We start from the raw sequence: 56,271 nt of genomic DNA on the forward strand, positions 1-56,271 counted from the left end.
GCGGTCCCGAGGCCCTGGCGATGGCCCGGGCGCACCGGCCCGACGTGGCCGTGCTGGACCTGCAGATGCCCGGGGCCGACGGTGTGAAGGTCGCCACATCCCTGCGGGCCGAGCTGCCCGGCTGCCGGGTGCTGATCGTCACCGGGCACGGACGGCCGGGGCACCTGAAACGGGCGCTCGCGGCCGGTGTGCGGGGGTTCGTCCCGAAGACCGTCAGCGCGCAGCGGCTCGCCGAGATCATCCGGACCGTGCACGCCGGGAACCGTTACGTCGACCCGGAGTTGGCCGCCGACGCGATCTCCGCCGGGGACTCGCCGCTGACCGCGCGGGAGGCCGAGGTGCTGGAGCTGGCCGCCGACGGCGCGCCCGTCGCGGAGATCGCCGAGCGGGCCGCCCTGTCTCCGGGGACCGTGCGCAACTACCTCTCCTCGGCCGTCACGAAGCTCGGCGCCGACAACCGGCACGCGGCGGTGCGTCTCGCCCGCGAACGAGGTTGGGTATAGTTGCTCTCGCGCCACGGCGCAACGCGGACGTAGCTCAGTTGGTAGAGCGCAACCTTGCCAAGGTTGAGGTCGCGAGTTCGAGCCTCGTCGTCCGCTCCACGCGAGAAAGCCCCCGGTTCCGGCCGGGGGCTTTTCGCGTCTCCCCGGCCGGAGCGCCGGGGGCTTCTCGCGCGGCCCCCGGCGGACACCGGCGGCTCGCGCCGCCCCCGGCGGACACCGGGGGCGGCCGGGTCCGCCGGGGCGACCGGCTACGACCAGCTGGTGCCGGTCAGGCGCTCGTACGCCTCCACGTACTTCGCCCGGGTCGCCGCCACGACGTGCTCGGGCAGCGGCGGCGGGGGCTGCTCGCTCCTGCGGTCCCAGCCGGACTCCGCGGAGGTCAGCCAGTCGCGCACGAACTGCTTGTCGTACGAGGGCTGCGCCCGGCCCGGCTCCCACTGGTCGGCCGGCCAGAACCGGGAGGAGTCGGGGGTGAGGACCTCGTCGGCCAGGACGAGCGCGTCCCCGTCGAAGCCGAACTCGAACTTGGTGTCGGCCAGGACGATCCCCCGGTCGCGGGCGATGTCCCGGGCCCGGGAGTACACGGCGAGGGTGGCCTGGCGCAGCTGGGCGGCGGTCTCCGCGCCGACCTGGCGGGCCACCTCCTCGTAGGAGACGTTCTCGTCGTGCTCGCCGACCTCGGCCTTGGTGGCCGGGGTGAAGATCGGGGCGGGGAGCTCCGAGCCGTCCACGAGCCCTTCGGGCAGGGCGAGCCCGCAGACCGTGCGGGACTCCCGGTACTCGAGCAGGCCCGAGCCGGTGAGGTAGCCGCGGGCCACGCACTCCACCGGGACCATGTCCAGCGACTTGCAGACCAGGGTGCGGCCCGCCCAGTCGGCGGGGGCGCCCTCGGGGGCCTCCGTGCTGATCACATGGTTGGGGGCCAGGTCGCGCAGCCGGTCGAACCACCACAGGGAGAGCTGGGTGAGGATGCGGCCCTTGTCCGGGATCCGGGTGGGCAGCACCCAGTCGAAGGCGGAGATGCGGTCGCTGGCGACCATCACGAGGTCGCCCGCCTCGTTCCGGTACAGGTCGCGCACCTTCCCGGTGTGCAGGTGCACCAGGCCCGGAACCTCGATCGGCTCGGGCTTCTCCACGAATCCGGACACGGTTCCTCCCCGTGGTTGCATCCAGCGGGGCGCCCGCGAGGCCCGGACCGGGCGGTACGGGCGACGGGCGGCCCCAAGTGCCTCGATTCTCCCGTACGGGGGCGGGGGGACGCGTGCGGGGGGTCGGCCGCGGTCAGTCGCGTTTGCAGATGCGGTCCAGCAGGTTGGCCGTGGCCCGCTGGACGCGGGGGTCGACATGGCCGGGGCGGTCCAGCGCCGGGGACCAGGCGAAGGTGCCGGAGGCGAAGACCCAGGCGCCGGAGGGGGCGCGGTAGAGGGAGGTGTCCTGGTGGCGCAGGACGCCGTCGGCGTCGGTGTAGGGGGAGTGGGCGAGCAGGATGCGCTCGTCGTGCTCGGGCAGCGGGGTGCGCGGGAAGTAACGGTCCGCCTCGCCGGCGACCAGGCCCTCGATCTCGTCGCCCTCGTGGGCGCCGGTCCCCTCCCACAGCCAGTGGCCGCCGTTGCGGACGACCAGCGGATGCGGCTCGGGCACCCGGCCCGCGTACTGGATGCCGAGCAGCTGCTGCTCGGGCCGGTCGACCTCCCGCCACAGCACCGGTTTCCCCGGGCCCTTGCGCTTGCGGCAGGTCAGCAGCCGGTCGGGCACGCCGGACGGGGAGGGGCCCAGCTCCACCCGCCAGTACATGGTGTTGGCGGACAGGAACACCAGCGAGGTGCCGCGGTCGCGGGCGTCCTCGACCGCGCGGCGCATCCGCACGGACCAGTACTCGTCGTGGCCGGGGAAGACCAGGCCCCGGTAGCGGGCCGGATCGACGCGGCCGGCGTGCAGGTCGCGGGCCTCGGCGTAGGCGAGGTCGTAGCCGTAGCGCTCGGCCCAGCGGATGAAGTCGTAGGCGTGGCCGACGTGCAGGGGCAGGCCCGCGCCCGCGTAGGGGCGGTCGAAGGAGACCGTGGTCGCCGCGCCGGCCTCGCCGAGCAGCCGGCCCTCCTCGTCCCACGCGTGGTACAGGCTGGCGCCGGTGCGGCCGTCCTCCGGGTAGAGGTTGTACGCCTGCCAGGTGATGTCCGGCAGCAGCAGGAGCAGGTCGGCGGGGTGGTCGTCGCGGACCGTGAACGGCACGTGGGAGCGGTAGCCGTCGGCGGTGGTGAGGACGGCCACGTAGGCGCCGATGCTCCAGTGGGAGGGCACCTGCAGGCGCCAGGACAGCCACCAGTGGTGGCAGGAGACCGTGCGGTCGGCGGCCAGCGGCGCGGGCTGGACGATGCCGGACAGCCGCGGACTCGTGGTGATCTTGGCGGCGCCGTCGCCGCCGTAGTGGCCGATGCGGTAGATGTCGACGCCGAACTCCTGCGGCGGGTCCACCGTGATGTGGAAGTCGATCGCCTCGCCGGGCGCCACCGCGCCGGTGGAGGTGAACCCCTTGATCTGGCGGTGCACGTCGTCGGCCGAGCGCAGGCCGGCGCCGGCCGGCCGGGGTGCGGGGACGCGCGCGCCGGCCGCGCCGGAATGCTGCGGCGGAGCGGGCTCGACGTACCAGGGGACGACGTGACCGGTGTCGTCGAAGTACGTCTCGCTGCCGCGCAGCCAGGGCAGAGGACCCTGCCCGAAGGGGTCCGTGACGGCGTGCGCGAGTGCTCCGGACTCCCAGCGGCGGACGTGGTCCGAGGCCATGGTCGCTCCCCTCCCTCAGGCCCCCCGTGTCCTGTCTCGGTGGTGCTCGGGTCGTTCCGTGCGTGCTCGAAGACGCTCGGATGTGCTGGGCACGTGTGTGGAACGTGTCCGGAACGCCGCTCGGTGTGCTCGCGGGGTTCGACCGTGCTGTCGTATGTCGCGAGCTCTTGCCAACGGCGTGGTCGGTCCCAGCACATCACATGACGCGCGGGCCCGGTCACCACTCGTGATGAATTGACCTGAAGTGGAAGAAGCCTTTCCGCTAAGGCGGCCGGGGCGGACGGAACGGACGGGTCAGACGAGCCGTACGGGCTTCTCGGGACGTATCCCGGACGCGGCCAGCCAGTCGCGCAGCGGGCCCGGGTCTCCCTCCTCGATCAGGCTGAGCACCCTGGGCGTCAGATCGGCGGCCCGCTCCCCGCCCAGCAGCAGGGACGGGCCGTCCAGCCAGTCCAGGGCGGGGGCGGCGCCGGCGGTGTCGACGGCCGCGCAGCACACCATCGCCTTGACGTGGTCGGCGAGGACCTCGCGGGCGGTGCGCGGGGGCTGCAGGGGGAACAGGGGCAGCCCGCCGTCGTCCCACAGCGCGCTCTCGGGGCTCTGCCGGGCTGCGGCGCCCCCGTCCGGCGCGGCGCCCTCCTCCCGGGCCAGCGCGGCGCTCAGGCCGGCGGCGAGAACGGCACTGCGCTCGGTGGTGGGGTCGGCGTCCTCCTCGGCGTCCCCGTCGTCCACATCGTCCGGGTGGCCGAGGTGGCCCAGGGGCTCCACGGAGGTGTGCGCGGGCGGGGCGCCGGGGTGGGGAGCGGGGGGCGGAGCGGGCCGGTGGGTCGGCGGCGGGCCCGGGGTGGAACCGGGCGCGGGGGCGGGGCGGTGTCCCTCGGCTCGGGGGTGGGCGGCGTTCCCGGCGGAGGCGGTGGCCGGGAGCGCGGCGGGGGTCCCGGCGGTGGCCGGGAGCGCGGTGGAGGAGGTCCCGGCGGAGGAGGAGGTGGGCAGGGGGGCGGGGTGGTTCGGGGCGCCCGGTGTCCGCCTGCCGGAGCGGTGGGGGGCGGTGGTCACCGGCTCGGCGAGGTGGTCCAGGACGCGGGCCAGGGTGGGGCCGCCGGGGTCGGGGGCGGCCGGGTCCAGGGACGGGCGGACGCCCAGGGAGTCCAGGACGCGGTGGAGGCGGGCCGCGTCGGCGCGCCAGGTGCGGTCCACGACCTCCTCCGGATACGCCTGCCAGTCCACCGGGGCCCAGTCACGGCCGCACTCGGCGGGGCCGCCGTGGAAGAGGCGGGCGGCGAGCAGCGAGGCGGCCTCGTCCACCGCGCCGGGCTCCTCCAGCAGGTCGCAGGCGGGCCGCTCGCCGAGCCGGGACGCGAACCCCTCGGCGAGACGGTCCCGGCGGGACAGCTCCGTGAGCGCCGCGACCACGCCCGCGTCCAGCCGGGAGGGCCAGCGGCCCATGCGCCAGGCGGGCAGCGCCACCCGGGTCAGCAGCCGGTCCCAGCCGGCGTAGGCGAGCCCGACCTGCTCCTGGGCGACGATCCGCAGGCCGTAGTCCACCGTCTTGGCGCGCTCGGCCGCCGCCGCGGCGACCCCGCGCTCCATCTGCACCGCATGCTCCCGGCAGCTCCGCAGCAGCAGACGCGCCACCCAGCCGATGACCGCGCACACCCCGCGGGCCGGCGGGCAGCGCCCCGGCGTCGAGGCGACGGCCACGGCCGCGTCCAGCCCGCGCACGAAGCGGCGGGCGGCGGCTATGTCCGGCTGGGCCGAGGGACCCGTGCCGGCGATGACCGGGGCGAGGACCGCGCGCAGTTCGCCGACGCGCATCCACCACAGGAAAGGGGAGCCGATGACGAGGACCGGCGCGACCGGGGTCCGGCGGCCCGGGCCCGCCGTCCCGCCGGGCGCGGGGCGCGGAGGCGGGCCGTGGGACGCATGGGCGCGGTCCTCCAGCCAGCTGTCGCAGTCCGGGGTGAGCGCTATGGCGGAGGGCGCCGGCACGTCCATGCGGTCGGCGAGGTCGCGCACCATCCGGTACAGGTCGGGGGCGGACGCCTCCGGAACCGGCACCGTGGGACTCACGGCGGGGCGGGCCCGGGCGACGACCAGGGCGATGCCGGCCGCGGCCAGCAGCACCAGCATGGCGAGCACGCCCACGGTCCAGCGGGCCGCGTCCCAGCCGGGGCCGACGAAACGGCCGGTGGGAGCGCCGGCCAGGAGGATCACGGCGGCGCCCGCGGGCAGCAGGGCGACGGCCAGCGCCCGGGCCCGGACCCGCAGCACGGCGAGCGCCCGGGAGCGCGCGGCCTGCGCGCCCGCCTCCCTGCCGATTCCGGTCACGTGTCGACCTCGCCCCCTTCCTGCCGATCGCGTGCTGTCCTGGACTTGCTCACTCCCCCACTGTGGCACCCGCCACTGACATCGCAATGCCGGTGGGCCAAGTGCCGGAACGCTTGCGCGGCACCCTAGTTGGGGCCCACGCCCTCGTCAGCCGTATAGGGGATTGCTCACTCGATGGAATGGCTCTGGTCAGAGCTGGGTGACAGACAGCAAAGATCAGGCCCCGGATCGTGGATCCGGGGCCTGGGCGGTCCCTGGGCGGTCCCTGGGCAGGTGAGACGACGGGCCGGGAGCACGGGTGCCGCCCGGGGATGACGCGGACCGGCCGGCGGGCACGGGTGCCGCCCGGGGATGACGCGGACCGGCCGGGGCTGTCCCGGGCGGCGCGGACGGGGCCGGGCCGGGCCGGCCGTCCGCTGGGCGGACCGAGCCGGACGTCCGGGCGGGGCGGGCTGCGCGGACTGGGCCGGCTGGGCGGGCTGGACCGGCTGGGCCCCGGCCGTCCGGGCGGTGCGGACCGCCCGGGCCGGGCGGGGCCGTGCGGTTACGCGGGCCGCGCCGCCTTCGCCGCGATGTCGGTGCGGTGCTGCGAGCCCTCGAGCCGGATCCGGCCCACCGCCCGGTAAGCCCGTTCGCGCGCCTCGGCCAGGTCCTCGCCGGTCGCCGTGACGGACAGCACCCGACCGCCCGCGCTGACCACCGCGTCACCGTCCCGCCTGGTGCCGGCGTGCAGCACGTACGCGTGCGGAGCGTCCTCGGCGGCCACCTCGTCCAGGCCGGTGATCGGGTCGCCGGTACGCGGGGCGCCGGGGTAGTTGTGCGAGGCGACGACCACGGTGACGGCCGCGTCCTCGCTCCAGCGCAGGGGCGGCAGATCGGCGAGGCCGCCGGTGGCGGCGGCCATCAGGACACCGGCCAGCGGGGTCTTCAGGCGGGCCAGCACGACCTGGGTCTCCGGGTCGCCGAAGCGGGCGTTGAACTCGATGACGCGGACCCCGCGCGAGGTGATCGCGAGGCCGGCGTAGAGCAGCCCGGAGAAGGGCGTGCCCCGGCGGCGCATCTCGTCGACCGTCGGCTGCAGCACCGTCTCCAGCACCTCGCCGACCAGCTTGGGATCGGCCCACGGGAGTGGCGAGTAGGCGCCCATGCCGCCGGTGTTGGGGCCCTCGTCGCCGTCCAGCGCGCGCTTGAAGTCCTGGGCGGGCTGCAGCGGCAGGACCGTCCGCCCGTCGGTGACGGCGAACAGGGAGACCTCGGGGCCGTCGAGGAACTCCTCGATCACCACCCGCTCGCAGGCCGCGGCGTGCGCCTTGGCGGCGTCCAGGTCGGAGGTGACGACGACGCCCTTGCCGGCGGCGAGGCCGTCGTCCTTGACGACGTACGGCGCGCCGAACGCGTCGAGTGCCTCGGCGGCCTCCTCGGCGGTGGTGCAGACGTAGGAGCGGGCGGTCGGCACCCCCGCGGCCGCCATGACGTCCTTGGCGAAGGCCTTGGACCCCTCGAGCTGCGCGGCCTCCCGCGAGGGGCCGAACACGGGGATGCCCGCCGCGCGGACGGCGTCGGCCACACCGGCGACCAGCGGGGCCTCCGGGCCGACGACGACCAGGTCGGCGCCGAGCCGGGTGGCCAGCTCGGTCACCGCGGCGCCGTCGAGGGCGTCGACCTGGTGCAGCTCGGCGACCTCGGCGATGCCGGCGTTGCCGGGGGCGCAGTGCAGCGCGGTGACGTCGGGATCGAGGGACAGGGAGCGGCACAGGGCGTGTTCGCGGGCGCCGCTGCCGATGACGAGGACCTTCACGGCACTCAGCCTAATGGCAAGGTCGCCGAAGACTGAGCGCCGGGTTTGTCGTACGTTCCTCCAACAGCGCGGCCGCTCCCCGGCCGGCGGACGGCTCCTCACCGCGCCGGGACGCGGAGGCCGTCCTGCCGCAGGCCACCGCGATGGGAGAGGTCACCGCCCGGCCGGGCCCGTCACCGCCGGTCACTCGTTGGAGAACTCCTCCACCACCGTCGCCCCCAGTTCCCGCACGATCAGCTCGTGGCCGGAGAGCGCCGACTCGTCCAGATCCGGGTCGTCGTCCTCCGCGATGTCGTCCTCGGGAGCGACGGGCGGCGGCTCCGGCGCGGGGGCCGGCCGGGGCGCGGGGGCCGGCGCGGCCGGAGCGCCGCCCTGCGGTGCGGCGGGCGCCTGCGGGGCCTGCTGGGGAGCAGCGGGGCGGGGGGCCGCCGACGGGGTGCCGTAGCCACCGGCCGGAGCGCCGTAGCCACCGGCGGGAGCGCCGCCGTAGCCGCTGCCTCCGCCGCCGTGACCGGGTGAGCCGCCCGGTCCGGCAGGGGCGGAGCCGCCACCGGAGGGGTCGACGACCGCCTCGATCTTCCAGTGCACGTTGAACTGCTCGGTGAGGGCCTGCCGCAGCACGTCCTCGCTGCCGCTGCCCGCGAAGTTGTCCCGGGCGCCGGCGTTGACGAAGCCGAGCTGGAGGGTGGTGCCGTCGAAACCGGTCACCTGGGCGTTCTGGCTGAGCAGGATCCAGGTGAAGCGGCGGCGGTTCTTGACGGCCTCCAGGATGTTCGGCCAGAGCGCGCGGGGGTCGAGGCCGCCGGCCGGGGCGGCCGGAGCCGGGGCCGCGGCGGCGGACTGCCCTTGCGGGGGCTGCGGCTGCTGGTCCGGCTGTCCGGTGGGCTGCCGGGCCCCTGCCGGAGCAGCCGCGGTCGGCCAGCCACCGGGCCGCCGGCCGCCGCCGGCCGGGGCTGCGGTGGGCCAGGCTCCGGGAGCGGCGGCGGCCGGGGCGGGCGCCGCCGGAGCGGCCGCGGCCGGGGCAGGCACAGGCGCGGAAGCCGGAGCGGGGGAAGCGGCGGGAGCGGGCGCAGGCGCGGAGGCCGGGACCGCCGCGGGTGCCGGAGCGGCCGGCGTCCCGCCCGGGAGGCCCGCCCCGCCCGCGCCTCCCGGCGCGCCCGCGGTCCGTACGGCCGCCCGGGCCGCCGCGGGCCCCGCGCCGGGAGGCGCGGACACCGCACCGGCCCCCGTGCCGGAGGCGGGCAGGGCGCCGCCGTGGACCTCGGGGCCCGGGACGTACCCCATGGCCGGAGCACCGCCGCCGGAGAAGCCGGCGCCGCGCTCGAGGCGGTCGAGGCGGGCCATCACCGACCGCTGGTCGCCGTAGGCGGCGGGCAGCAGCACGCGGGCGCAGATCAGTTCCAGCTGGAGGCGGGGCGAGGTGGCGCCGCGCATCTCGGTCAGGCCTTCGTTGACCAGGTCGGCGGCGCGGCTCAGCTCGGCGGCGCCGAAGGTCTCGGCCTGGGCCTGCATGCGCTCTAGGACGTCGGCGGGAGCGTCGATGAGCCCCTTCTCCGCCGCGTCGGGCACGGCCGCCAGGATCACCAGGTCCCGCAACCGCTCCAGCAGGTCGGCGACGAACCGCCGCGGATCGTTGCCCCCCTCGATGACGCGGTCGACGACCTCGAACGCGGCGGCCCCGTCCCCGGTGGCGAAGGCCTCGACGACGGAGTCGAGGAGGGAGCCGTCGGTGTATCCGAGCAGGGAGGTCGCCATGGCGTACGTCACGCCCTGTTCCCCGGCGCCGGCGAGGAGCTGGTCCATGACGGACATGGAGTCACGCACGGAGCCGGCGCCGGCGCGCACGACGAGCGGGAGCACGCCGTCCTCGACCGGGATGTCCTCCTTGCGGCACACCTCGGCGAGGTAGTCCCGCAGGGTGCCCGGGGGGACGAGCCGGAACGGATAGTGGTGCGTACGCGAGCGGATCGTCCCGATGACCTTCTCGGGCTCGGTGGTCGCGAAGATGAACTTCAGATGCTCCGGCGGCTCCTCGACGACCTTGAGCAGCGCGTTGAAGCCGGCCGACGTGACCATGTGGGCCTCGTCGATGATGTAGATCTTGTACCGGCTCGCGGCGGGCCCGAAGAAGGCCTTCTCCCGCAGCTCACGGGCGTCGTCCACGCCACCGTGGGAGGCGGCGTCGATCTCGATGACGTCGATCGAGCCCGGCCCGTTCCTGGCCAGGTCCCGGCACGACCGGCACTCCCCGCACGGTGCGGGGGTGGGACCCTGCTCGCAGTTCAGGCAGCGGGCGAGGATGCGCGCGCTGGTGGTCTTCCCGCAGCCGCGCGGTCCGCTGAACAGGTACGCGTGATTGACCCGGTTGTTCCGCAGCGCCTGCTGCAGCGGGTCGGTCACATGCTCCTGCCCGATGACCTCCGCGAAGGTCTCCGGGCGATAGCGGCGGTACAGCGCGAGAGACGACACGCATACGAGGTTATAGGCGCTCACTGACAACGGGCTCCGCCCGCGACCCGGGAACGCGAGCGCCCCCCACGCACCCGCCAGAGCCGACCTACCCTTGCTGCCTTCCGGCCCTGGGGGAGTTCAGTCAGATAGCGCCGCGTGAGGGGCTCCGCACAGAGTACCCGATGCGGGCCTGCGGGAACGAGTTCGCGAGCACTCCCCTCGGTCATGTAATGTTTCCGGCGGAGGATTCGCCTAGAGGCCTAGGGCGCACGCTTGGAAAGCGTGTTGGGGGCAACCCCTCACGAGTTCGAATCTCGTATCCTCCGCCGGTTCAGAGGGCCGGGCCGCGCAAGCGGTCCGGCCCTCTGGCGTATGCGCGCCGCGGGCGTGCCCGCGTGGTTCTCGCCGGGTGCGGAGCCCGGCCGGCCCCGTGGATGCGCCGCAGGTCACGGCGGCCGGTCCGGGCCGGCGCAGCCGCCTTCGCCGCACGGCGGGCGCCAAGTGCCGTACCGGAGGGAGGCGCGCGGGCGCATACTGGTCGCAATGACAAAGCCAGCTGCACCGAAGCGCCACTTGCCTACCAGCCCCTTCAAGGCCCCGGTCGCGCCGCCCATCAAGCACTTCGCCGTGGGCGACCAGGTCACCCACGACGTGTACGGCCTCGGCCGGGTCATCGGCATCGAGGACGGAGTCGCGGCGCTTGTCGATTTCGGTTCGGTGCGGGAGCGGATCCTGAGCCCGTACCCGAAGATGAGCAAGCTGTAGGACCGCCGTGCCCGGTCACGGGCGTCGGCTCCTTCATGGCCCTATGACGAACGGAAGACCTCCCATCGAACCGACCTCGCTGTTCTCCGCTCCGGCGGGGACGCCCCACTACTCCACCGCCGCGTCGCCGCCGCCGGCGACCAACCCCTTCCAGGCCCCGGACTTCGGGGAGGACGAGACCTTCCTGACCGAGGAACCGCCGGCATCCGTCCCGTTCACGGGTACGGCTCGGCGCACGGCGGGCTAGCTCCGACGGGTGACCGCGGCTTCGGCAGCCGCTCATACGTCCCTGTCCACCGCCGGACCGCTGTTCACCGCCGGACCGAAGGGCCGCACCGCGACCGCGGCCGGCCCTCCGGCAGCGCGGCCTACGGCGTCACCAGCAGCACCTTGCCGATGTGACCGCTCGCCTCCACCAGGCGGTGGGCCTCCGCGGCCTGCGGTGTCGGCACCTCCCGGTCGACGACCGGGCGGATGCGGCCCGCGGCGATCAGGGGCCACACGTGTTCCCGTACGGCGGCGACGATGGCCGCCTTCTCGCCCAGCGGGCGGGCGCGCAGCGAGGTGGCGCTGATCGCGGCCCGCTTGTTGAGCAGGGCGGCGATGTTCAGCTCGCCCTTGGCCCCGCCCTGCATGCCGATGATGGCGAGGCGTCCGTTGACGGCGAGGGCCCGGACGTTGCGGTCCAGGTACTTGGCGCCCATGTTGTCGAGGATGACGTCGGCTCCCGCACCGTCGGTGGCCTGCTCGATCTCGGCGACGAAGTCCTGTTCCCGGTAGTTGATCAGCACGTCCGCGCCCAGCTCGGCGCAGTGGTCCAGCTTCTCCTTCGTGCCGGCCGTCACCGCGACCCTGGCGCCGAGGGCCTTGGCGAGCTGGATCGCCATGGTGCCGATGCCGCTGGAGCCGCCGTGCACCAGCAGGGTCTCGCCGGGGCGCAGATGGGCGACCATGAACACGTTGGACCAGACCGTGCAGACCACCTCGGGCAGCGCAGCCGCCTGCCTCAGGTCGACGCCCTCCGGCACGGGCAGCAGCTGCCCGGCCGGCACGGCGACCTTCTCGGCGTAGCCGCCGCCCGCGAGCAGCGCGCACACCTCGTCGCCGACGGCCCAGCCGGACACCCCGGGGCCGAGCGCGGCGATCCTGCCGGAGCACTCCAGTCCGGGGTAGGGGGAGGAGCCGGGCGGCGGGTCGTAGAAGCCCTGCCGCTGCAGGACGTCGGCGCGGTTGACGGCGCTGGCCACCACCTCGACCAGCACCTCGCCCTCGCCGGGCACCGGATCGGGGACCTCGTCCCACACCAGCGCCTCGGGACCGCCGGGTTCTCGAATCGTGATCGCATGCATGCCGGTGACGCTACTCCCCGCCTCCGCGCTCAATCACGCGGCAGGGGACGGGTGTCCGGTGTGATCTGCGCGCCGGGCGTGGCGCGGACGATGGTGATGAGCCGGTCCGTCAGCTGCAGGGTGCCGACGGTCGGATCGTCGTAGCCGAGGACGCGGTGTCCGCGGACGACGCTCACCACCAGGTCGTCCGTCTCGCGGGGTTTCTTGCCCACCTCGCCGCGCACCACCGGGCGTTCGATGATGTCCAGTCCGCTGCCCTGCCGGATCAGGTCCTCCATCACCATGCCGGCCGCGGGGCTGAGCACCGACAGACCGAGCAGCCTGCCTGCCGCGCCGGAGCTGGTGATGACCGCGTCGGCGCCGGACTGCTTGAGCAGCGGGACGTTCTCCTCCTCGCGCACCGCGGCCACGATCTTGGCGCTGCGGTTGAGCTGGCGGGCGGTCAGCGTGACGAGGACGGCGGTGTCGTCGCGCTGCGGGGCCACGATGATCTGCCGCGCCTTGTGGACCTCGGCCCGCTGGAGCACGTCACTGCGGGTGGCGTCGCCCATGACACCCACGTAGCCCTCGGCGGTGGCCGCGTCGATCACCCTGGAGCTGGGGTCGACGACGACCACCTGCTCCTTCTTCAGGCCGGTCGCGCAGACCGTCTGGACGGCCGACCGCCCCTTCGTGCCGAAGCCGATGACGACGGTGTGGTCGCGCAAGGTGGACCTCCAGCGGTTCAGGCGCCATTCCTCACGGGTGCGTTCGGTGAGGACCTCCAGCGTGGTGCCGACCAGGATGATCAGGAACAGCACGCGCAGGGGCGTGATCACGAAAATGTTGGTGAGGCGGGCGGCGTCGCTGACGGGGGTGATGTCGCCGTAGCCGGTGGTGGAGAGGGTGACGGTCGCGTAGTAGAAGGCGTCGAGCAGGTCGACGGCGTCGTCGGAGGCGTCGCGGTAGCCGTCGTGGTCGGCGTAGACGACCATCGCGGTGGCGACCAGCACCAGCAGAGCCATGAGCAGCCGTTCGACAACCTGGCGGACCGGGCGCTCCACCACTTTCCGCGGCAGTTTCACCCGGTGGGTCACCAGGTGTTCGTCCGCCTGGCGGGCGATGGCGTCATGGCCCGGAAGTTTCACGTGAAACACACCCCGATCCCCGCGGTCGCCCACGGCAGGTCCAGCAGTTCCGTCTCCTCGCCCGGCCGGGCCCCGCCCGGTGGGACGACGGCCAGTGCGTCGGCGGCGGCGATGCCGCGGAGCATGGCAGGTCCGTTGTAGTGGAGCGGCACCGCGTGGTCGCCGCGCAGCACCACGGGGACGAGCCGGGTGTCCTGCGGATGCCCCTGCACCGCGTCGCGGAGCGGGAGCGTGTACGGCTCGGGGGCCGGGCGGGCGGCGAGCGTCCGCAGCAGCGGTTCCGCGAGGGTGAGCAGGCCGGAGACGGCCGCGAGGGGGTTGCCGGGCAGCCCGACGAGATGCTGGTCGTCCTTGGTGCGCGCCAGCAGCATGGGATGGCCGGGACGCACCATGACGCCGTCCACGAGGAGTTCGGCACCGATGCGGTCCAGGACCGGGTGGACGTGGTCGACGGGGCCGGCCGCGGTGCCGCCGGTGGTGACGACGAGGTCGGCGGCGGATCCCGTGATTGCCTTCCGCAGGGCGCGGGCGTCGTCGCCGACGCGCCGTACGGCCACGACCTCGGCGCCGAGCGCACGCAGCCACGGCGGCAGCATGGGGCCGAGCGCGTCCCGGATCAGCCCGTCGTGCGGCAGTCCCCCGGTCAGCAACTCGTCGCCGAGAACGAGGACCTCGGCGCGGGGGCGCGGTACGGCGGTGAGGGTGTCGTATCCGGCCGCCGCGGCCAGGCCCAGCACGGCGGGGGTCACCAGGGCGCCGACGGGCAGCAGCTGGTCGCCGCTGCGGCACTCCTGGCCACGGGGGCGGATGTCCTGGCCGTGCAGCATGTCGCGGGTGGCGTGGAGGCGGCCCTGGGCGTCGATCCGGCCGTGCTCGGTGCGCAGGACGGCGGTGGTGTCGGCCGGGATGCGGGCGCCGGTGGCGATGCCGACGGCCTCGCCGTCGGTCAGCGGCTCGGGCGGGGCCTGCCCGGCGAGCACCCCCTCGTCCCGCACCTGCCAGGGGCCGGGTCCGGCGACCGCCCAGCCGTCCATCGCGGAGGTGTCGAACGAGGGCAGGTCGGTGAGGGCGTCCAGGGGAGCGGCCAGGACGAGGCCGAGGGCGTCGTGGAGGGGCACGGAGACGGGGTCGCGGCGGACGCCGGAGCGTACGGCGCGCGCGGCGATCTCCCGGGCGCGGGTCCAGGGAGTGCCCGCGTGCCGCCCGGCGGGCCGCGCGCCGGCCGGGCGCGGGGCCGCGCCGGGCGCCTGACCCGTGCTGCCGTTCTCGGCTTCCCGGTGGGCTTCCCTCACGAGGGCCAGGGCCTCCTCGACGTCGAGGTCGTCGGTGTCCTCGGCGGGCGCCGGGGTGCCGGGGGCGGTCATCCGGCGTCCGGGGCGCTCGGGCCCCCGCCGTCCGCCGGCGTGGCGCCGCCGTCCTCCACCTTGGCGCTCCCGTCCTCCACCTTGCCCCCGTCGTCCTCCGCTTCCCACCGCAGCGCCAGTGCGGTGGCCCTGCGGGCGGCCTCGGCGACGGCCTCGGGTCCGCCCCCGGCACGGGCCGCGGCGTAGCCGACGAGGAAGGTGGTCAGCGGGGCGGCGGGCCGGGCCACGCCGTGCGCGGCGTCCCGGGCCAGGTCGAGCAGGACGCCTGTGTCGACGTCCAGGTCGATGCCCAGCTCGTCCTTGACTGCGGAGATCCATTCATCCAACACGTGCCCATGCTCCCTGATGCGTGCCCTGGCGGCGGCGATGTCGTCCCAGGTGTCGCAGTCGAAGGACGCGAGCGGGTCCGGGACGCGGGTGAGGCGGAGGGCGCCGGTCAGCCGGCGCAGGGGCAGTCCGGCGAGGCCGTGGTGGGCGTCGGCGAGGGCGGTCAGCGCGCCGCGCAGCGCGGCGGTGCGGTAGGCGGCCACGAGCGGCTGGTCCCGCCCGTCGGCGTCGGTGAGCAGCGCGCCGTCGGCTCCGGTGTCCCGCAGGGCGGTCAGCAGGCGCCGCAGCGTGTCCCGCCGGAGGAAGGGCAGGTCGGCGGAGAGAACGACGGTGTGCGCGGCGCCGGTCAGCCGCAGGCCGGCCTCCAGTGCGGCGACGGGTCCGCCGCCGGGCGGCTCCTCGCGCGCCCAGCGCACCGGCCGGGCGGTGGGCCGGGGTGCGGCCACGACCACGGTCGTCCCGGCGCCCGCGCACGCCGCGAGCACCCGGTCGAGCAGCGCCCGGCCCCCGACGCGCACGCCGGGCTTGTCGGCGCCGCCGAGCCGCCGCGCGGCGCCGCCGGCCAGCACGACGGCGTCGTACGGCGCGGGCGTGCCGGGGACTCCGAAAGCGGTGTCGGTCACGCCCCGAGTATGTCCTGCCGGCCCCCGCTCCCGGGGCCGGCGGACGTCATACCGGGCGCACCGGCTCGCTCACAGGGTGCGCAGGAGCACCGCCGGCTGCTCCACGCAGTCCGCCACGTACCGCAGGAAGCCGCCTGCCGTGCCGCCGTCGCACACCCGGTGGTCGAAGGTGAGCGAGAGCTGCACCACCTGGCGGACGGCCAGCTCGCCCTCGTGCACCCACGGCTTGGGGACGATGCGGCCGACGCCGAGCATGGCCGCCTCGGGGTGGTTGACGATCGGCGTGGAGCCGTCGACGCCGAAGACGCCGTAGTTGTTCAGCGTGAAGGTCCCGCCGGTGAGTTCCCCGGGGGTGAGCGTCCCCGCGCGGGCCGACTCGGTCAGCCGGGCGAACTCGGCGGTCAGCGACTCGGCGTCGCGCGCGTGGGCGTCGCGGACGACCGGCACGACCAGGCCGCGGTCGGTCTGGGCGGCGAATCCCAGGTGGACGTGGTCGAGCCGGACGACCTCGCGGGCCTCGGTGTCGACGAAGGAGTTCAGCTCGGGGAAGCGGGCCAGGGCGGCCGTGCAGATGCGGGCGAGCAGCGCCAGGAGGGAGATCTTCGGGCCGCCGGCCGCGTTCATCGCGGCCCGCGCGCGCATGAGCTCCGTCGCGTCGGCGTCGACCCAGCAGGTGGCGTCCGGGATCTCCCGGCGGCTGCGGGAGAGCTTGTCGGCGACCGCGCCGCGCACCCCCTTGAGGGGGATGCGCGTCCCGCTTCCGGTCGGGGCCGCCGTCGGCGCCGTCGGGGTGCGGGCGGCCGGTTCCTCGGCCGTGCGGGCCCGCGCGCTCCTGGTCCGCAGCACGTCCTCGACGTCCGCGCGCAGGATGAGCCCGTCCGGCCCCGAGCCGGCCAGCTCCCGCAGGTCCACGCCGTTGTCACGGGCGAGTCTGCGGACGAGGGGGGAGATCACCGGGACCGGACCGTCGGCGGACGCGGGTGCCGGGGCAGGCGCGGGCGCCTGGGCCGGTGCGGGCGCCGCTGCGGGTGCGGGCGCCGCTGCGGCCGCGCGGGCCCGGGGTGCCGACCCGGCGGCACCCGGCTGCGCGGCCCGCCCGTCGACGGCGCCCGGTCCCCGACCGGCGCCCTGCCCGTTCCCCGCCGTCGTGCCGGCCGCGCCCGCGGCCCCCGCCCGTACCCGGCGCCGACGGGCCGCCGGAGCCTGGGTGCCGTAGCCGACGAGGACATTGCCGGAGCCCTCCGGCTCCGTCGACGTCCCGCCTACCGCGACCGTCAGCAGCGGCGCGCCGACGGGCAGCTCGGTGCCCTCCTCGCCGAAGCGGGCGGTGACCACGCCGCCGTAGGGGCAGGGCACCTCGACCATCGCCTTGGCCGTCTCGACCTCGACCACCGGCTGGTCGACGGCGACCACGTCGCCGACCTTCACCAGCCAGCGGACGATCTCCGCCTCGGTGAGCCCTTCACCGAGGTCGGGCAGCTTGAACTCCAGCACCTGAGCCATCAGCCCTCGGCCTCCCACTGCAGCCGGGCCACGGCGTCCAGGATGCGGTCGACGCCGGGCAGGTGGTGCCGCTCCAGCATGGGCGGCGGATACGGGATGTCGAATCCGGCCACTCGGAGCACCGGCGCCTCCAGGTGGTGGAAGCAGCGCTCGGTGATGCGGGCCGCGATCTCGCCGCCCGGCCCGCCGAAGCCGGTCGACTCGTGGACCACCACCGCGCGTCCGGTGCGCCGGACGGCCGCGCAGACCGTCTCGTCGTCGAAGGGCACCAGGGAGCGCAGGTCGACGACCTCCAGGTCCCAGCCCTCGGCCCGGGCCGCCTCGGCGGCCTCCAGGCACACCGGCAGCGAGGGGCCGTAGGTGATGAGCGTGGCGCTGCGGCCGGTCCGCCGGACCACGGCTCGCCCGATGGGCTCCACGTCCGCCGGCTGCTCGGGGTTCCAGGAGTCCTTCGACCAGTACAGGCGCTTGGGCTCCAGGAAGACGACCGGGTCGTCGGAGGCGATGGCCTGGCGCAGCAGCCCGTAGGCGTCGGCGACGGTCGCCGGGGTGACGACGTGCAGGCCCGGGGTGGCCATGTAGTAGGCCTCGGAGGAGTCGCTGTGGTGCTCGACGCCGCCGATGCCGCCGCCGTAGGGGATGCGGACGGTGATCGGCAGGGGCATCCTGCCGCGCGTGCGGTTGCGCATCCGGGAGACATGGCTGATCAGCTGCTCGAACGCCGGGTAGGCGAAGGCGTCGAACTGCATCTCCACCACGGGCCGCAGGCCGTACATGGCCATGCCGACCGCGGTGCCGAGGATGCCCGCCTCGGCGAGCGGGGTGTCGGTGCAGCGGTCCTCGCCGAACTCCTTGGCGAGTCCGTCGGTGACCCGGAAGACACCGCCGAGGGTGCCGACGTCCTCGCCCAGGACGTGCACGGTCGGGTCGGCTGCCATGGCGTCGCGCATCGCGCGGGTGAGGGCCTGCGCCATGGTGGCGGGCTTGACGGCGACGGTGGTCATCGGGCGCCGCCTTCCTGTGCGCCGTGGCCGCCGTGCTCCTCCTGCTCGGCCTCCAGCTCGGCCTGCAGCAGGGCGCGCTGCTCGCGCAGCTGCCCGGTGGGGGCGGCGTAGACGTGGTCGAAGAGTTCCATGGGGTCGAGTTCCGGGTCCCGGTTCATGCGTTCGCGCAGGTCGGCGGCCATCGTCTCGGCGTCCTGGCGGGCGGCCTCGATGCCGTCCCCGTCGAGCAGCCCGCGCCTGGTCAGTTCGCGTTCCAGCAGCTGGATCGGGTCGTGCGCGCGCCAGGCCTCGACCTCGGCGTCGCTGCGGTAGCGGGTGGCGTCGTCGGCGTTGGTGTGGGCGTCGACGCGGTACGTCACCGCCTCCACCAGGGTCGGGCCGCCCCCCGCTCGCGCGTGCCGCACGGCGTCGCCGAGGACCTGGTGGACGGCCGCGGCGTCGTTGCCGTCGACCAGCCGGCCGGGCATGCCGTACCCGACGGCCTTGTGGGCCAGGGAGGGGGCGGCGGTCTGCTTGGCGAGCGGGACGGAGATGGCGAAGCCGTTGTTCTGCACCAGGAAGACCACCGGCGCCTGCCAGACGGCGGCGAAGTTCAGCGCCTCGTGGAAGTCGCCCTCGCTGGTGCCGCCGTCGCCGACCATGGCGAGCGCGACCACGTCGTCGCCCTTGAGGCGGGCGGCGTGCGCGAGGCCGACGGCGTGCGGCAGCTGGGTGGCCAGCGGGGTGCTGAGGGGGGCCACCCGGTGGGCGTGGGGGTCGTAGCCGCTGTGCCAGTCGCCGCGCAGCAGGGTGAGTGCTTCCACCGGGTCCACGCCGCGGGCGACGACGGCGAGCGTGTCGCGGTAGCTGGGGAAGAGCCAGTCGCGCTCCTCCAGGACCAGGGCGGCCGCGATCTCGCACGCCTCCTGGCCGGTGCTGGAGGGGTAGACGGCCAGCCGGCCCTGCTTCGTGAGGGCGGTCGCCTGCGTGTTGTAGCGGCGTCCGCGCACCAGCTGGGCGTACAGCCGGAGCAGCAGCTCCGGGTCGGCCTCGTCCGCGGCCTCGGTGCCGAGGACGCGGTAGGGCTCGGCGTCGGGCAGCAGCGGCGCGGGGTCCATACGGGGCTGCCAGGCGGGCGGCGGCGATGGCCGGTACGCGCCCCGCTGCTCCAGAACCGTCATGACGGCACCTCCTCGTGGGAGCGGCTACGGGAGGCGTGTCGGCCGTGACCCGCCTCACCAACCGATTGTTCGGTCGTCGGCACATTTTGGCTACAGGCCCCGTCAGGCTGTGGACAAACGGTTCTCCACAACCTGCAATGAACGCAGGACGTCCACGGCGAGGAAGCGGGGGGACATGGGACCTGAACAAATGGCCGACGCACCGCCCGACGGCGCCGTACTGCCGCCGCCGCGCCCGCTGGACGCCGTGGATCAGGACATCCTGAAGATCCTGCAGGCGGACGGCCGCGCCTCCGTGCGGTCCGTCGCCGAACGCGTGCACGTCTCGCGCGCCAACGCCTACGCGCGCATCAACCGGCTCGTCGAGGACGGGGTGATCCGGGGCTTCGGCGCCCGTGTGGACCACGAACGGGCGGGCCACGGCACCTCGGCGTACATCACGCTGAAGATCGTCCAGAACACCTGGCGCACGGTCCGCGAGCAGCTCAGGCAGCTGCCCGGCGCCTCCCACATCGCTCTGGTGGGCGGCGACTTCGATGTGCTGCTGCTGGTGCACACGCCCGACAACCGGGCGCTGCGCGAGCTGGTGCTGACCCGGCTCCAGGCCATCCCCGAGGTGCTGAGCACCCGCACGCTGCTGGTGTTCGAGGAGGAGGACCTGGAGCCGGACGGGTGAGTCAGGCCCGGCGCAGCCCGGAGAAGACCAGCCGGACCACCGCGTCGGCCACTTCCCGCTCGCTGGCTCCCCGCGGGTCGGGCCGGTACCACTCCACGATCGAGTTGATCATGCCGAAGACCAGCCGGGTGACCAGGCGGACCTCCACGTCGCCGCGGACCTCCCCGTCGGCGGCCGCCGCCTTCAGCAGCTCGGCGACCCGGTGGTCGAAGTCGCGCCGCCGCTCCAGCGCCCACCGCTCGGTGGCGGTGTTGCCGCGCACGCGCAGCAGCAGCGTCACATAGGGCAGCTCGGCTATGAGCACCTCGACCATGCGGCGCACGACGTGCTCCAGCCGGTCGGCGGGCCGCCCCACACGCGCGGGCTCCTCCTCCAGGATGGCGAACAGACCGTCCAGGGCACGGCTGACGGCCCGGCGCAGCAGTTCCTCCTTGCCGCTGACATGGTGGTAGATCGACGACTTGGAGATGCCGGCCGCCTTCGACAGGTGCTCCATGGAGGTGCCGTCGTAGCCGCGCTCGTTGAAGACGCGGACGGCGACGGAGAGCAGCGTCTCCGGGGTGTACGTGTCACGCCTGGCCGTGGTCATGAGGTGCCCTCCCGCTTGTCGACGGCGTACGCGTGGCGGTACAGCGCCAGGGAGGGCGCGTACCGTCCGGAGGGGTCGCGCTCGTGCATCTCGTCCAGCACCCCGAAGGCGAAGTCGCGGCCGAGCCTGCGGTCCCACTCGAAGGGGCCCAGCGGGTAGTTGACCCCCAGGCGCATCGCCGTGTCGATGTCCTCCTCGGTGGCGACGCCCTTGGCGACGGCGTCGTGGGCGAGGTCGATGATCCGGGCGACCGTGCGGGCGACGATCATGCCGGGCACGTCGCCGATGACGCTGACCTCCTTGCCGAGCGCCTGGAACAGCCCGGTGGCCTCGGCGAGGGTCCGCGGCGAGGTGTCCTGGGCGGCGGACAGGGCGATGCGGGTGGCCGCGCGGTAGTCCAGGGCGAGGTCGAAGTGGACGACGTCCCGGAACTCCGCGGAGGTCCGGCCGTCGGCGAGGACCAGCTGGCCGCCGCTCGGCAGCACCAGGCGGGTGCCGTTGTCCTCGTCCTCCTCGCGGACCGGGATGCCCGCCTCGCGGATGAGCGCGAGCAGCTCGGCCGCCGGGCCCAGGTTGCCCTCGGCGACGACGTGGGCGGGCGGCTGCTCCTTGTCCGCGGTGTGCGGTGCGGGCCGCTCGGCGCCGTCGGCGTAGTCGTACCAGCCGCGCCCGCTCTTGCGGCCCAGGCGGCCGGACTCCACCAGGCGGCGCTGGGCGAGGGAGGGCGCGAAGCGCACGTCCTGGAAGAAGGACTGCCACACCGAGCGGGTGACGGACTCGTTGACGTCCTGCCCGATCAGGTCGGTCAGCTCGAAGGCGCCCATCCGGAAACCGCCGCACTCGCGCAGCACCGCGTCGATCGTGGCCGGGTCGGCCGCCTGGGCCTCGTACACGGCGAACGCCTCGGCGTAGAAGGGCCGGGCGATGCGGTTGACGATGAAGCCGGGGGTGTCCGCGCACGCCACCGGGGTCTTGCCCCAGGCGCGGGCGGTCTCGTACGCGCGCGTGGCGCTCGTGACGTCGGTGGCGAACCCGGAGACCACCTCGACCAGCGGCAGCAGCGGCGCCGGGTTGAAGAAGTGCAGGCCGACGAGGCGGCCGGGACGGCGCAGGGAGCCGGCGACGGCCGTCACCGACAGCGAGGAGGTGTTGGTGGCGAGCAGGCAGTCCTCGGCGACGACGTCCTCCAGTTCGCCGAAGAGCCGCTGTTTGACGTCCAGCCGCTCCAGGACGGCCTCCACGACCAGGGCGCTGTCGGCGAGCTCCGCGAGGGCGTCGGCGGGCTTCAGACGTGCGCGGGCCGCGTCCCGGTCGGGGCCGCTGAGCCGGCCCTTCTCCACCAGCCGGTCGAGGCGGGCGCCGATCGCTTCGGCCGCGTCCCGGGCACGCCCGGGGACGGCGTCGTACAGCCGCACGGGGTGGCCGGCGACCAGCGCGACCTGGGCGATGCCCTGGCCCATGGTGCCGGTGCCGACGACGGCCACGGGGCTGCTGAGGTCGAGTGCTGTCATGTGCGCGATCCTCCCGCACGGCGTTCTCCACAGATGCGGCGGACCCCCTTGTCCCGACCGATCGTTCGGTTACTCTAGCTCTGACTGGCCGTCCACGCCCAGGTTTCCGCCAGGTCGCGGACTCGGCGAAGAGTTTCTCCAGACAGGAGTTGGTCCCGCATGGCCGCCGAACTGACCGCCCCCGAGTTGATCGCTGAGCACCGGCCCACTCTCGACCAGGCCCTGGAAGCGATCCGCACGCGCGCGTACTGGTCCCCGCACCCCGAGCACCCCAAGGCGTACGGCGAGCACGGCAGCCTGGACGCGGCGGCGGGCAAGGCGGCCTTCGACGCCCTGCTGGGCACCCGACTGGACCTCGGCCAGCCGGGCACGGACGACTGGGTCGGCGGCGAGGTCTCGCCCTACGGCATCGAGCTGGGCGTGACGTACCCGCACGCGGACATCGACGTGCTGCTCCCCGCGATGCGGGCCGGGCAGCGGGCCTGGCGGGACGCGGGCCCGGAGGTCCGGGCGGTGGTCTGCCTGGAGATCCTCAAGCGGATCAGCGACCGGACGCACGAGTTCGCCCACGCCGTCATGCACACCAGCGGACAGGCGTTCATGATGGCGTTCCAGGCGGGCGGCCCGCACGCCCAGGACCGCGGCCTCGAGGCGGTGGCGTACGCCTACGCGGAGCAGGTCCGCACGCCGGCCGCGGCGGAGTGGACCAAGCCGCAGGGCAAGCGCGAGCCGCTGGCGCTCACCAAGCGCTTCACGGCGGTGCCGCGCGGCATCGGCCTGGTCATCGGCTGCAACACCTTCCCCACCTGGAACGGCTACCCGGGCCTGTTCGCCTCCCTCGCCACCGGCAACGCGGTCCTGGTCAAGCCCCACCCGCGCGCGGTGCTGCCGCTCGCGCTGACCGTGCAGGTCGCGCGGGACGTCCTCGGCGCGGCGGGTTTCGACCCGAACCTGGTGGCGCTGGCGGCCGAGCGCCCCGGCGAGGGCATCGCCAAGACCCTGGCCACCCGCCCCGAGATCCGGATCATCGACTACACCGGTTCGACGTCCTTCGGCGACTGGCTGGAGGCCAACGCCCGGCAGGCGCAGGTCTACACCGAGAAGGCCGGCGTCAACACGGTGATCGTGCACTCCACGGACGACTACCGGGGCATGCTGTCCAACCTGGCGTTCTCGCTGTCGCTGTACAGCGGCCAGATGTGCACCACCCCGCAGAACCTGCTGATCCCCCGCGACGGCATCGCCACCGACCAGGGGCACAAGAGCTTCGACGAGGTCACCGCCGACCTCGCCCGCGCGGTCGACGGCCTGCTCGGCGACGACGCACGCGCGAACGCCCTGCTGGGCGCGATCGTCAACCCGGACGTCAAGGCCCGCCTGGAGGCCGCGGCCGGCCTCGGCGAAGTCGCCCTCGCCTCCCGCGAGATCGGCAACCCGGAGTTCCCGGACGCGGTGGTCCGCACCCCGGTCCTCGTCAAGCTGGACGGCGCCAAGCCGGACGACGAGGCGGCCTACATGAGCGAGTGCTTCGGCCCCGTCTCCTTCGCCGTCGCCGTCGACTCGGTGACGGACGCGGTCGAGCTGCTGCGCCGCACGGTCCGCGAGAAGGGCGCGATGACGGTCGGCGCGTACACCACCGACGCCGAGACGGAGCGGGCCGTCGAGGAGGTCTGCCTGGAGGAGGCCGCGCAGCTCTCCCTCAACCTGACCGGCGGGGTGTACGTCAACCAGACGGCCGCGTTCTCCGACTTCCACGGCTCGGGCGGCAACCCGGCGGCGAACGCGGCGCTGTGCGACGGCGCGTTCGTGGCCAACCGCTTCCGGGTGGTGGAGGTCCGCAGGCAGGCCTAGCTGAAGGCGGTGGCGGCGGCGCCGGTCGCGCTCCAGTGGTACAGCGCCATCGCCACGCTCGTGGCGAGGTTGTAGCTGGAGACCTGCGGGCGCATCGGCAGCCGCAGCAGGTGGTCGGCACGCCCGCGCAGTTCCGCCGACAGCCCGCTGCGCTCCGAGCCGAACGCGAGCACGGCGTCGTCCGGCAGCCGGACGCCGCGGATGTCCTCGCCCTCCGGATCGAGGGCGAACAGCGGTCCCGCGGGCAGCTCGGCGACGTCGAGGCGCTCCACGGCCGTCGCGAAGTGCAGGCCCGCGCCGCCGCGGACCACCGTGGGGTGCCAGGGGTCGAGCGTGCCCGTGGTGACGACGCCGGTCGCCCCGAAGCCGGCGGCCAGCCGGATCACGGCGCCGGCGTTGCCGAGGTTGCGGGGGTCGTCCAGGACCACCACGGGCGCGGTGCGGGGCGTCTGGGCGAACGCCCGCAGGTTGGCCTGGCGGGACGGCCGTACCGCGAGCGCGGCCACACCCGTCGGGTGGGGGCGCGGCACGAGCGAGGCGTACGCCTGCTCGGGCACCTCCGTGAGCAGGGCGTCCAGCACGTCCCGTAGGTCCGCGGCGAGCTCCGCCGCCAGGGCCAGCGCGGCCTTCCGGTCGGTGGCGACCGCGACCGGCACCCGGGCCCCGAAGCGCAGCGCGTGCTTCAGGGCGTGGAAGCCGTCGAGCAGCACGGCGCCCTCCGCGTGCGCGCGCCAGCGGATCAGCGGATCGGTCATGCGGTGAACCCTACGCGGCCCGCCGTGCTCTCCTCCGGGGAGCGCGGCGGGGGCACCGCACGGCCGTCGCGCCGCGTCAGCCGCCCGCCCGCGCGTGCCGCCAGGCCGCCCAGCCGCCGCAGGAAGGACGTCGGCAGGAACACCGCGTCCGCGGCGATCATCGCCATGGAGAAGAACGGCAGGCCGAGGACGACCGCGATCACCGCGTGCTCGGTCATCATCAGCACCAGCAGGACGTTCTTGGCCCGCCGGTCGAGCAGGGCGAACGGGAACGCGACCTGCACCATGACCGTCCCGTAGGCCGCGAGCAGCATGATCGTGCCGCTGGCGGACATCAGGTCGGCGAGTGCCGGCCAGGGCGAGAAGTAGTCCAGGTGGAGGGGGTAGTAGACGGCGGTGCCGTCCTGCCACCGGGAGCCCTGGATCTTGTACCAGCCGGCCGTGGCGTAGATCAGGCACGCCTCCGCCATGATCACGGCAAGGGCCGCGTTGTGCAGGACGTTGGCGATGACGTCCAGCAGGATCCGGGACTGCCGCCAGGCCGCCCGGAGCCCGGCGGCCCACCACAGGCCGAGCACCGCCCAGACCGTCCACAGCAGCGCGGGGACGAGCCAGCCGTTGTCGAAGCGCCCGGTCAGCGTCACCGTGCCGAGCGCCAGGCCGAGCACCGCCCACAGCGCCGGCCCGACCCGGTCGGCGGGCACGTGCTCCCCCCGCGCGCGTGCCGCCTCCTCGTGCGCCGTACGCCGCGCGTCCAGCGACCAGACCTGCCCGCAGCGCGTGAACACCAGGTAGATGGACATCAGGTGCACAACGTTGTCGCCGCCGTCGCCGACGAAGACGCTGCGGTTCTGCAACGACAGCACGCCCACCATGAACAGCACGGACGCCGTCCGGGTGCGCCAGCCCAGCAGCAGGGCCGCGCTCGCCAGGACCGCCAGCGTGTAGCAGCACTCGAACCAGAGCTGTCCGTCCGACCAGAGCAACGCCGTGAAGGCGTGGTTGTCGGCGGTCAGCTGCCTGGCCAGGTTCCAGCCCCACGGGCCGGAGGGTCCGTACAGCTCCTGGCGGTGGGGGGACTCGCGCAGCAGGAACAGCAGCCAGGTCGCGGCGAAGCCGATCCGGACCACGGCACTCTGGTACGGCCCGAGGGCCGCCTCGGTCACACGCGCGACACCGCGCGACAGCGTCGGGGGGAGAGCGTTCACCGCACGCCTCCCGCCGCCTCGTCGGCCGGCACGGGCCACCAGGGCAGCAGCCGGTAGACGGGCTTGCCGGACACCCGCTCACGGCTCCACGCGGGCGGCTGGACGTCGGTGGTGCTGGAGCGGACCTGCACGCGCTGGATCACGCCTTCCCGGCTCGTCGGATCGTCCCGGTACAGGCGCATGACCACGATCCGGCGCAGGTAGTGCTCGGAGAGGGAGCCGCGCAGGCCCACGGGACGGTTGTCGGCACTGTGCGTGGCCGCGAAGAAGTCCCAGGCGCGGCGCAGCATGTTCTGCTGGGTGTGGCTGGGCACGAGGTTGCCGTCGATGGCGGCGCCGTCCTGGGCGGAGAGGTCGGTCCAGCCGGTGGTGCGCAGCTCGCCGCCGTGCAGGCGGACCTGGGCGCGCACCTGGACGGCGATGTTCTGCTGCAGCGGGTTCGGCGCGAACAGCTTCCAGTTCTGCTCGAACTCGGGGTTCACCCAGTCCGCTATCGCCTTGCCGTGCTGCTTGGTCACCGTGTTGGCGGGCGCGAGGCTGAGGAACACCATCAGCAGGTGCGTACAGGCGGCGACGGCGACCACCGCGAGGGCCAGCGCGGCGCCGACCCGGTAGCGGGGGGAGAGCGCCGCCAGCCCGGTGGGGGGCGCGGACGGCGGAGGCGGCTGAGGGGCGGGCGGACCGGCGGGGGCCGGACCGGCCCCGGGCGGAGTGCCGGGTGCCGCACCGGCCGGGGAATCCGCAGGGGAGGGTGCAGGGGAGGGTGCAGTGGAGGGCGCCGCGGCGGGCGCCTGAGGGGCCTCGGGGGGATCGTCCCGGGCGTCCTCGGAGGCGTCCTCCGGGAGACGCGTCCCGGTCGGCCCATCCGGGCGCTGCGGGCCCCGCGAGTCCTCGTCGTGCGCGTCCATGGCGTCCCGTCCCCCGTCTCGGCTCATGCGGTCGGCTCGTCGTCCTCGGCTCGTCGTCCGGCTCAGCGGCGCGCTGAGCGGTCGTCCAGGTGCGCGGAGCGTCACAGACGCCGCACGCGGCACGTGCGCCGCGTGGCGGCGCTCGCACGGAACGGTACTCAGCCCCGGGCACCGTGCGCAGCCCCGGGGTACGGGCGGACGGCGGTGGTACTCGCCACGCGGCACGCCTCCGGCCGGATCCCGGCCCCGGAGCACACCTCCGGCCGGCTCACAGCCCCGTCGGACGGGTCCGGCCGGAGCGCGGCCCCGTCGGACGGCTCCCTCCGCAGCGCGACCGTGCCGGACCGGCTCCGGTACCGCCCGCGCGGGACCGGCGGGCACCGCCCGTCCGCCCTCCGCCCGTCCGCCCTCCGCCCGATCCTTCGTCGGGCCGCGTGTGTCCGGCGGCCGGCCCTCGCCCTTGCCCTACGGCCGGCCCGCCGCCCTGTTCCCGGCGACCGCCCCTTTCCGGCCCGCCGCCCCTTTCCGGGCGGTCGCCCGGGGGGGGGACCGGCACGTCCTACCGCGTGGCTGGGCCCGCCGGTCCTCGGGCGCAGCCTCATGCGTCCGGCACCAGCCGCCGCTTCGCCCGGACACCTCTCGGGAACGGCCCTCCGCCTGTTCCGCCGGTCTGCACAGCCGGGTGGTCGGGGAGTTTTCCACAGCGGTTGACACCCCGCGGCGGCCCGGCACACCATAAATGCGCATGGACCGAACGATCGGTCGGGACGGATCGATCCGAGGAAGACACCGCAGAGCCCGAGCCCAGGGGGACCGCATGGCCACAGCAGCCGCGCAGCGCACGGCCCGTCCGGAGGCGGACGGCGCACCGGACACCGTCGACACGACGGCCTACCAGCGCGCCTTCGACGCGGCCGTGGCCGCGGACGAACGCATCGAGCCGCGCGACTGGATGCCGGACGCCTACCGCGCGACGCTGGTCCGGCAGATCGCCCAGCACGCGCACTCCGAGATCATCGGCATGCAGCCGGAGGCCAACTGGATTACCCGCGCGCCCTCCCTGCGCCGCAAGGCGATCCTGATGGCCAAGGTCCAGGACGAGGCGGGCCACGGCCTGTACCTGTACAGCGCGGCCGAGACGCTCGGCACCAGCCGCGACGAACTGCTCGACAAGCTGCACAGCGGCCGCCAGAAGTACTCCTCGATCTTCAACTACCCGACGCTGACCTGGGCCGACGTCGGCGCGATCGGCTGGCTGGTGGACGGCGCCGCGATCACCAACCAGGTCCCCCTGTGCCGCTGCTCCTACGGCCCCTACGCCCGCGCGATGGTCCGGATCTGCAAGGAGGAGTCCTTCCACCAGCGCCAGGGGTACGAGCTGCTGCTGGCCCTCAGCAAGGGCACCCCGGAGCAGCACGCGATGGCGCAGGACGCGGTGAATCGCTGGTGGTGGCCGTCGCTGATGATGTTCGGCCCGCCCGACGACGAGTCCCAGCACTCCGCGCAGTCGATGGAGTGGAAGATCAAGCGGCACTCCAACGACGAACTGCGTCAGCGCTTCGTGGACATCTGCGTCCCGCAGGCCGAGTCCCTGGGCCTCACCCTCCCCGACCCGGACCTGCGGTGGAACGAGGAGCGGGGGCACTACGACTTCGGGCCGATCGACTGGACGGAGTTCTGGGAGGTCCTCAAGGGCAACGGCCCGTGCAACGAACAGCGGATCGGCCAGCGCAGGCGCGCCCACGACGAGGGCGCATGGGTACGGGAAGCGGCCGCGGCCTACGCGGCCAAGCGCACCGGCAGCACCGGTGAGACGGGAGCGACGCGAGCATGAGCACCACCGACTGGCCCCTGTGGGAGGTCTTCGTGCGTTCCCGGCGCGGCCTCTCCCACACCCACGCCGGCAGCCTGCACGCCCCCGACGCCGAACTGGCCCTGCGCAACGCCCGCGACCTGTACACGCGGCGCGGCGAGGGCGTCTCGATCTGGGTCGTCCCGGCCTCGGCGATCACCGCGTCCTCGCCGGACGAGAAGGACCCGTTCTTCGAGCCGGCCGCCGACAAGCCCTACCGGCACCCGACCTTCTACGAGATCCCGGAAGGGGTGAAGCACCTGTGACCGCCACCGGCCCCGCCACCGTCCCGGTGACCGCCGCGCTCGCTCTCGGCGACGACGCCCTGGTGCTCTCCCACCGCCTGGGGGAGTGGGCCGGGCACGCCCCCGTCCTGGAGGAGGAGGTCGCCCTGGCCAACATCGCCCTGGACCTGCTCGGCCAGGCCCGGGTGCTGCTGTCGCTGGTCGGCGACGAGGACGAGCTGGCCTACCTGCGCGAGGAACGCGCCTTCCGCAACCTGCAGTTGGTCGAGCAGCCGAACGGCGACTTCGCGCACACCATCGCCCGCCAGCTGTACTTCTCCACCTACCAGCACCTGCTCTACGGCGAACTGGCCGCCGGGGACGGCCCGTTCGCGCCGCTCGCCGCCAAGGCGGTGAAGGAGGTCGCCTACCACCGCGACCACGCCGAGCAGTGGACGCTGCGGCTCGGCGACGGCACGGAGACCAGCCGCGAGCGGATGCGGCGGGCCTGCGCGGCGCTGTGGCGGTTCACCGGGGAGATGTTCCAGCCGGTGGAGGGCCTGGACGCCGACTGGGCGGGGCTGGAGGAGCGCTGGCTGGCATCCGTCGGGGACGTCCTCGTCCGGGCCACCCTCACCCTGCCCGAGGGGCCGCGCACCGGGGCCTGGTCGGCGGGCGCCGGCCGGCAGGGACTGCACACCGAGCCGTTCGGGCGCATGCTCGCCGAGATGCAGCACCTGCACCGCAGCCACCCGGGGGCGTCATGGTGACCGCCACCGCCCTGGAGGCGGAGCTGCTGGAGCTCGCCGGCGCGGTGCCCGACCCGGAGCTGCCCGTGCTCACCCTGCACGAGCTGGGCGTGGTGCGCGCGGTGCACGTCCGGGGCACGGACGCGGTGGAGGTCGACCTCACCCCGACCTACACCGGCTGCCCGGCGATCGAGGCGATGCGCTCCGACATCGAGCGGGTCCTGCGGGAGCACGGCATGCGCGAGGTCACCGTCCGCACCGTGCTCACGCCCGCCTGGTCGACGGACGACATCACCCCCGAAGGGCGGCGCAAGCTCCAGGAGTTCGGCATCGCTCCCCCGCGCGTGCACGCCGCCTCCGGCCCCGTCCCGCTGACCCTCGGCCCCACCCGCACCCAGGGCGCCGGGACCGGGACCGTGGAGGGGACCGAGCCGGTCCGCTGCCCGCACTGCGGCTCGGCCGCCACCGAGCTGCTCAGCCGGTTCTCCTCCACCGCGTGCAAGGCGCTGCGCCGCTGCCTGGCCTGCCGTGAACCGTTCGACCACTTCAAGGAGTTGTGATGGCGCGCTTCCACCCGCTCCCGGTGGCCGCGGTCGACCGGATCACCGACGACTCCGTCGCCGTCACCCTCGCCGTTCCGCCCCGGCTGCGCGCGGAGTACCGGCACGCGCCGGGCCAGCACCTCACGCTGCGCCGCCGGATCGACGGCGCGGAGATCCGGCGCACCTACTCGATCTGCTCCCCCGCCCCGGACCCGGCCGGCGAGGGCCCGGAGACCCTGCGGGTGGGGGTGCGGCTGGTCGAGGGCGGGGCGTTCTCGACGTACGCGCTGAAGGAGATCGACATCGGTGACGAACTGGAGGTGATGACCCCGGCGGGCCGCTTCACCCTGGAACCGGCGCCGGGTCTGTACGCGGCGGTCGTCGGCGGCAGCGGCATCACCCCGGTGCTGTCGATCGTCTCCACGCTGCTGGCGCGCGAGCCGGCGGCCCGGTTCTGCCTGATACGCAGCGACCGTACGGCCGCGTCGACGATGTTCCTCGAGGAGGTCGCCGATCTGAAGGACCGCTATCCGCAGCGGTTGCAGCTGGTGACGGTGCTCTCCCGGGAGGAGCAGCAGGCGGGCCTGCCGTCGGGCCGGCTGGACCGGGAGCGGCTCGTGGGGCTGCTGCCCGCGCTGCTGCCGGTGCAGCAGGTGGCGGGCTGGTTCCTGTGCGGGCCGTACGGGCTGGTGCAGGGCGCGGAACGGGCCCTGCGCGAGCTGGGCGTGGACCGGGCGCGCATCCACCAGGAGATCTTCCACGTGGACGCGGGTTCGGCTCCTGCGGCCACCGCGGCGGCGCCCTCGCACAGCTCCGTCACCGCCCGGCTCGACGGACGCGGCGGCACCTGGCCGGTGCGGGAGGGCGAGACGCTGCTGGACACGGTGCTGCGCAACCGGCCCGACGCGCCCTACGCCTGCAAGGGCGGGGTGTGCGGGACGTGCCGGGCCTTCCTGGTCGCGGGCGAGGTCCGGATGGACCGCAACTTCGCGCTGGAGGAGGAGGAGACGGAGGCCGGGTATGTGCTGGCCTGCCAGTCTCATCCGCTGACGGAGCGAGTGGAGCTCGACTTCGACCGCTGACGCGCGGTCAGGTCAGGACTGGCACGAGCGGCCCGCCGCGGGAGCCGTACAGGCCGGCGCCTGCGGAGAGCCGGCGGGACGGACGGGCGGCACGGAGCCGGGCGGGGTGGACCGCCGATGTCCGTCACGGCCCGGTGTCCGTCACGGCCCGGTCGCCGGCCGCACCGGCGGCCATGACCGCACCGGGCCGGGCGGGCGCCCCCCGCAGGGCCGGGCCGGCCGTCAGTCACGGCTACAGGACGATGCCCGGCTTGCCGTCGTCGGTGATCACCGGGCGGCCCGCGGCCTCCCAGTGCTGCATGCCGCCGTCGACGTTCACCGCGTCGATGCCCTGCTGGACCAGGTACATGGTGACCTGGGCCGAGCGGCCGCCGGAGCGGCAGATGACGTGGACGCGGCCGTCCTGCGGGGCGGCCTCGGTCAGCTCGCCGTAGCGGGCCACGAACTCGCTGAGGGGAATGTGCAGCGCTCCCTCGGCGTGGCCCGCCTGCCACTCGTCGTCCTCGCGGACGTCCAGCAGGAAGTCGCCGTCCTCGAGGTCCGCGACCGGGACCGTGGGCACACCAGCTCCGAAAGTCATGACTCCGACGCTACCGGAAGCGACAGGGGGCCCAGGACCGCGCGGGCGGTACGGGCCGGGCCGCGCGGATCAGGCCTGTCCCCGCAGCCCCGCCAGCTCCGCCTCCCGGTCGGCGATGTCGGCGCGCAGCCGGGCGGCGATCTCGTCGAGCAGCCCGTCGGGATCGTCGGGGGCGAGGCGGAGCATGCCGGCGATCGCGGACTCCTCCAGCTCGCGGGCGACGAGAGTGAGCAGCTCCTTGCGCTCGCTCAGCCACTCCAGGCGGGCGTACAGCTCCTCGGCGGGACTGGGGCGCCGCTCGGGCGGCACCGGACCGGCCGCCCACTCCTCGGCCAGCTCCTTGAGCAGGGACTCGTCACCGCGGGCGTAGGCGGCGTTGACCCGGGTGAGAAACTCCTCGCGCCGGGCGCGCTCCTCGTCCTCCTGGGCCAGGTCCGGGTGGGCCTTGCGGGCCAGCTCGCGGTACAGCTTGCGGGCCTCCTCGCTGGGCCGGACCCGCTGCGGGGGCCGCACCGCCTGGTCGGTGAGCATCGCGGCGGCCTCCGGGAACAGGCCGTCGCCGTCCATCCAGCCGTGCAGCAGCTCCTCCACGCCCGGGATCGGCAGGACGCGGGCGCGGGCCTCCGCGGCGAGCCGCACATCCTCGGGATCACCGGTACGGGCGGCCTTCGCCTCGGCGATCTCCGCTTCCAGTTCCTCGATGCGGCTGTAGAGCGGGCCGAGGCGCTGCTCGTGCAGGCGGGAGAAGTTCTCGACCTCCACGCGGAAGGTCTCCACGGCGATCTCGTACTCGATCAGCGCCTGCTCGGCGGCGCGTACGGCCTGCTCCAGCCGTTCCTCGGGGCGCGGGGCCTGGGACTGATCGGCTTCCGGGGTCGTCACCCGACCAGCGTAGCCGCTGCGCCGGCCCCGGACCGATCACAGCGGGAGGGCCGGTGACAGGGCCTCTGCCGGCGCGGGTGGCCGCGGTGGGCCGCGGCGGTGTCTTCCGCCGGACCGCGGACGGTGTGCCGGCCGCGTGTCCGCCATGGTCACTCGCGCGGTCCGCCACGCCCCCGCGAAGCCGCGGCGCCCCGCGCCTGCGGAGCTGCGGCAGCCCAACCGCTGCGAGCCGCGCTTCCCCGCTCCGCCCGGGAGGCCGCGGCACTCCGCCTGCGGAGCCGCAGCGCGCAGGCGCCGGGTCGGGGGTCCCCCTCGGCCCGGATCGCCCTCAGACACCCGGCTCGGCGGCTATGCGGCCCGCGCGGACGGCTGCCACCAGGTCGCTGTGATCGGCTTCGGTGCGGTCGGCGTAGGCGACGGCGAAGTCGGCGACGGCCTCGTCCAGTTCCTCGTTCTTGCCGCAGTATCCGGCGATCAGCCGCGGGTCGGCGCTGTGGGAGTGGGCGCGGGCCAGCAGGGCGCCGGTCATGCGGCCGTAGTCGTCGATCTGGTCGGCGGCGAGCGCGGCCGGGTCGACGCTGCCCTTGCGGTTGCGGAACTGGCGCACCTGGAAGGGCCGCCCCTCCACGGTGGTCCAGCCCAGCAGGAAGTCGCTGACCACCTGCATCCGCTTCTGCCCGGAGACCACCCGGCGCCCCTCGTGCGCGACCGGCGGCGTCGTGAAGCCGGCCGTGGCCAGGTGCGGGACGAGCGCGGACGGGCGGGCCTCCTTCACCTGCAGCACCAGCGGCTCCCCGCGGTGGTCGAGGAGCAGGACGACGTACGACCGGGTGCCGACGCTGCCGGTGCCGACCACCCGGAAGGCCACGTCGTGCACCGCGTGCCGGGCGAGCAGCGGGTGCCGGTCCTCGCCGAGGGTGCCGGCGTACTCCTCCAGGGATGCGGCGACGGCGGCGGCCTCGGCGTCGGGGACGCGGCGCAGCACCGGCGGGGCGTCCACGAACCGGCGTCCGCCGTCGGCCGCCGCCTCGGTCGACTTGGCCGCGAACCGGCCGCTGGTGTTGGCCCGCGCCTTCTCCGAGACGCGCTGCAGCGTGCCGAGCAGGTCGTGGGCGTCGCTGTGGGAGACCAGTTCCTCGTCGGCGATGGCGTTCCACGCGTCGAGCGCGGGCAGTCGGGCCAGCAGGCGCATGGTGCGCCGGTAGGCGCCGGCCGCGTCCAGCGCCGCGTCGCGGCAGGTGTCCTCGTCGGCCCCGGCCTCCCGTCCGGCGAGCACCAGCGAGGCCGCGAGCCGCTTCAGGTCCCATTCCCAGGGGCCGTGCACGGTCTCGTCGAAGTCGTTGAGGTCGATGACGAGGTCGCCGCGGGCGTCGCCGTACAGGCCGAAGTTGGCCGCGTGCGCGTCACCGCAGATCTGGGTGCCGATACCGGTCACGGGGGTACGGGCGAGGTCGTACGCCATGAGTCCGGCCGAGCCGCGCAGGAAGGCGAACGGGGTGGCCGCCATCCGGCCCACCCGTATCGGGGTCAGGTCGGGGAGCCGGCCGGCGTTCGACTCGGTCACCGCGCTCACCGCGTCGGGGCGGCCGGCGTCCGGGGCGAACGTGCGGTGCGCTCCGCGCGGCACGTCCGACCTGAGGGCCTTGCCCTCCTTCTTCGGCGAGCCCTGCGGCGGCCACGGGGCGAATCCGGGCACCCGGGGCAGCCGTCGCCCACCGCGGCCCGCCTCGTCCTCCACCGCCGTCACGTCCACCCCCGTCACGTCCCCCGCCGTCACGTCCTGCGCCGTCACGTCCTGCGCCACGCCACCGGTTCCGGTCACCGCGACCGCCTCCCCCGCGCTCCCCGCGTTCCCCGCACGCCTGACGGGCAGGCGCCGGAACATCAACTCGCGAGGACCGTACCGCCGGTGGCCGAAACCCGTCAGGTCCCGCGTCCGACTCGCGCCGCGCGCGGGCCCCCGCCCCCGGCGAGCCACCCGCTCCCGGCAGCCGCCGGCCCGCGACCGCCGCGGGTGACGGACTGCCACGCCCGCACCGAACCGGCGCGCGGCACCGCCACCCCGTCCGTGAGATAGCTCACGCTCCGCAGTCCCCGACCCAACGAGAAACGGGCCCCCGCCGTGACTTCCGTCACCGGCGGAGACCCGTGTCTCCTGTGTGCGCGAGGGGGGAGTTGAACCCCCACGCCCTTGCGGGCACTGGAACCTGAATCCAGCGCGTCTGCCTATTCCGCCACCCGCGCATTGGGTGTGTCTTCCGGTCCCGGCCCTTTCGGGCTGGCCCCTTCCGACACCCAGAACATTAGCACGCCGTACGGGGTGGATTCACATCGCTTCCCGACGCCCCCACCAGGGCTCCGGCGCGTCCCCGGCCTTCCGCGCGGCGGCGCGCGTATCAAGGAGGCGCGGTGCACGTATCAACCTCGTACCGGTCCCGGCCATCTCACCGGGAGGCGGACCGGGTCCGCAGCCGGGTGCGGGACACTGGTCTTCGCCCGCCTCTACGATCCATGCAGCAGGACACGCACCCGGTAGTTCGAAGGGCAGCCGCTGGGGGAACCGGCTGTTTGGCGGGCGCGTAGATACGATCAGTGAGCAGTACGGCAGTACCGGCAGTACCGGGCAAGGCAGCGGCACGCAGCAGGGCAAGACAGCGGCAGGGACGGAGGAGGTGCCCCATGGGAGTCCTGAAGAAGTTCGAGCAGCGTCTCGAAGGTCTGGTGAACGGCACCTTCGCCAAGGTCTTCAAGTCCGAGGTCCAGCCCGTGGAGATCGCCGGCGCGCTCCAGCGGGAGTGCGACAACAACGCCACCATCTGGAACCGCGACCGGACCGTCGTGCCCAACGACTTCATCGTGGAGCTGAGCGCGCCGGACTTCGAGCGCCTCAGCCCCTACTCGGGGCAGCTCGGCGACGAGCTGGCCGGCATGGTCCGCGACTACGCGAAGCAGCAGCGCTACACCTTCATGGGCCCGATCAAGGTCAACCTGGAGAAGGCCGAGGACCTGGACACCGGGCTGTACCGGGTGCGCTCGCGCACCCTCGCCTCCTCCAGCAGCCAGCAGGCCCCAGCCGGCCCGGCTGCCGGCCGCCCCGCGCCGAGCGCCCCGGGCGGCTACGGCTACCCGCCCGCCGCGCCCGCGGGAGCGCCGCCCATGCCGGCCGCGCCGCCGCCCGGCGCCCGCCCCGGTGGCTACGGCTACCCCCAGCCCGCCACCCAGCGGCCCGCCGCGGCCCCGATGGCAGGCGCGCGCACCCGCTACTGGATCGAGATCAACGGCACCCGCCACCAGATCTCCCGCCCGACGCTGGTGCTGGGCCGCAGCACCGACGCCGACGTGCGGATCGACGACCCCGGCGTGTCCCGCCGGCACTGCGAGATCCGGACCGGAACGCCCTCGACGATCCAGGATCTCGGGTCCACCAACGGCATCGTGGTGGACGGGCAGCACACCACCCGCGCTACGCTCCGCGACGGCTCGCGGATCGTCGTGGGCAGCACCACTGTTATCTATAGGCAAGCCGAAGGGTGAAGCGGGGGCAATGTCAGAGCTGACCCTCACGGTCATGCGGCTGGGTTTCCTGGCCGTACTGTGGCTGTTCGTGATCGTGGCCGTGCAGGTCATCCGGAGCGACCTGTTCGGGACGCGCGTCACCCAGCGCGGATCGCGTAGGGAGGCGGCCCGCCCGCAGCAGCCGGGCCGGCAGCAGGCGCGCCAGCAGGCCGCGCCCCCGCCCCAGCGCGGGCAGCAGGGCGGCGGCCGGCGCGGGCGCAACGCCCCCACCAAGCTGGTGGTGACCGAGGGCACCCTGACCGGCACCACCGTCGCGCTGCAGGGCCAGACCATCACCCTGGGCCGGGCGCACGACTCCACGATCGTGCTGGACGACGACTACGCCTCCAGCCGCCACGCCAGGATCTACCCGGACCGCGACGGCCAGTGGATCATCGAGGATCTCGGCTCCACCAACGGCACCTACCTGGACCGGTCCCGGCTGACGACCCCCACGCCGATCCCGCTGGGCGCGCCGATCCGCATCGGCAAGACCGCAATCGAGCTGCGGAAGTAGTACGACAATGAGCGAGCGGAGCGAGCACGCAGCGGCAGGCCGCCACCCGGTCTCCGGCGCGCTCCCAACCGGAGGGTGGGCAGTGTGGCTCGACACGACCGGCTGTACCCGGAGCCGACGGGCGAGGTGCGCATGAGTCTGTCACTGCGCTTTGCCGCCGGATCGCACAAGGGCATGATCCGGGAGGGCAACGAGGACTCCGGTTACGCCGGTCCGCGCCTGCTCGCCATCGCCGACGGCATGGGCGGCCAGGCGGCGGGCGAGGTCGCCTCCTCCGAGGTGATCTCCACCCTGGTCACGCTCGACGACGACGTGCCCGGCTCCGACCTCCTCACCTCCCTCGGCACGGCCGTGCAGCGCGCCAACGACCAGCTGCGCGCCATGGTCGAGGAGGATCCCCAGCTGGAGGGCATGGGGACCACCCTGACCGCGCTGCTGTGGACCGGGCAGCGGCTCGGTCTCGTGCACGTCGGCGACTCGCGCGCGTACCTGCTCCGGGACGGCGTGCTCACGCAGATCACGCAGGACCACACCTGGGTGCAGCGGCTGGTGGACGAGGGCCGGATCACCGAGGAGGAGGCCACCACCCACCCGCAGCGCTCCCTGCTGATGCGCGCCCTCGGCAGCGGCGACCACGTCGAGCCGGACCTGTCCATCCGCGAGGTCCGGGCCGGCGACCGCTACCTGATCTGCTCCGACGGGCTGTCCGGGGTCGTCTCCCACCAGACGATGGAGGAGACCCTCGCCAGCTACCAGGGCCCGCAGGAGACCGTGCAGGAGCTGATCCAGCTCGCGCTGCGCGGCGGCGGCCCCGACAACATCACGGTCATCGTCGCCGACGTGCTCGACCTGGACACCGGCGACACCCTCGCCGGGCAGCTGTCCGACCAGCCGGTCGTGGTCGGCGCCGTCGCCGAGAACCAGCAGCACCTGCAGGACAACGGCATCATGCAGACGCCGGCCGGCCGCGCCTCCCACCTGGGCCGCCAGGGCCACGGGGGCGGCGAGTTCGGTCCGCCCGGCTCCGGGGACACCACCGGCTACATCCCGGCGGGCGGCTTCGGCGACTACGCCGAGGGCGACTTCACCAAGGGGCGCGGGCAGCGCAGGTGGCTGAAGCGGTCCCTGTACAGCGTCCTCGCCCTCGCCGTCATCGGCGGCGGCCTGTACGGCGGCTACCGGTGGACGCAGACGCAGTACTACGTCGGCGTCAAGGACGAGCACGTGGCGCTGTACCGCGGCATCAGCCAGGACCTGGCCTGGGTCTCGCTGTCGAAGGTGGAGAAGGACCACCCCGAGATCGAACTCAAGTACCTGCCGCCGTACCAGCAGAAGCAGGTGAAGGCCACGATCGCGGAGGGCGGTCTGAAGGCCGCCCGGACGAAGGTGCAGGAGCTGGCCGTGCAGGCCTCCGCGTGCCGCAAGCAGACCGAGCGCCAGGCCGCCGAGAAGGCGGGCGACGCCCGCAAGGGCGCCGGCGCGGCCGCGGGCACCGCCACGCACACCGCCTTCACCAAGGCCTCCCCGACGCCGAACACGACCCCGAATCCGGCGGCCTCGAAGACGTCCCCGACGTCCCCGACGTCTCCGTCGACCCCTCCGAAGTCTCCGTCCACGACCCCGTCCGCGACCCCCAGCCCCGGCCCCACTCTCTCGGAGGACGAGCAGAAGGTCGTCTCGCTGTGCGGTAAGCAGTAGGCAAGCCGTGAGAGGCCCTGTCACACGATGAGCAGTACAACGAACCCGCCGACGCACCACACCTCCACGATCGGCGCGATCGGCGCGCCGAGCCGCCGCAACACCGAGCTGGCCCTGCTGGTCTTCGCCGTGGCCATCCCGGTGTTCGCCTACGCCAACGTGGGTCTGGCCATCAACGACCAGGTACCTTCGGGGCTGCTGAGCTACGGCCTGGGGCTCGGTCTGCTGGCCGGCGTCGCCCATCTCGTCGTACGGAAGTTCGCGCCGTACGCCGACCCGCTGATGCTGCCGCTGGCCACCCTGCTCAACGGGCTGGGGCTGGTGGCGATCTGGCGGCTGGACCAGTCCAAGCTGCTGCAGTCGATCCACGTCGCCGGCGGCAAGGCCACCAACCAGCTGATCTACACGGCGATGGGCATCGCGCTGTTCGTCGCGGCGCTGATCTTCCTCAAGGACCACCGCACGCTCCAGCGCTACACCTACATCTCCATGGTGGCGGCGCTGTTCCTGCTGCTCCTGCCGCTGGTCCCGGGCCTCGGCGCGGACGTGTACGGCGCCAAGATCTGGATCCAGATCGGCAGCTTCACCATCCAGCCCGGTGAGTTCGCCAAGATCGTGCTGGCGGTGTTCTTCGCCGGTTACCTGATGGTCAAGCGCGACGCGCTCGCCCTGGCCAGCCGCCGCTTCATGGGGCTGTACCTGCCGCGCGGCCGCGACCTCGGCCCGATCCTCGTCGTCTGGGCGATCTCGATCCTCATCCTGGTGTTCGAGACCGACCTCGGCACGTCGCTGCTGTTCTTCGGCATGTTCGTGATCATGCTGTACGTGGCCACCGAGCGGACGAGCTGGATCGTCTTCGGTCTGCTGATGTCCGCCGCCGGCGCCATCGGCGTGGCCAGCTTCGAGCCGCACATCAAGGTGCGTGTGCAGGCCTGGCTCGACCCGATGCGCGAGTACACGCTCAGCCGGACCCCGGGCGCCACCGGCGTCCACTCCGACCAGCTGCAGCAGGCCCTGTGGGCGTTCGGCTCGGGCGGCACCCTCGGCACCGGCTGGGGCCAGGGCCACTCCGAGCTGATCAAGTTCGCCGCCAACTCCGACTTCATCCTCGCCACCTTCGGCGAGGAGCTGGGACTGGCCGGCGTCATGGCGATCCTGCTGATCTACGGGCTGATCGTGGAGCGCGGTGTGCGCACCGCCCTCGCCGCCCGCGACCCGTTCGGCAAGCTGCTCGCCATCGGCCTGTCCGGTGCGTTCGCGCTGCAGGTGTTCGTCGTGGCCGGCGGTGTGATGGGCCTCATCCCGCTGACCGGTATGACGATGCCGTTCCTCGCCTACGGCGGTTCCTCCGTCATCGCCAACTGGGCGCTCATCGGCGTGCTGATCCGCATCAGCGACACCGCCCGCCGCCCGGCGCCCGCGCCCGCCGCCAGCCCCGACGCCGAGATGACCCAGGTGGTCCGCCCCGGCGCCGCCGGACCCGTCGAGTGACACCGCTCACGCGCGTCGAGACGGCAACACCCCTCGGTGGTGCGTGAGAACGCGTCAGGCGAACGCGCCCCGGCACCCGCCCGACGGACGGCTTCCGCCCCGGCACCCGCCGGATCCGGAAGCCGTCCGCGCGTTGAGGAACCCCGTGCGCCGCCGCTGCGTCTCTTCTCCGGCTGTCGCGGACGGCCCCGCCCGGGAGGCACCGCCGTTGCCTCTAGACTGTGGGCGGCCAAGATGAGCGCCAGCACCATCGGCACCGAGAGACTGAAGCAACAGGCGCACCTGTTAGCTTGTGGAAAGGCCGGATGTGAACAAGCCACTGCGCCGAATCGCGATCTTCTGCGGACTCCTCGTCCTGGCGCTGCTGATCCGTGACAACTGGCTGCAGTACGTCCAGGCCGACAAGCTGCGCGCCGACCCGGCCAACCGCCGCGTGACCATCGAGCGGTACGCGAACCCGCGGGGCGACATCATCGTCGACGGCGACCCCATAACCGGCTCGGTCGAGACCAAGCACGGCGACTTCAAGTACAAGCGGACCTACGAGAACGGGCCCATGTGGGCCCCGGTCACCGGTTACTCCTCCCAGGCGTTCGACGGCAGCTTCCTGGAGAAGGTCGAGGACGGCATCCTCACCGGCAACGACGACCGGCTGTTCTTCCGCAAGACCCTCGACATGATCACCGGCAAGCCGCAGCAGGGCGGCAACGTCGTCACGACCCTCAACAGGGCCGCGCAGAAGGCGGCGTTCGACGGGCTGAAGCAGCGGGGCGGCAAGGGCGCCGTGGTGGCCCTGGAGCCGTCGACCGGCAAGATCCTGGCGCTGGCCTCCTACCCGTCGTACGACCCCTCGTCGATCGCGGGCAACACCAACGACGACGCCGCGGCCTGGAAGAAGCTGCAGAAGAAGTACAACCCCGACGACCCGATGCTGAACCGGGCGCTGCGCGAGACCTACCCGCCGGGCTCGACCTTCAAGGTGGTCACCGCGGCGGCCGCGCTGGAGAACGGCAAGTACACCTCGGCCGACCAGAGGACCGAGACCCCGCTGCCGTGGATCATGCCGGGCACCGCGACGCAGCTGAAGAACGAGGGCAACATCCCGTGTGAGAACGCGACCATGCGGGTCGCGCTGCAGTACTCCTGCAACACCGTCTTCGGCAAGATCGGCGCCGACCTCGGCAACGACAAGATGCTCGAAGAGGCGAAGAAGTTCGGCTTCGGCACCGAGCAGTTCACCCCGGTCCGCGCCACCGCCTCGGTGTTCTCCGACGACATGAACGCCTCGCAGACCGCGCTGTCCTCCATCGGCCAGTACAACACCGCCGCGACCCCGCTGCAGATGGCCATGGTCGCCTCGGCGGTCGCCAACGACGGCAAGCTGATGAAGCCGTACATGGTCGACATGCTGCAGTCCTCCAACCTGGACCCGATCGCCAAGACCGAGCCGGAGGAGCTGAGCCGGCCGCTGTCGTCGCAGAACGCGCAGATCCTGCAGGACATGATGGAGACGGTGGTCGAGAAGGGCACCGGCACGCGGGCGCAGATCGACGGCGCGACCGTCGGCGGCAAGACCGGCACCGCCCAGCACGGTGTGGAGAACAGCGAGAACCCGTACGCGTGGTTCATCTCCTACGCCAAGCTGAGCGACGGCAGCTCCCCGGTCGCCGTGGCCGTGGTGGTCGAGGACGAGGCCGCCAACCGCGACGACATCTCCGGCGGCGGCCTGGCCGCGCCGATCGCGAGGAACGTCATGAAGGCGGTCATCGACTCCAAGAAGTGACCGCACCCGATCACCGGAAGTGACACCGCTCACACGCCTTTGACATCGCCGCACGTTGCGGTACCGGTCCTGTATCGGGTTACGGGCTTGGCCAGGTCACACAGAGCGAGCCGGGTACGGTAGGCCCGGACGGCAGTCTCCGGCCGCGCACAGCCGCGCGGCCGGGACCGACGGAGAGGGCTGGTAGGTAGCTATGGAAGAGCCGCGTCGCCTCGGCGGCCGGTACGAGCTGGGCCAGGTGCTCGGCCGCGGTGGCATGGCGGAGGTCTACCTCGCGCATGACACCCGCCTCGGCCGCACCGTGGCGGTGAAGACGCTGCGCGCGGACCTCGCGCGCGATCCGTCCTTCCAGGCCCGGTTCCGCCGGGAGGCCCAGTCGGCCGCCTCGCTCAACCATCCCGCGATCGTCGCGGTCTACGACACGGGTGAGGACTACATCGACGGGGTCTCCATCCCGTACATCGTGATGGAGTACGTCGACGGTTCCACGCTCCGTGAGCTGCTGCACTCCGGCCGCAAGCTGCTGCCGGAGCGGGCGATGGAGATGACCATCGGCATCCTCCAGGGTCTGGAGTACGCCCACCGCAACGGCATCGTCCACCGCGACATCAAGCCGGCCAACGTCATGCTGACCCGCAACGGTCAGGTCAAGGTGATGGACTTCGGCATCGCCCGCGCCATGGGCGACGCCGGCATGACCATGACCCAGACGGCCGCGGTGATCGGCACGGCCCAGTACCTGTCGCCGGAGCAGGCGAAGGGCGAGCAGGTGGACGCCCGTTCGGACCTGTACTCGACCGGCTGCCTGCTGTACGAACTGCTGACGGTGCGGCCGCCGTTCGTGGGCGACTCGCCCGTCGCCGTGGCCTACCAGCACGTCCGCGAGGAGCCGCAGCCGCCGTCGGTCTTCGACCCGGAGATCACGCCCGAGATGGACGCGATCGTCCTCAAGGCGCTGGTCAAGGACCCCGACTACCGTTATCAGTCGGCCGACGAGATGCGTGCCGACATCGAGGCGTGCCTGGACGGCCAGCCGGTCGCGGCCACGGCCGCGATGGGCGCGGTGGGTTACGGGGGCTACCCCGACGACCAGCCGACGACGGCCCTGCGCTCCGACGCGGGCGGCGGGGCGACCACCATGCTCCCGCCGATGAACCCCGACGAGGGCGGCTACGGCTACGACGAGCGTCCGGACCGCCGCCGCCAGCAGAAGAAGTCCAACGCCTCCACCGTCCTGCTGGTGGTGGCGGGTCTGCTGGTCCTGGTCGGCGCCATCCTGATCGGCATGTGGGTGTCCGGGGGCGACGACCCGGCCGAGACCAAGGTGTCCGTGCCGCCGTTCGTCGGGCAGTCGGAGAAGGCGGCCCGGCGGATGGCCGACAACATCGACCTGAAGGTGACCGTCACCCGGAAGCCCTGTGACAACCAGGCCACGGGCAACGTGTGCAGCCAGAACCCCGAGCAGGGCACGAAGGTCGAGAAGAAGAGCACGGTCACCCTGGTCGTGTCGACCGGGGCGCCGAAGGTCACCGTGCCGAGCGTCATCGGCCTGAGCCTGGCCGACGCCCGGGCGAAGCTGGAGGGCGACGACTACAAGTTCACGGTGAAGACGAAGAGCCGCATCTCCACCGAGGACCCGAACAGCGTGCTCGACCAGGACCCGATCGGCGGCAAGCAGGTGCAGAAGGGGTCCGAGATCACCCTCACCGTCGCCAGGCCGGAGCAGAAGGTCAGCGTCCCCGACGTGACCGGCAAGTCCTGTGACGAGGCGAAGGCGGAGATGCAGGCGAAGGGCCTGGTGCCCACCTGCAACGACACCCCCACCGGTGACCCCAACCAGAAGGACAAGGTCATCTCGACCAATCCGCCGGCGGGTCAGCAGGTCTCCAAGAACACGCCCGTCGCGATCAGCGTGGGCAAGGTCGAGCAGCCGGCGCAGACGGACGTGCCGAACGTGCAGGGCCAGACCCTGAAGGACGCCAGGAGGATCCTCCAGGAGAAGGGCTTCAACAACGTCCAGGTCACCGGCCCGAGTGACGACAACGCGCGGGTCGTCAGCCAGAACCCGCCGCAGGGCACGCAGGCCGACCCGGCGACCGCCCAGATCGTCCTGACCACCGTCGGCTTCGGTGACGGCGGCAACAACGGCAACGGCGGCAACGGCGGCGGCCCGAACATCTTCGGCGGCACCAGCGGCTGACGCCCGCACCACCAACGAGAAGGCCCCGGATCGCCTCCGGGGCCTTCTCGCGTTCAGCGGCCCGTCCGGGCCGGGGGGAGGCACGGCGGTCGCCGCGGCGGGTCAGCGCAGTTCGCTCGGCGGGGTGCGGTCGGCGTCCACCTTCTGCACCCGGACGAGTTCGCCCCAGACCACGTACCGGTAGCGGGAGGTGTACACCGGGGTGCAGGTCGTCAGGGTGATGTAGTGGCCGGGCTTCTTCCGGCCGGACTCCCTGGGGATCGCCGAGAGCACGCCGACGTCGTACTTCGAGGTCTCGGGGAGGATCGCGTAGACCTTGTAGACGTACCAGTCGTCCCGGGTCTCGAAGACGATCGGGTCGCCCTTGTGCAGCTTGTCGATGTCGTGGAACTTGGCGCCGTGGCCGTCGCGGTGGGCGGCGAGGGCGAAGTTGCCGGGTCTGCCCGTCGTGGGCAGCGTGGCCCTGACCGGGTCCGTGTAGTAGCCGGCCACGCCGTCGTCCAGGACGTCCGTGCCCGTGCCCTTCTCGACCAGCACCTCACCGTTCCGCATCGCCGGCACGTGCAGGAATCCGATGCCGTCCGCGGTGTCGAGCGCGCCGGGGCCGGTGTCCGCGTGCCGGGCCCAGTGGTCGCGGACCCGGTCGGCCTGCCGGTCGGCCTTGCGGTCCGCTATCACGTTCGTCCACCACAGGGAGTAGACGACGAAGAGACCGAGCAGCACCCCGCCCGTGATGAGGAGTTCCCCGAAGACGCTGACCGCCGTCGCGATCCGGCCGGGGCGCCGGGGGCGCGGGGCCGGAGCGGGTCCGGACGCGTCAGTGGTGTCGTCGGTCTCGTCGGCGGTCGCTGCCACAGTTCCTCTGCCCCTACTCGCTGAGCCCTACTCGATCGGCCCTACTCGATGAGCGCGTCCGGCTTGCCCTTGCTCCGCGGGCGTTCCTGGACCATCTTGCCCCAGACGATCAGCCGGTACTTGCTGGTGAACTCCGGCGTGCAGGTGGTCAGGGTGATGTAGCGGCCGGGCCGGGTGAAGCCGGAGCCCGGCGGGACCGGGTCGAGCACGCTGGTGTTGGACGGCGGGGTGACCGGGAGCATCGAGGTCACCTCGTACACGAAGTAGGTGTCCTGCGTCTCGACCACGACCGGGTCGCCGGGCTTGAGCCGGTTGATGTACCGGAACGGCTCACCGTGCGTGTTGCGGTGCGCGGCGAGGCCGAAGTTGCCGGTTCTGGCGTCGGGCATCGCCGTCTTCAGCGGGGCCTCGCCGTAGTGGCCGATCATGCCCTTGTCGAGCACCTTCTTGTTGCTGATGCCCTCCGCGATGGGCGCCACCACGTCCAGCTCGGGAATGTGCAGTATCGCGAAGCCCTGTCCCGGCTCGAAGGCGCCCGGGTTGCGCCGGCCGCTGGCCCAGTCGTCCTGGAGCTGAGAGGTCTCGCTGCCGGCCTGCGCGTGCGCCCGGACGTTGGTCCACCACAGCTGGTAGGTGACGAACAGCAGCATCAGCACGCCGGTGGTGATGAACACCTCGCCGAGGGCGCGGCTGAGGAGGACGGCCGGGCCGGGCCTGCTCGACCGCGCCTGCCGCCGGGCCTCCACCCGGGACAGCGGCCGCTGCGGATCACGCTGCGCCGCCGGCGGCGCCTCGTGCCGCGTTCCGCCGTGCCGCCTGCCGCGCCGCTTGGCCGCCTTCCTGCGGGCCGCGCGGCCGCCGGATGCGGCTCCGGTGCCGGGGGAGGCGGGCGTGGCCGCAGAGGCGCGTGTGGGGGCGCGTCGGCGTCCGGTCCCGGCGCCGTCCGGGATGCGCAGCGCCATCGTCTCCTCGTCGGCGGGAGCGGGCGGCGCGACGGCGTCCTCGCCCGGCGGGGGCGGCGACACGGCCGGACCTCCCGCGGTCACCCGGGGCATCGGCGCCGTCGGCGGGTCCTGCCTTGGCCCCCCGTACGACCGCGCACCGCCGGAGGACCCGTACGCGCCGCCGGGAGACCCGTACGGTCTCCCGGCGCCGTACACGTCCTCGCGCTCGGGGCGCAGCGCGGTCACGCCGTGGCCCTGCCCACCACCGGGGCGAGCCCGGCCGATCTCGCCACGGCCTGGCGGTCGCCGCATTCCGCCAGCCAGTTGGCCAGCATCCGGTGCCCGTGCTCGGTCAGCACCGACTCGGGGTGGAACTGCACGCCCTCGACCGGGAGTTCCCGGTGGCGCAGGCCCATGATGATGCCGTCGGGCGTGCGGGCGGTCACCTCCAGCTCGGCCGGGACCGTGGCCGGCTCCGCGGCCAGGGAGTGGTAGCGGGTCGCGGTGAAGGGGGAGGGCAGGCCCGCGAAGACGCCCTTGCCCTCGTGCTCCACCGGCGAGGTCTTGCCGTGCAGCAGCTCCGGCGCCCGGTCGACGACGCCGCCGTACGCCACCTGCATGGACTGCATGCCGAGGCACACGCCGAACACCGGGATCCCGGCCGAGGCGCAGTGGCGGACCATGTCCACGCACACGCCCGCCTCCTCGGGCGTCCCCGGCCCGGGCGAGAGCAGCACCCCGTCGAAGCCCTCCCCGCCGCCGGCCGCGCCCGGGCCGGAGGCGCTCCCCCGGACCTGCGCCGTGGACACCTCGTCGTTGCGCCGCACCTCGCACTCGGCGCCCAGCTGGTACAGGTACTGGACGAGGTTGAAGACGAAGCTGTCGTAGTTGTCGACGACGAGAATCCGCGCACTCACTGGTTGTCCACCGTCACATCGTTGAAGGGCAGCAGCGGCTCGGCCCACGGGAAGACGTACTGGAACAGGACGTAGACCACGGCCAGGATCAGTACGAGCGACAGGAACGCCTTCACCCACGCGTTACCCGGCAGATGCCGCCAGATCCAGCCGTACATGCCGTCCCTTCCGTGTTCCCTACGGCACCAGACCCACGCCGTACGCCACCAGACTAGCGGCGCGGGGGCCCCGATTCCGTTGCGTCCACCGGCTGTGTGACGTCCGTCAGGATGTGCCTATTCCGCGGGTTCGGCGTAGTGCAGGTCCACGGTGCCGGAGTAGCCGGGCAGCGTCACCGTGCCGTCGTCGGTGACCTTCCAGCCGAGGCCGTAGACATTGACGTACACCATGTAGGTCTGGATCGCCTCGCTGGCGGCGAGCGCCCGCTTCAGCCGGTCCGGGTCCCCGACCGCCGTGATCTTGTACGGCGGCGAGTAGACGCGGCCCTGGAGGATCAGGGTGTTGCCGACGCAGCGCACCGCGCTGGTGGAGATCAGCCGCTGGTCCATCACCTTGATGCCCCGGGCGCCGCCCTGCCACAGCGCGTTCACCACGGCCTGCAGGTCCTGCTGGTGGATGACCAGGTAGTCGGGCTGCGGCTCGGGGTAGCCGGGGAGCTTGGCGGTGGCGCCCGGCGGGGCGTCGTTCAGGGTGACGGTGATCGCCCTGCCGGTGAGCCTGCGGGTGCCCGCGCTCTTCTCCAGCGCGCCGAGCTTCTCGTCCTCGGCCCGTGTGCTGCCGTCGTCGCTCTCGGCCAGCGACTCCACGCTGTCGCGCAGGGTCGCGTTGGACTCGTCCAGCTCCTTGTTCTTGCGGCTGCGCTGCTGGATCAGGTCGGACAGCTTCAGCAGGGAGCCGTCCTGCCGGATGTCGGTGCCCCTGGCCGTGTCGAAGCTGGTGAAGAAGATGAGCCCGGCGAGGGCGAAGACGGCCGCGGTGAGCATCCGCACCGGCCGGAAACGCAGCCTGCGGACGGGGCCGGAACCCGTTGCTCCCGTCCCGGGGGAGTCGGCAGAATTGCTCAACGTACCCTTATCTCCTTCGGCGCCACGGAAGCACTACGCTAACGGACGCCCGGGGGAGCACACAGAGTCGTCGTGTTGGCCCTTTGCACGCTGCCCCGAGCCCGACCCAGTTACCTGCGCGGCCACGCAGCGCATCGACAGGAGAGACCCTCGTGCCGAAGTCACGTATCCGCAAGAAGGCCGACTACACGCCGCCGCCGGCGAAGCAGGCGCAGGCCATCAAGCTCACCACGAGCGCCTGGGTCGCGCCGGTCATGCTGGCCATGTTCCTGATCGGGCTGGCCTGGATCGTCGTCTTCTACGTGACCGACGGCTCCCTGCCGGTCGACAGCCTGGACAACTGGAACATCGTGGTCGGCTTCGGCTTCATCGCCGCCGGGTTCGCCGTCTCCACACAGTGGAAGTAGCGTCGTCCACCGAGTTATCCACAGCGTTTTCCACAGTGGGGAAAAAGAACGACGATCTGTGGATAACCCATCGGGTGTTGACGCCGGTGTGACTGGCCGAGTGTCCCTCGGACATCCGTTCGTCCCCGACCGCCCCCTGTCCGACCTGCGGAAACACATCAGAGCGGCAGGGGGCACAGCTGTGTCGGCACGCCGTGCACAGGACCGGCCACACGCTGTGGACAACGGTTCGGCGGCAGGGGCTCCGCCGGGCCGTCAGGTGAGCTGCGCGGTCCTGACCAGCACCAGCGCCACCGCGAGGGCCAGCACCACGGCGCTGGTGCCGTACTGCACCAGCGCCCGGTTCTCCCGCGGGGCGTGGACCATCGCGTACCCGGTGACGACCCCGGCGACGAGGCCGCCGATGTGCGCCTGCCACGAGATGCTGCTGAATCCGAAGGTGAAGATCAGATTGATCACCAGCAGCGCGATGACCGGACGCATGTCGTAGTTGAGCCTGCGCATCAGCACCGCGGTCGCGCCGAACAGCCCGAAGATCGCGCCCGAGGCGCCCAGCGAGGCGGTCGTCGGGGCGGCGAGCAGATACGTCAGCGCGCCGCCGGCCAGCCCGGACACGGCGTAGACCGTCAGATAGCGGGCCCGGCCGAGGGCCGCCTCGAGCGGGCCGCCGATCCACCACAGGCTCAGCATGTTGAAGCCGATGTGCCAGTACTCCTGGTGCGCGAACATCGACGTCACGAAGCGGTACCACTCGCCGTCGGCGATCCCCATGGTCGGCGGGTACGGCACGGGAGGCCACCGGCCGATCAGGGCCAGCTGCTGCCACAGGGAGGAGTCGGCCTGGACGGCGATGAACACCGCCACGTTGATCCCGATGAGGATCTTGGTGACCAGACGGGGATCGGCGGTGACCGAGCCGCCGGCGAGCGTGCGCGGCCGGGACGCCCGCGGCGCGTGCCCCGTGCCGGAGCCCCCGCGGACGCAGTCCGGGCACTGGAAGCCGACCGAGGCGCTGACCATGCACTCGGGGCAGATGGGGCGTTCGCAGCGGGTGCAGCGCACACCGGTCTCGCGGTCCGGGTGCCGGTAGCACACGGGCACGCTCCGGGCGTCCTGCGCGCTGCCTGCGGCCTGGTCCATCGGACCCCCTCGCTCCTCGTGTGCTTGCACTGCCGTGCCCTGCTCTCCATACGGACGAGCAGGGCGTTTGGTTCCCTCCGGACGTCCGGGCCGGAGGGCTCAGCCCTGCCGCGTCCCGATCACCACCGTCTCCAGGACGACGTCCTCCAGCGGGCGGTCGTTGCGTCCGGTCGGCACGTTCGCGATGGCGTCGACGACCTTCCGGCCGGCCGGGCCGGTGACCTCGCCGAAGATGGTGCGCTTGCCGTTCAGCCAGGTGCTCGGCGTCACGGTGATGAAGAACTGCGAGCCGTTGGTCCCCGGTCCGGCGTTGGCCATGGCCATCAGGTACGGATGGTCGAAGGCCAGGTCCGGATGGCACTCGTCCTCGAACCCGTAGCCGGGGCCGCCCAGCCCGTTGCCCAGGGGATCACCGCCCTGGATCATGAAACCGCTGATGACGGAGTGGAAGACCGTGCCGTCGTAGAGCCGGTTCCTGCTCTTCTCGCCGGTGCGGGGGTGCGTCCACTCGCGCTCACCCCGGGCCAGTTCGACGAAGTTCCTGACGGTGACGGGAGCGTGCTGCGCGAAGAGGCGCACCTCGATGTCGCCGAGGGTGGTCTTCAAGGTGGCGTAGAGCTGCTCGGCCACGGTCTGCCTTCCGTCGTCGTCCGCTGCGACGCTTCGATCCTTGCACGGCGCCGCCCGCACGTCGCCGGGCGGCCCCGGCTTCCCCCGGGAGGGAACGGCCGGCACCCGAATGCGCGACCGCGCATGCCTGATCGACGGTTGACAGGCATGATCCGTAAAAGGGTGGAAAGTCGAAATACCGTACGCCACCGAGGAGGAGGAACCCGTGACCCGCATCGACAGCGTGCGCGCCGCGACCGGCTCGGCGAAGGACAGCGTGCTGCACGCCGCGGAAGTGGTGGCGCCTTACGCCGACACGGCCAAGGAGCGTGCCGCGCACTACGCGCAAGAGGCACGTGTACGGCTGGCGCCCGTGGTGTCGCAGGCCGCAGAACAGGCCCGCGTGCAGTACGACGCCCGGCTCGCCCCGCGCCTGGAACAGGCTCGTGCACATGTGCCGGCCAAGGTCGACCTGGCCGCGCAGGAGGCCGCCGTCCGTACCCGCAAGGCCGCCCGGCAGGCCGCCCAGTACTCCCGCCCCAAGATCGAGCAGGCTGTGGCCGCGACCGCCCCGGTCCGCGACGAGGCCGCCGCGCGCACCGCCGCCGCCCTGGCCGCGCTGCGCGGTCAGGTCTCGGCGAAGGACATCCAGAAGCTGGCCCGGCGCAACGCGCGGCGGTCCCGGACCGGCCGCGCCGTCAAGACGCTGGTGCTGCTGTCCGCCGTGGCGGGCGGCGCCTTCGCGGCCTGGAAGTGGTGGGACAAGCAGGCCAACCCGGACTGGCTGGTCGAGCCGCCGGCCGCGACGGAGGTCCCCGAGGCGGGCCGGCTGGACGCGGTGGACGGCAGCGGCGCGGTGCTGGACCCCGAGGTCCAGGCCAAGCAGGCGGAGGACGAGACCACGGACCGCGACGACCAGGCGTGAGCGGACCGGCTCTCCAGGCCGGTGGACGGGCCGCGGAGGCGGCGGGCTGACCCCGCCGGATCCGCGGCCCGTTTCACGTGGAACCGCGTGGGCCGCCGGGCTGATGCCGGGCTGACCGGGCCTCCAGCGGGGCTGGAGCGGGAGCGGACAGTGTGGGGGCCCAGCCGGGCCGCCGCAGCCGGGCGGCCGTAGTCCTGAGGGGAGACGCCGTGTCCCTCGCCAGCACCCCGCACCCCGAGACCCCGGAGAGCGACGCGCACACCGGAACGGCCCGGCGGCGCGGAGCGTCCCAGGTCTGCGGAGCGTCCCACGTCTGCGGAGCGTCCCACGTCTGCGGAGCGTCCCACGTCTGCGGCGAGACCGCGGGGTGCGCCGCCACGTTCGCCGCCGGCGGCACCGCTGACCCCGAACCTCCCTCATCCGCACGGTCCCTGACACACGGTCGGCGCTTCACCGCCGCCGTCCCCGCGCCGCGGCCGGCCGGTGCGGCCTCATGAGGGGCAGGGTGGCGGCGACGGCCGTCCGGGTGCTGAAGGCGGTGTACGGCACCCTGGTCGCGGCGGGGCGCATGTACGTGTGGACAGCGGACCCGGACCCGGACCCCAGCGACCTCCCGCCCGGCCACCCCGAGCGCCTGCGCCCGGACCTGCCCCTGACCGCGTACGAACGCGCACTGGAGCGCCAGCTCAGGACGGGTGGTCCGGCGTTCTGGGACCTGGGCTGAGGGCCCGCCCCGACCTGCCCGGCGGGTACGTGCCGCGCCTCTCCGGTGATAGCTTCGCGCTGCATACCGGCTGCGGCATAAGACATCTCACGGGCTTGACGCATTGCCGACACCGGCGCACAGGGGCGCACAGGGGAGCACTGCAACACCGCCAGCGCCGTCGTCGTGCTTCCGCACACCAGGGAGACCTCACCCGTTCCGCCGGCTATCACCTTCACCGCGGCTTGACTTCCGACATACTGCTGCTTTCGTGCTGACCCACCTCGCGGCCGCGCCGACTCTTATTTCAGCGCCGAAGGTACAGATCTCGCAGAAGGTGCGATGTTCAAGAAGTCGCTAGCTGTTTTGCAAGCAATAGGCCTTGCCCTTTTGCCTATCATATCGCCCGGCTTGACGTTCCTCTGCGGAACTCAGGTATCAGCCTCCAAAGGGTGGCTCAAGGCCGCTTATATCGCTGCCGGTGCTCTCTCCGCATGCGCAGCGCCATGGTTCGCGCGAAGGAGCCACGCGCGTGAACGCCGCAACGAGGTGATCAAGAACGAGGCGGTCATCTCCGCCGTCGCCGACGACATGGGCTCCCTGGCCACCCGCGCCGACGAGCAGGCCCGGCGACTGGCTCAGATCCAGCAGCGCCTGATCGCCTGCGCCACCGATCATGCCGGTCCGAAGTCGCGGGCAGCCTTTTTCGCCCTGGACGAGGAGCGGCGTCTTCGGCTCGCCACTTATCACAACCGAGACACACCGCCGCGGCAGCTGGAGGAAAGACAGGAAGCGATCCTGCTGAACGCGATGAACGGCAAGGATATCGTCTACGTAAAAGACACCATGAACACCGACGGTAATCTGAGCTTCAACCTCGGCGATGCATACCGTTCGGCCATCGTCGCTCCCGTGTATGCGGGAAACGAACCGCAAGGGGTCCTGGTGATCGACGCCCCTGAAGCGAAAAAGCTGACGAAGAAGCGCGTCAGGGAGTCGTACGTACGAGCGGTGACACATCTTTTGGGTACCGCCCACGCGATGGGAAACGGTGAGCATGCCGACAACGCGGAGGTACCACGCCAACAGAACGGCAGACGGGGCGGTAAGGCTACCCCAAGTCAGGGTAAGAAAAGCTGAGATGCACGAAACGGTCCATAGGCAGCCAAGCGACCCTAACCTACTTCACAGCTGGCACAACCGTTTGGGGGAACGTCATGCCTGAGCACGAAGTCGAGATCATCGAGTCAGGGCGAGCCTGGATGGCCGGGCAGGTGCCCGACGACGTGTACTTCTCCAAGGTCATCCAGTCGGCGGCCGCCAGCCCGGGCGAGGAACTGCTGCACCGCGTCCGCACCCTGATCGCGAGGTTCGCCAACTGGAAGAAGCGCACCACGTGAGGACTCCAGTGCGGCGACGGCGACGTCTGCTGCCCTGGACAGCAGGCGTCGCCCAAGGCGCCTGACGGCGAGTTGAGCGGTGAGCCCGCCCGACGTGCCAGGGGTCAGCGTGCGGGACCGCTTCGTCCGCCCGGACCCCGCCGACCCCTCGATCGCCGGCATCCACCGCACGCACCGGAACGTTCCGGCATCCGCTTGATCCGCTTGATCCGCTCCAGCCTGCTCGCGATCACGATGGTGCGGCGGCTCTTCCCCGTCCTCGGCGCTCCTCGGCGAGATCGGGCCGCGCAGGTCCGCGATGGAGCCCAGGCCACGGATCCAGCCCCGCGGCCACCGGTCGACCGATGCGCCCGCCCCCTGCCCGTCCGAAGCGGCGCGAAGCCCCTCCGACCAGCGTTTCCGCAGGTAAGAGGGGCTTCGAGACTGTGGAGCCTAGGGGAGTCGAACCCCTGACATCCGCCATGCAAAGACGGCGCTCTACCAACTGAGCTAAGGCCCCGGGAAGGAGCGCCCGGCCGGAGGAACCGCGTTCCGTCGGGTGCGCAGACCAGAGTACCGGGTCACCCCCCGTATCCCGCAAAAAGATTGGGGGTCCCCGCGGATGACCACTCTCCGTAAGATGCTCGGCGTGGTTCGCTACAGCGAACCGCGGTTTTCAGGGGAAGCGATGGGGAGACGCGATGGACGCCGCACAGCAGGAAGCGACCGCTAGAGCGCGGGAGCTGCAGCGCAACTGGTACGGGGAGCCGTTGGGGGCGCTCTTCCGCAAGCTGATCGACGATCTCGGACTGAACCAGGCCCGTCTCGCGGCGGTCCTCGGCCTGTCCGCTCCGATGCTCTCGCAGCTGATGAGCGGCCAGCGCGCCAAGATCGGCAATCCGGCGGTGGTCCAGCGGGTGCAGCTGCTGCAGGAGCTGGCGGCCCAGGTCGCGGACGGCAGCGTCAGCGCCGCCGAGGCGACCGAGCGCATGGACGAGATCAGGAAGTCGCAAGGGGGCTCCGTGCTCAGCAACACCACGCACACGACGAGCGGTTCCGGCGCGCCTACGGTCAAGCGCGTGGTCCGCGAGATCCAGTCGCTGCTCCGCTCGGTGGCCGCCGCCGGCGACATCATCGACGCCGCGGACACCCTCGCCGTCAGCCACCCCGAACTCGCCGAATTCCTCCGGGTCTACGGCGCCGGCCGCACTTCCGACGCCGTCGCGCACTACCAGTCCCACCAGAGCTGATCCGCGGCCCGGCCGCCGGCAGGGGGGTCAGGGGTGCGGGCCGGGGCACAGTTCTCACAGACGCACCGGGCCAGGGGGAGGAGCGGCGACTGCCATGGGTGAGGTCTTCGCCGGCCGGTACGAGCTGGCCGACCCGATCGGACGCGGTGGCGTGGGCGCCGTCTGGCGGGCCTGGGACCACCGCCGGCGGCGGTACGTGGCCGCCAAGGTCCTCCAGCAGCGCGACGCCCACTCCCTGCTCCGCTTCGTCCGCGAGCAGGCCCTGCGCATCGACCACCCGCACGTCCTCGCCCCGGCCAGCTGGGCCGCCGACGACGACAAGGTGCTGTTCACCATGGACCTGGTCGCGGGCGGCTCCCTGGTCCACCTGGTCGGCGACTACGGCCCCCTGCCGCCCGCCTATGTGTGCACCCTGCTCGACCAGTTGCTGTCCGGGCTCGCCGCCGTGCACGCCGAAGGCGTCGTCCACCGGGACGTCAAACCCGCCAATGTGCTCCTCGAGGCCACCGGCACCGGCCGGCCCAGGCTGCGGCTGTCCGACTTCGGCATCGCCATGCGGCTCGGCGAACCCCGCCTGACGGGCACGGACCTCGTGGTGGGCACGCCCGGCTACCTCGCGCCCGAGCAGCTGCTGGGCGCCGAACCCGGCTTCCCCGCCGACCTGTTCGCCGTCGGCCTGGTCGCCCTGTACCTCCTCCAGGGCGCCAAGCCCGACGCCGGGGCGCTCGTGCGGTACTTCCTGGAACACGGCACCCCCGGACCGCCCACGGGCGTCCCGGAACCGCTGTGGCAGGTCGTCGCCACCCTGCTCCAGCCCGATCCCGAGCGCCGTTTCCGGACCGCCACCGGGGCGCGCAAGGCGCTCGCGGCCGCCGCGGAACTGCTGCCGCAGCCCGGCCCCGACGACGAGGTCATCGAGATCTTCGACCAACTGGGCCCGCTCCCGCCGGGTTTCGGGCCCGACGGGCCCCTCGCCGCAGCCTCCGGGCGGGCGCCGGACACGGCTTCCGGCGTACACCGCACCGGCACCGGCACCGGGACCGGCTCCCTCACGGACACCGGCAGCTTCCGTCTCCTCCCGCCCGCGCCGCCCCCGGCGCCGGACCCCCGCGCAGGCTCCGTCACCGCCCCCTACACCGCCCGCGACCCCCAGGCCCCGCCGCCCCGGCCCGCCGCCCCGCCCACCACGTCGGCACCCTCCGCACCGGCCACGGCCTCCGCGCCGCACGCCTCGCCCGCCCCGCCCGCCCGGAGCCCGCACGCCCGACCCCCGGCTCCCGCCGCGCCGTTCGCTCCCCACGATCCCCACGATCCCCACGCGCCGCTCACGTCGCTCACGCCGCTCACGCCGTCAGCCCCGTCTCCCGCACCCGCCATGGCTCCGCCACCCGTCCGGGGCCGGCGCGCGCGGGGCCGACGTGCCCGGCGCGCGGCCCGCCGTCCCGGACCCCCGGCCAGGGCCGCGATCCCGCTGCTGCTGCTGGCGCTCGCCTGCTACGCGGTGGGTTTCTGGGCGCTGAGCCGGGTGTGAGCCCGCCGGGCCGCCACCGTCCAGCCGAGGAGGACCAGCAGCAGTGCGGTCCCCCCGCCGATCCCGCCGACGGCGACCAGCCTCATCGCGAGGCCGCCGCCGTCCCCGGCGCTCCCGGCCGCGGCCTCCTCCCGGTCCCCGGCGGTGACCGCGAAGACGTCCGCGGGCACGGGCCGGCCGGCGTATCCCGGCCCCGCGTGCGCCCGTCCGCCGACCCGGACCCGCAGGGTCACCTCGTACGGGCCCCGCCCGAAGACCTCGGCCGTCCGCGCGCTCAGGTGCAGGGCCAGGTAGTAGGCGCCGGCGAAGCGGACGGCGGTCACCCCGCCCGGGACGGCGTAGCGGTTGGCGTACTCGACCGGCGGCAGCGGCTGGAGGGCGACGGGTCTCGGGGCGCCGGTGTACCCGAGGGAGGCGTCGTCGACGTGGCCGCGGACGGGGTTGTACAGGGAGAGGTTCAGGGCGCCGCCCACATAGCCGTGACCGGGGGAACCGCCCAGCTCGGCGGAGGCGTGCAGCTGCCGGCCCCAGTCGAGCGGCACCTTGTAGAACCGGGTGGCGCCGGGTGACAGGCGGGTGCGCCAGACGCCCTGGCCCACCGTCCGCGCCGTGGCGAACCCGGTGCCGCCCGAGCGGTCGCGGGGCGCCGCGGCGAGGGGCTCGGGGGTGGCGGAGTCCCAGGCGTCCGGGGCGGCGGTGGGGCCGGTGCGGGCCGGTCGCGGTTCGGTGACCGGCGCGATCTCCAGGTCCCAGCCGCCGGCCGGGGCGCCCTCGGCGTCGAGGCGTTCGACGAACAGGTAGTAGGTGCCGC

General features: G+C 73.3%; 51 protein-coding genes, 4 tRNA genes and 1 other RNA gene (2 of these 56 running past the window's edge). 25 read left to right on the forward strand and 31 right to left on the reverse strand.

The annotated features are described in order from the left end of the window. Together ABZ261_RS02000 and ABZ261_RS02005 are read left to right on the forward strand one after the other, a co-directional pair. On the forward strand, nt 1–503 hold the 3' portion of the coding sequence (locus ABZ261_RS02000; protein WP_356854627.1) for a response regulator transcription factor. The gene continues 112 nt to the left of window position 1, outside the view; 503 of the gene's 615 nt are visible here — the last part of the coding sequence; the start codon falls outside the window, past its left edge; its stop codon occupies nt 501–503. A 23-nt stretch (nt 504–526) separates the two neighbouring features. Then, a tRNA-Gly gene (locus ABZ261_RS02005) sits at nt 527–602 on the forward strand. Nucleotides 603–751: 149 nt separating this feature from the next. Here the strand turns inward: ABZ261_RS02005 and ABZ261_RS02010 are convergent. From ABZ261_RS02010 to ffs, 6 genes are all read right to left on the reverse strand, one after another. After that, nucleotides 752–1,651: a phosphoribosylaminoimidazolesuccinocarboxamide synthase gene (locus tag ABZ261_RS02010; RefSeq protein ID WP_356854628.1), complete on the reverse strand. Its 900-nt coding sequence runs from the start codon at nt 1,649–1,651 to the stop codon at nt 752–754. Nucleotides 1,652–1,784: 133 nt separating this feature from the next. Further along, complete coding sequence (locus ABZ261_RS02015) at nt 1,785–3,284, reverse strand: N,N-dimethylformamidase beta subunit family domain-containing protein (protein ID WP_356854629.1); 1,500 nt, start codon at nt 3,282–3,284, stop codon at nt 1,785–1,787. Between the two features lie 294 nt (nt 3,285–3,578). After that, nucleotides 3,579–5,612, reverse strand: coding sequence for a hypothetical protein (locus tag ABZ261_RS02020; protein ID WP_356854630.1), 2,034 nt, complete (start codon nt 5,610–5,612; stop codon nt 3,579–3,581). Nucleotides 5,613–6,156: 544 nt separating this feature from the next. Next, entirely contained in the window at nt 6,157–7,410 is a 1,254-nt protein-coding gene (purD, locus tag ABZ261_RS02025; RefSeq protein WP_356854631.1) for a phosphoribosylamine--glycine ligase, read from the reverse strand. 183 nt (nt 7,411–7,593) lie between these two features. After that, nucleotides 7,594–9,879 carry a DNA polymerase III subunit gamma and tau gene (locus ABZ261_RS02030; protein ID WP_356854632.1) on the reverse strand — a complete coding sequence of 762 codons (2,286 nt, stop codon included), beginning with the start codon at nt 9,877–9,879 and terminating at the stop codon, nt 7,594–7,596. 52 nt (nt 9,880–9,931) lie between these two features. Next, an RNA gene (gene ffs / locus ABZ261_RS02035) (signal recognition particle sRNA small type) lies at nt 9,932–10,030 on the reverse strand. 72 nt (nt 10,031–10,102) lie between these two features. Between ffs and ABZ261_RS02040 the strand changes: the two genes are divergently transcribed. The 3 genes from ABZ261_RS02040 (at nt 10,103) to ABZ261_RS02050 (ending at nt 10,873) form a co-directional block, all read left to right on the forward strand. Beyond that, a tRNA-Ser gene (locus tag ABZ261_RS02040) sits at nt 10,103–10,187 on the forward strand. 217 nt (nt 10,188–10,404) lie between these two features. Then, nucleotides 10,405–10,626, forward strand: coding sequence for a hypothetical protein (locus ABZ261_RS02045; RefSeq protein ID WP_356854633.1), 222 nt, complete (start codon nt 10,405–10,407; stop codon nt 10,624–10,626). Nucleotides 10,627–10,669: 43 nt separating this feature from the next. After that, a complete protein-coding gene (locus tag ABZ261_RS02050) occupies nt 10,670–10,873 on the forward strand; it encodes a hypothetical protein (RefSeq protein WP_356854634.1) in 204 nt (67 codons plus the stop codon). A gap of 121 nt (nt 10,874–10,994) precedes the next feature. On the opposite strand, the gene ABZ261_RS02055 is transcribed toward ABZ261_RS02050, so the two are convergent. From ABZ261_RS02055 to pdhA, 7 genes are all read right to left on the reverse strand, one after another. After that, on the reverse strand, nt 10,995–11,975 hold the full coding sequence (locus ABZ261_RS02055) for an NAD(P)H-quinone oxidoreductase (RefSeq protein ID WP_356854635.1): 981 nt from the start codon (nt 11,973–11,975) through the stop codon (nt 10,995–10,997). Nucleotides 11,976–12,004: 29 nt separating this feature from the next. Continuing rightward, nucleotides 12,005–13,102: a potassium channel family protein gene (locus tag ABZ261_RS02060; protein WP_356854636.1), complete on the reverse strand. Its 1,098-nt coding sequence runs from the start codon at nt 13,100–13,102 to the stop codon at nt 12,005–12,007. Then, complete coding sequence (locus ABZ261_RS02065) at nt 13,099–14,466, reverse strand: molybdopterin molybdotransferase MoeA (protein ID WP_356854637.1); 1,368 nt, start codon at nt 14,464–14,466, stop codon at nt 13,099–13,101. Before ABZ261_RS02065 ends, ABZ261_RS02060 begins: the two co-directional genes overlap by 4 nt. Then, on the reverse strand, nt 14,463–15,416 hold the full coding sequence (locus ABZ261_RS02070) for an NTP transferase domain-containing protein (protein WP_356854638.1): 954 nt from the start codon (nt 15,414–15,416) through the stop codon (nt 14,463–14,465). Before ABZ261_RS02070 ends, ABZ261_RS02065 begins: the two co-directional genes overlap by 4 nt. A 69-nt stretch (nt 15,417–15,485) precedes the next feature. Next, nucleotides 15,486–16,919, reverse strand: coding sequence for a dihydrolipoamide acetyltransferase family protein (locus tag ABZ261_RS02075; RefSeq protein ID WP_356854639.1), 1,434 nt, complete (start codon nt 16,917–16,919; stop codon nt 15,486–15,488). Beyond that, nucleotides 16,919–17,923, reverse strand: coding sequence for an alpha-ketoacid dehydrogenase subunit beta (locus ABZ261_RS02080; protein WP_356854640.1), 1,005 nt, complete (start codon nt 17,921–17,923; stop codon nt 16,919–16,921). Before ABZ261_RS02080 ends, ABZ261_RS02075 begins: the two co-directional genes overlap by 1 nt. Beyond that, entirely contained in the window at nt 17,920–19,083 is a 1,164-nt protein-coding gene (gene pdhA, locus ABZ261_RS02085; RefSeq protein WP_356854641.1) for a pyruvate dehydrogenase (acetyl-transferring) E1 component subunit alpha, read from the reverse strand. Before pdhA ends, ABZ261_RS02080 begins: the two co-directional genes overlap by 4 nt. A 190-nt stretch (nt 19,084–19,273) precedes the next feature. Here pdhA and ABZ261_RS02090 point away from each other — a divergent pair, with 190 nt between their 5' ends. Then, a complete protein-coding gene (locus tag ABZ261_RS02090) occupies nt 19,274–19,759 on the forward strand; it encodes an Lrp/AsnC family transcriptional regulator (protein ID WP_356854940.1) in 486 nt (161 codons plus the stop codon). Nucleotide 19,760: 1 nt separating this feature from the next. On the opposite strand, the gene ABZ261_RS02095 is transcribed toward ABZ261_RS02090, so the two are convergent. Both ABZ261_RS02095 and ABZ261_RS02100 read right to left on the reverse strand, forming a co-directional pair. Beyond that, entirely contained in the window at nt 19,761–20,348 is a 588-nt protein-coding gene (locus ABZ261_RS02095; RefSeq protein ID WP_356854642.1) for a TetR/AcrR family transcriptional regulator, read from the reverse strand. Continuing rightward, a complete protein-coding gene (locus ABZ261_RS02100) occupies nt 20,345–21,859 on the reverse strand; it encodes a 3-hydroxyacyl-CoA dehydrogenase (protein ID WP_356854643.1) in 1,515 nt (504 codons plus the stop codon). The genes ABZ261_RS02095 and ABZ261_RS02100 overlap by 4 nt, the downstream gene beginning before the upstream one ends. Nucleotides 21,860–22,018: 159 nt before the next feature. Here ABZ261_RS02100 and paaN point away from each other — a divergent pair, with 159 nt between their 5' ends. Beyond that, the gene (gene paaN, locus ABZ261_RS02105; RefSeq protein WP_356854644.1) at nt 22,019–23,710 is read left to right on the forward strand and encodes a phenylacetic acid degradation protein PaaN; all 1,692 of its coding nucleotides are present in this window, start codon (nt 22,019–22,021) and stop codon (nt 23,708–23,710) included. Here paaN and ABZ261_RS02110 read toward each other — a convergent pair. From ABZ261_RS02110 to ABZ261_RS02120, 3 genes are read right to left on the reverse strand one after another with little or no spacing between them, the layout of a single operon-like run. Next, on the reverse strand, nt 23,707–24,465 hold the full coding sequence (locus tag ABZ261_RS02110; protein WP_356854645.1) for a TrmH family RNA methyltransferase: 759 nt from the start codon (nt 24,463–24,465) through the stop codon (nt 23,707–23,709). The two genes, paaN and ABZ261_RS02110, sit on opposite strands and share 4 nt — an antisense overlap. Beyond that, the gene (locus ABZ261_RS02115) at nt 24,462–25,673 is read right to left on the reverse strand and encodes an HTTM domain-containing protein (protein WP_356854646.1); all 1,212 of its coding nucleotides are present in this window, start codon (nt 25,671–25,673) and stop codon (nt 24,462–24,464) included. Before ABZ261_RS02115 ends, ABZ261_RS02110 begins: the two co-directional genes overlap by 4 nt. Next, a complete protein-coding gene (locus tag ABZ261_RS02120; protein ID WP_356854941.1) occupies nt 25,670–26,581 on the reverse strand; it encodes a DUF5819 family protein in 912 nt (303 codons plus the stop codon). Before ABZ261_RS02120 ends, ABZ261_RS02115 begins: the two co-directional genes overlap by 4 nt. 817 nt (nt 26,582–27,398) lie before the next feature. Here ABZ261_RS02120 and paaA point away from each other — a divergent pair. The 5 genes from paaA to ABZ261_RS02145 are packed head-to-tail and all read left to right on the forward strand — an operon-like array spanning nt 27,399 to nt 31,030. Beyond that, nucleotides 27,399–28,415, forward strand: a complete 1,017-nt coding sequence (paaA, locus tag ABZ261_RS02125) for a 1,2-phenylacetyl-CoA epoxidase subunit PaaA (RefSeq protein ID WP_356854647.1) — start codon at nt 27,399–27,401, stop codon at nt 28,413–28,415. Beyond that, the gene (gene paaB / locus ABZ261_RS02130; protein WP_055708050.1) at nt 28,412–28,699 is read left to right on the forward strand and encodes a 1,2-phenylacetyl-CoA epoxidase subunit PaaB; all 288 of its coding nucleotides are present in this window, start codon (nt 28,412–28,414) and stop codon (nt 28,697–28,699) included. The genes paaA and paaB overlap by 4 nt, the downstream gene beginning before the upstream one ends. Beyond that, nucleotides 28,696–29,427 (forward strand): 1,2-phenylacetyl-CoA epoxidase subunit PaaC, encoded by a 732-nt coding sequence (gene paaC, locus ABZ261_RS02135; RefSeq protein ID WP_356854648.1) that lies wholly within the window; start codon nt 28,696–28,698, stop codon nt 29,425–29,427. The genes paaB and paaC overlap by 4 nt, the downstream gene beginning before the upstream one ends. Beyond that, nucleotides 29,421–29,966: a 1,2-phenylacetyl-CoA epoxidase subunit PaaD gene (gene paaD, locus ABZ261_RS02140; protein WP_356854649.1), complete on the forward strand. Its 546-nt coding sequence runs from the start codon at nt 29,421–29,423 to the stop codon at nt 29,964–29,966. The genes paaC and paaD overlap by 7 nt, the downstream gene beginning before the upstream one ends. Continuing rightward, nucleotides 29,966–31,030, forward strand: a complete 1,065-nt coding sequence (locus tag ABZ261_RS02145) for a 2Fe-2S iron-sulfur cluster-binding protein (protein WP_356854650.1) — start codon at nt 29,966–29,968, stop codon at nt 31,028–31,030. Before paaD ends, ABZ261_RS02145 begins: the two co-directional genes overlap by 1 nt. Before the next feature lie 232 nt (nt 31,031–31,262). Here the strand turns inward: ABZ261_RS02145 and ABZ261_RS02150 are convergent, their stop codons facing one another. From ABZ261_RS02150 to ABZ261_RS02165, 4 genes are all read right to left on the reverse strand, one after another. Next, on the reverse strand, nt 31,263–31,592 hold the full coding sequence (locus ABZ261_RS02150; RefSeq protein ID WP_356854942.1) for a rhodanese-like domain-containing protein: 330 nt from the start codon (nt 31,590–31,592) through the stop codon (nt 31,263–31,265). 87 nt (nt 31,593–31,679) lie between these two features. Continuing rightward, a complete protein-coding gene (locus ABZ261_RS02155; protein ID WP_356854651.1) occupies nt 31,680–32,492 on the reverse strand; it encodes a hypothetical protein in 813 nt (270 codons plus the stop codon). Nucleotides 32,493–32,820: 328 nt separating this feature from the next. Beyond that, a complete protein-coding gene (locus ABZ261_RS02160; protein ID WP_356854943.1) occupies nt 32,821–34,254 on the reverse strand; it encodes a DUF2252 domain-containing protein in 1,434 nt (477 codons plus the stop codon). A gap of 398 nt (nt 34,255–34,652) precedes the next feature. Continuing rightward, nucleotides 34,653–34,736 (reverse strand) — tRNA-Leu (locus tag ABZ261_RS02165). A gap of 435 nt (nt 34,737–35,171) precedes the next feature. Here ABZ261_RS02165 and ABZ261_RS02170 point away from each other — a divergent pair. From ABZ261_RS02170 to pknB, 6 genes are all read left to right on the forward strand, one after another. Next, nucleotides 35,172–36,026 carry a DUF3662 and FHA domain-containing protein gene (locus ABZ261_RS02170; RefSeq protein ID WP_356854652.1) on the forward strand — a complete coding sequence of 285 codons (855 nt, stop codon included), beginning with the start codon at nt 35,172–35,174 and terminating at the stop codon, nt 36,024–36,026. A 10-nt stretch (nt 36,027–36,036) separates the two neighbouring features. Further along, complete coding sequence (locus ABZ261_RS02175) at nt 36,037–36,564, forward strand: FHA domain-containing protein (RefSeq protein ID WP_356854653.1); 528 nt, start codon at nt 36,037–36,039, stop codon at nt 36,562–36,564. 132 nt (nt 36,565–36,696) lie between these two features. Beyond that, nucleotides 36,697–38,262, forward strand: coding sequence for a Stp1/IreP family PP2C-type Ser/Thr phosphatase (locus ABZ261_RS02180; protein WP_356854654.1), 1,566 nt, complete (start codon nt 36,697–36,699; stop codon nt 38,260–38,262). A gap of 27 nt (nt 38,263–38,289) precedes the next feature. After that, nucleotides 38,290–39,753 (forward strand): FtsW/RodA/SpoVE family cell cycle protein, encoded by a 1,464-nt coding sequence (locus ABZ261_RS02185; protein WP_356854655.1) that lies wholly within the window; start codon nt 38,290–38,292, stop codon nt 39,751–39,753. Nucleotides 39,754–40,060: 307 nt separating this feature from the next. After that, nucleotides 40,061–41,536, forward strand: coding sequence for a penicillin-binding protein 2 (locus ABZ261_RS02190; RefSeq protein WP_356854656.1), 1,476 nt, complete (start codon nt 40,061–40,063; stop codon nt 41,534–41,536). Between the two features lie 193 nt (nt 41,537–41,729). Then, nucleotides 41,730–43,736 (forward strand): Stk1 family PASTA domain-containing Ser/Thr kinase, encoded by a 2,007-nt coding sequence (pknB, locus tag ABZ261_RS02195; protein ID WP_356854657.1) that lies wholly within the window; start codon nt 41,730–41,732, stop codon nt 43,734–43,736. A gap of 102 nt (nt 43,737–43,838) precedes the next feature. Here the strand turns inward: pknB and ABZ261_RS02200 are convergent, their stop codons facing one another. The 5 genes from ABZ261_RS02200 to ABZ261_RS02220 form a co-directional block, all read right to left on the reverse strand. Continuing rightward, nucleotides 43,839–44,591: a class E sortase gene (locus ABZ261_RS02200; protein ID WP_356854658.1), complete on the reverse strand. Its 753-nt coding sequence runs from the start codon at nt 44,589–44,591 to the stop codon at nt 43,839–43,841. Nucleotides 44,592–44,632: 41 nt separating this feature from the next. Further along, nucleotides 44,633–45,859 carry a class E sortase gene (locus ABZ261_RS02205; protein WP_356854944.1) on the reverse strand — a complete coding sequence of 409 codons (1,227 nt, stop codon included), beginning with the start codon at nt 45,857–45,859 and terminating at the stop codon, nt 44,633–44,635. Next, nucleotides 45,778–46,452, reverse strand: coding sequence for an aminodeoxychorismate/anthranilate synthase component II (locus ABZ261_RS02210; RefSeq protein ID WP_356854659.1), 675 nt, complete (start codon nt 46,450–46,452; stop codon nt 45,778–45,780). Before ABZ261_RS02210 ends, ABZ261_RS02205 begins: the two co-directional genes overlap by 82 nt. Then, nucleotides 46,449–46,610 (reverse strand): hypothetical protein, encoded by a 162-nt coding sequence (locus ABZ261_RS02215; protein WP_356854660.1) that lies wholly within the window; start codon nt 46,608–46,610, stop codon nt 46,449–46,451. Before ABZ261_RS02215 ends, ABZ261_RS02210 begins: the two co-directional genes overlap by 4 nt. Before the next feature lie 117 nt (nt 46,611–46,727). Then, complete coding sequence (locus ABZ261_RS02220) at nt 46,728–47,516, reverse strand: DUF881 domain-containing protein (RefSeq protein WP_356854661.1); 789 nt, start codon at nt 47,514–47,516, stop codon at nt 46,728–46,730. Between the two features lie 152 nt (nt 47,517–47,668). Here ABZ261_RS02220 and crgA point away from each other — a divergent pair, with 152 nt between their 5' ends. After that, on the forward strand, nt 47,669–47,923 hold the full coding sequence (gene crgA, locus ABZ261_RS02225; RefSeq protein ID WP_356854662.1) for a cell division protein CrgA: 255 nt from the start codon (nt 47,669–47,671) through the stop codon (nt 47,921–47,923). Nucleotides 47,924–48,178: 255 nt separating this feature from the next. Here crgA and ABZ261_RS02230 read toward each other — a convergent pair whose 3' ends face one another. Then, complete coding sequence (locus tag ABZ261_RS02230) at nt 48,179–49,063, reverse strand: rhomboid family intramembrane serine protease (RefSeq protein ID WP_356854663.1); 885 nt, start codon at nt 49,061–49,063, stop codon at nt 48,179–48,181. Nucleotides 49,064–49,162: 99 nt separating this feature from the next. Beyond that, nucleotides 49,163–49,693 (reverse strand): peptidylprolyl isomerase, encoded by a 531-nt coding sequence (locus ABZ261_RS02235; protein WP_356854664.1) that lies wholly within the window; start codon nt 49,691–49,693, stop codon nt 49,163–49,165. Between the two features lie 205 nt (nt 49,694–49,898). Here ABZ261_RS02235 and ABZ261_RS02240 point away from each other — a divergent pair, with 205 nt between their 5' ends. From ABZ261_RS02240 to ABZ261_RS02255, 4 genes are all read left to right on the forward strand, one after another. Further along, nucleotides 49,899–50,597: a DUF5324 family protein gene (locus tag ABZ261_RS02240; RefSeq protein WP_356854665.1), complete on the forward strand. Its 699-nt coding sequence runs from the start codon at nt 49,899–49,901 to the stop codon at nt 50,595–50,597. Nucleotides 50,598–51,090: 493 nt separating this feature from the next. Continuing rightward, on the forward strand, nt 51,091–51,321 hold the full coding sequence (locus tag ABZ261_RS02245; RefSeq protein ID WP_356854666.1) for a DUF6059 family protein: 231 nt from the start codon (nt 51,091–51,093) through the stop codon (nt 51,319–51,321). 321 nt (nt 51,322–51,642) lie between these two features. Continuing rightward, nucleotides 51,643–52,440, forward strand: coding sequence for a GAF domain-containing protein (locus tag ABZ261_RS02250; RefSeq protein WP_356854667.1), 798 nt, complete (start codon nt 51,643–51,645; stop codon nt 52,438–52,440). A gap of 77 nt (nt 52,441–52,517) precedes the next feature. Continuing rightward, on the forward strand, nt 52,518–52,700 hold the full coding sequence (locus tag ABZ261_RS02255) for a hypothetical protein (RefSeq protein ID WP_356854668.1): 183 nt from the start codon (nt 52,518–52,520) through the stop codon (nt 52,698–52,700). 426 nt (nt 52,701–53,126) lie between these two features. On the opposite strand, the gene ABZ261_RS02260 is transcribed toward ABZ261_RS02255, so the two are convergent. Next, a tRNA-Ala gene (locus ABZ261_RS02260) sits at nt 53,127–53,199 on the reverse strand. 181 nt (nt 53,200–53,380) lie between these two features. Between ABZ261_RS02260 and ABZ261_RS02265 the strand changes: the two genes are divergently transcribed. Continuing rightward, on the forward strand, nt 53,381–53,929 hold the full coding sequence (locus ABZ261_RS02265; protein ID WP_356854669.1) for a DNA-binding protein: 549 nt from the start codon (nt 53,381–53,383) through the stop codon (nt 53,927–53,929). Nucleotides 53,930–54,023: 94 nt separating this feature from the next. After that, nucleotides 54,024–55,460: a serine/threonine-protein kinase gene (locus ABZ261_RS02270; protein ID WP_356854670.1), complete on the forward strand. Its 1,437-nt coding sequence runs from the start codon at nt 54,024–54,026 to the stop codon at nt 55,458–55,460. Here ABZ261_RS02270 and ABZ261_RS02275 read toward each other — a convergent pair. Further along, a protein-coding gene (locus ABZ261_RS02275; RefSeq protein WP_356854945.1) for a hypothetical protein crosses the window boundary here: on the reverse strand, nt 55,424–56,271 show its 3' portion. 409 nt of this gene lie beyond the right edge of the window; the window shows 848 of its 1,257 coding nt (coding positions 410–1,257); its start codon lies off the right edge, out of view; it ends in the stop codon at nt 55,424–55,426. The genes ABZ261_RS02270 and ABZ261_RS02275 overlap by 37 nt on opposite strands.

It is taken from the genome of Streptomyces sp. NPDC006193, from assembly GCF_040613915.1.
Taxonomy (GTDB): Bacteria; Actinomycetota; Actinomycetes; order Streptomycetales; family Streptomycetaceae; genus Streptomyces.

Coding starts and splice junctions, on each gene's coding strand:
- ABZ261_RS02250 (WP_356854667.1), top strand. CDS start 51,643: ATGTTCAAGAAGTCGCTAGCTGTTTTGCAAGCAATAGGCCTTGCCCTT.
- ABZ261_RS02050 (WP_356854634.1), top strand. CDS start 10,670: ATGACGAACGGAAGACCTCCCATCGAACCGACCTCGCTGTTCTCCGCT.
- paaD (WP_356854649.1), top strand. CDS start 29,421: ATGGTGACCGCCACCGCCCTGGAGGCGGAGCTGCTGGAGCTCGCCGGC.
- ABZ261_RS02175 (WP_356854653.1), top strand. CDS start 36,037: ATGTCAGAGCTGACCCTCACGGTCATGCGGCTGGGTTTCCTGGCCGTA.
- ABZ261_RS02145 (WP_356854650.1), top strand. CDS start 29,966: ATGGCGCGCTTCCACCCGCTCCCGGTGGCCGCGGTCGACCGGATCACC.
- ABZ261_RS02090 (WP_356854940.1), top strand. CDS start 19,274: ATGGCCGACGCACCGCCCGACGGCGCCGTACTGCCGCCGCCGCGCCCG.
- pknB (WP_356854657.1), top strand. CDS start 41,730: ATGGAAGAGCCGCGTCGCCTCGGCGGCCGGTACGAGCTGGGCCAGGTG.
- ABZ261_RS02185 (WP_356854655.1), top strand. CDS start 38,290: ATGAGCAGTACAACGAACCCGCCGACGCACCACACCTCCACGATCGGC.
- ABZ261_RS02080 (WP_356854640.1), bottom strand. CDS start 17,923: ATGACCACCGTCGCCGTCAAGCCCGCCACCATGGCGCAGGCCCTCACC.
- paaB (WP_055708050.1), top strand. CDS start 28,412: ATGAGCACCACCGACTGGCCCCTGTGGGAGGTCTTCGTGCGTTCCCGG.
- ABZ261_RS02230 (WP_356854663.1), bottom strand. CDS start 49,063: ATGGACCAGGCCGCAGGCAGCGCGCAGGACGCCCGGAGCGTGCCCGTG.
- ABZ261_RS02180 (WP_356854654.1), top strand. CDS start 36,697: ATGAGTCTGTCACTGCGCTTTGCCGCCGGATCGCACAAGGGCATGATC.
- ABZ261_RS02215 (WP_356854660.1), bottom strand. CDS start 46,610: ATGTACGGCTGGATCTGGCGGCATCTGCCGGGTAACGCGTGGGTGAAG.
- ABZ261_RS02170 (WP_356854652.1), top strand. CDS start 35,172: ATGGGAGTCCTGAAGAAGTTCGAGCAGCGTCTCGAAGGTCTGGTGAAC.
- ABZ261_RS02110 (WP_356854645.1), bottom strand. CDS start 24,465: ATGACCGATCCGCTGATCCGCTGGCGCGCGCACGCGGAGGGCGCCGTG.
- ABZ261_RS02245 (WP_356854666.1), top strand. CDS start 51,091: ATGAGGGGCAGGGTGGCGGCGACGGCCGTCCGGGTGCTGAAGGCGGTG.
- ABZ261_RS02055 (WP_356854635.1), bottom strand. CDS start 11,975: ATGCATGCGATCACGATTCGAGAACCCGGCGGTCCCGAGGCGCTGGTG.
- ABZ261_RS02045 (WP_356854633.1), top strand. CDS start 10,405: ATGACAAAGCCAGCTGCACCGAAGCGCCACTTGCCTACCAGCCCCTTC.
- ABZ261_RS02095 (WP_356854642.1), bottom strand. CDS start 20,348: ATGACCACGGCCAGGCGTGACACGTACACCCCGGAGACGCTGCTCTCC.
- ABZ261_RS02255 (WP_356854668.1), top strand. CDS start 52,518: ATGCCTGAGCACGAAGTCGAGATCATCGAGTCAGGGCGAGCCTGGATG.
- ABZ261_RS02265 (WP_356854669.1), top strand. CDS start 53,381: ATGGACGCCGCACAGCAGGAAGCGACCGCTAGAGCGCGGGAGCTGCAG.
- ABZ261_RS02075 (WP_356854639.1), bottom strand. CDS start 16,919: ATGGCTCAGGTGCTGGAGTTCAAGCTGCCCGACCTCGGTGAAGGGCTC.
- pdhA (WP_356854641.1), bottom strand. CDS start 19,083: ATGACGGTTCTGGAGCAGCGGGGCGCGTACCGGCCATCGCCGCCGCCC.
- paaN (WP_356854644.1), top strand. CDS start 22,019: ATGGCCGCCGAACTGACCGCCCCCGAGTTGATCGCTGAGCACCGGCCC.
- ABZ261_RS02100 (WP_356854643.1), bottom strand. CDS start 21,859: ATGACAGCACTCGACCTCAGCAGCCCCGTGGCCGTCGTCGGCACCGGC.
- ABZ261_RS02270 (WP_356854670.1), top strand. CDS start 54,024: ATGGGTGAGGTCTTCGCCGGCCGGTACGAGCTGGCCGACCCGATCGGA.
- ABZ261_RS02015 (WP_356854629.1), bottom strand. CDS start 3,284: ATGGCCTCGGACCACGTCCGCCGCTGGGAGTCCGGAGCACTCGCGCAC.
- paaA (WP_356854647.1), top strand. CDS start 27,399: ATGGCCACAGCAGCCGCGCAGCGCACGGCCCGTCCGGAGGCGGACGGC.
- ABZ261_RS02120 (WP_356854941.1), bottom strand. CDS start 26,581: ATGGACGCGCACGACGAGGACTCGCGGGGCCCGCAGCGCCCGGATGGG.
- ABZ261_RS02065 (WP_356854637.1), bottom strand. CDS start 14,466: ATGACCGCCCCCGGCACCCCGGCGCCCGCCGAGGACACCGACGACCTC.